Origin of the sequence: Streptomyces sp. NPDC056580, assembly GCF_042793175.1 — a bacterium.
In the GTDB taxonomy this organism is placed as follows: domain Bacteria; phylum Actinomycetota; class Actinomycetes; order Streptomycetales; family Streptomycetaceae; genus Streptomyces.
In genome coordinates, this window is sequence record NZ_JBHTVE010000019.1 from 56,602 (window position 1) to 111,948 (window position 55,347).

Annotated in this window: 50 protein-coding genes and 15 pseudogenes (2 of these 65 cut by a window edge); 21 read left to right on the plus strand and 44 right to left on the minus strand. The window is 68.0% G+C overall.

Going from position 1 to position 55,347, the window contains the following annotated elements:
- Nucleotides 1-18: pseudogene (locus tag ACFQ9Z_RS33700) on the plus strand (transcriptional regulator) (its annotated part extends 283 nt beyond the left edge of the window); the annotation flags it as partial.
- A gap of 532 nt (nt 19-550) precedes the next feature.
- On the opposite strand, the gene ACFQ9Z_RS33705 reads toward ACFQ9Z_RS33700, so the two are convergent.
- From ACFQ9Z_RS33705 to ACFQ9Z_RS33720, 4 genes and pseudogenes are all read right to left on the minus strand, one after another.
- A complete protein-coding gene (locus ACFQ9Z_RS33705) occupies nt 551-706 on the minus strand; it encodes a hypothetical protein (protein ID WP_383028761.1) in 156 nt (51 codons plus the stop codon).
- A 274-nt stretch (nt 707-980) separates the two neighbouring features.
- A pseudogene (locus ACFQ9Z_RS33710) lies at nt 981-1,154 on the minus strand (ketol-acid reductoisomerase); the annotation flags it as partial.
- On the minus strand, nt 1,151-1,633 hold the full coding sequence (locus tag ACFQ9Z_RS33715; protein WP_383028764.1) for a hypothetical protein: 483 nt from the start codon (nt 1,631-1,633) through the stop codon (nt 1,151-1,153). The pseudogene ACFQ9Z_RS33710 and the gene ACFQ9Z_RS33715, both read right to left, overlap by 4 nt.
- A 93-nt stretch (nt 1,634-1,726) precedes the next feature.
- Complete coding sequence (locus ACFQ9Z_RS33720) at nt 1,727-2,428, minus strand: type 1 glutamine amidotransferase domain-containing protein (RefSeq protein ID WP_383028769.1); 702 nt, start codon at nt 2,426-2,428, stop codon at nt 1,727-1,729.
- Nucleotides 2,429-2,643: 215 nt separating this feature from the next.
- On the opposite strand from ACFQ9Z_RS33720, the pseudogene ACFQ9Z_RS33725 reads away from it, so the two are divergent.
- Nucleotides 2,644-2,874: pseudogene (locus tag ACFQ9Z_RS33725) on the plus strand (YbhB/YbcL family Raf kinase inhibitor-like protein); the annotation flags it as partial.
- A gap of 24 nt (nt 2,875-2,898) precedes the next feature.
- Here the strand turns inward: ACFQ9Z_RS33725 and ACFQ9Z_RS33730 are convergent.
- The 10 genes and pseudogenes from ACFQ9Z_RS33730 to ACFQ9Z_RS33775 all read right to left on the minus strand — a co-directional run bounded on the left by ACFQ9Z_RS33730 (nt 2,899) and on the right by ACFQ9Z_RS33775 (nt 15,788).
- Nucleotides 2,899-4,269: an IS4 family transposase gene (locus ACFQ9Z_RS33730; protein ID WP_383029011.1), complete on the minus strand. Its 1,371-nt coding sequence runs from the start codon at nt 4,267-4,269 to the stop codon at nt 2,899-2,901.
- Nucleotides 4,270-4,497: 228 nt separating this feature from the next.
- Entirely contained in the window at nt 4,498-5,979 is a 1,482-nt protein-coding gene (gene fumC / locus ACFQ9Z_RS33735) for a class II fumarate hydratase (protein WP_383028773.1), read from the minus strand.
- Nucleotides 5,976-7,649 (minus strand): NAD-dependent malic enzyme, encoded by a 1,674-nt coding sequence (locus ACFQ9Z_RS33740; protein ID WP_383028777.1) that lies wholly within the window; start codon nt 7,647-7,649, stop codon nt 5,976-5,978. Before ACFQ9Z_RS33740 ends, fumC begins: the two co-directional genes overlap by 4 nt.
- A 630-nt stretch (nt 7,650-8,279) precedes the next feature.
- Nucleotides 8,280-9,211, minus strand: a protein-coding gene (locus ACFQ9Z_RS33745; protein ID WP_383028782.1) for an IS5 family transposase whose coding sequence is annotated in 2 segments (ribosomal slippage) — nt 8,280-8,819 and nt 8,822-9,211 — 930 coding nt in all. Because the reading frame shifts where the segments join, the coding sequence is not laid out codon by codon here.
- 69 nt (nt 9,212-9,280) lie between these two features.
- Nucleotides 9,281-10,324 (minus strand): alpha/beta fold hydrolase, encoded by a 1,044-nt coding sequence (locus ACFQ9Z_RS33750; RefSeq protein ID WP_383028786.1) that lies wholly within the window; start codon nt 10,322-10,324, stop codon nt 9,281-9,283.
- Nucleotides 10,325-10,529: 205 nt separating this feature from the next.
- Nucleotides 10,530-10,952: pseudogene (locus ACFQ9Z_RS33755) on the minus strand (DDE-type integrase/transposase/recombinase); the annotation flags it as partial.
- 626 nt (nt 10,953-11,578) lie between these two features.
- Nucleotides 11,579-12,406 carry an alpha/beta fold hydrolase gene (locus ACFQ9Z_RS33760; RefSeq protein WP_383028791.1) on the minus strand — a complete coding sequence of 276 codons (828 nt, stop codon included), beginning with the start codon at nt 12,404-12,406 and terminating at the stop codon, nt 11,579-11,581.
- A gap of 508 nt (nt 12,407-12,914) precedes the next feature.
- On the minus strand, nt 12,915-14,141 hold the full coding sequence (locus ACFQ9Z_RS33765) for a cytochrome P450 (RefSeq protein ID WP_383028794.1): 1,227 nt from the start codon (nt 14,139-14,141) through the stop codon (nt 12,915-12,917).
- A 35-nt stretch (nt 14,142-14,176) separates the two neighbouring features.
- Nucleotides 14,177-15,571 carry an NAD(P)/FAD-dependent oxidoreductase gene (locus tag ACFQ9Z_RS33770; protein ID WP_383028798.1) on the minus strand — a complete coding sequence of 465 codons (1,395 nt, stop codon included), beginning with the start codon at nt 15,569-15,571 and terminating at the stop codon, nt 14,177-14,179.
- Nucleotides 15,561-15,788: a ferredoxin gene (locus ACFQ9Z_RS33775; protein ID WP_383028801.1), complete on the minus strand. Its 228-nt coding sequence runs from the start codon at nt 15,786-15,788 to the stop codon at nt 15,561-15,563. Before ACFQ9Z_RS33775 ends, ACFQ9Z_RS33770 begins: the two co-directional genes overlap by 11 nt.
- A gap of 284 nt (nt 15,789-16,072) precedes the next feature.
- Here ACFQ9Z_RS33775 and ACFQ9Z_RS33780 point away from each other — a divergent pair, with 284 nt between their 5' ends.
- Nucleotides 16,073-16,606: a trehalase-like domain-containing protein gene (locus ACFQ9Z_RS33780; RefSeq protein WP_383028804.1), complete on the plus strand. Its 534-nt coding sequence runs from the start codon at nt 16,073-16,075 to the stop codon at nt 16,604-16,606.
- 551 nt (nt 16,607-17,157) lie between these two features.
- Here ACFQ9Z_RS33780 and ACFQ9Z_RS33785 read toward each other — a convergent pair.
- The 8 genes and pseudogenes from ACFQ9Z_RS33785 to tnpA all read right to left on the minus strand — a co-directional run bounded on the left by ACFQ9Z_RS33785 (nt 17,158) and on the right by tnpA (nt 22,491).
- On the minus strand, nt 17,158-18,234 hold the full coding sequence (locus tag ACFQ9Z_RS33785; protein ID WP_383028807.1) for an NAD(P)-dependent alcohol dehydrogenase: 1,077 nt from the start codon (nt 18,232-18,234) through the stop codon (nt 17,158-17,160).
- A gap of 855 nt (nt 18,235-19,089) precedes the next feature.
- Nucleotides 19,090-19,359, minus strand: coding sequence for a hypothetical protein (locus tag ACFQ9Z_RS33790; RefSeq protein WP_383028812.1), 270 nt, complete (start codon nt 19,357-19,359; stop codon nt 19,090-19,092).
- Between the two features lie 194 nt (nt 19,360-19,553).
- Nucleotides 19,554-20,161 (minus strand): annotated as a pseudogene (locus ACFQ9Z_RS33795) (transposase); the annotation flags it as partial.
- A 171-nt stretch (nt 20,162-20,332) separates the two neighbouring features.
- Nucleotides 20,333-20,812, minus strand: a complete 480-nt coding sequence (locus ACFQ9Z_RS33800; RefSeq protein ID WP_383028817.1) for a hypothetical protein — start codon at nt 20,810-20,812, stop codon at nt 20,333-20,335.
- 232 nt (nt 20,813-21,044) lie between these two features.
- Nucleotides 21,045-21,173, minus strand: coding sequence for a hypothetical protein (locus ACFQ9Z_RS33805; RefSeq protein WP_383028820.1), 129 nt, complete (start codon nt 21,171-21,173; stop codon nt 21,045-21,047).
- Nucleotides 21,174-21,421: 248 nt separating this feature from the next.
- The gene (locus ACFQ9Z_RS33810; protein ID WP_383028824.1) at nt 21,422-21,787 is read right to left on the minus strand and encodes a nitrile hydratase accessory protein; all 366 of its coding nucleotides are present in this window, start codon (nt 21,785-21,787) and stop codon (nt 21,422-21,424) included.
- A complete protein-coding gene (locus ACFQ9Z_RS33815) occupies nt 21,784-21,960 on the minus strand; it encodes a nitrile hydratase subunit alpha (protein ID WP_383028827.1) in 177 nt (58 codons plus the stop codon). Before ACFQ9Z_RS33815 ends, ACFQ9Z_RS33810 begins: the two co-directional genes overlap by 4 nt.
- 102 nt (nt 21,961-22,062) lie before the next feature.
- Nucleotides 22,063-22,491 carry an IS200/IS605 family transposase gene (tnpA, locus tag ACFQ9Z_RS33820; RefSeq protein WP_383028830.1) on the minus strand — a complete coding sequence of 143 codons (429 nt, stop codon included), beginning with the start codon at nt 22,489-22,491 and terminating at the stop codon, nt 22,063-22,065.
- A 51-nt stretch (nt 22,492-22,542) separates the two neighbouring features.
- On the opposite strand from tnpA, the gene ACFQ9Z_RS33825 reads away from it, so the two are divergent.
- Nucleotides 22,543-23,778, plus strand: a complete 1,236-nt coding sequence (locus tag ACFQ9Z_RS33825) for an RNA-guided endonuclease InsQ/TnpB family protein (RefSeq protein WP_383028835.1) — start codon at nt 22,543-22,545, stop codon at nt 23,776-23,778.
- A 73-nt stretch (nt 23,779-23,851) separates the two neighbouring features.
- Here ACFQ9Z_RS33825 and ACFQ9Z_RS33830 read toward each other — a convergent pair.
- The 3 genes and pseudogenes from ACFQ9Z_RS33830 to ACFQ9Z_RS33840 all read right to left on the minus strand — a co-directional run.
- Nucleotides 23,852-24,216: pseudogene (locus tag ACFQ9Z_RS33830) on the minus strand (nitrile hydratase subunit alpha); the annotation flags it as partial.
- Nucleotides 24,217-24,303: 87 nt separating this feature from the next.
- Nucleotides 24,304-24,471, minus strand: a complete 168-nt coding sequence (locus ACFQ9Z_RS33835) for an SH3-like domain-containing protein (protein WP_383029014.1) — start codon at nt 24,469-24,471, stop codon at nt 24,304-24,306.
- Nucleotides 24,472-24,516: 45 nt separating this feature from the next.
- Nucleotides 24,517-25,270: pseudogene (locus ACFQ9Z_RS33840) on the minus strand (IS5 family transposase); the annotation flags it as partial.
- Nucleotides 25,271-25,519: 249 nt separating this feature from the next.
- On the opposite strand from ACFQ9Z_RS33840, the gene ACFQ9Z_RS33845 reads away from it, so the two are divergent.
- From ACFQ9Z_RS33845 to ACFQ9Z_RS33860, 4 genes are all read left to right on the plus strand, one after another.
- The gene (locus ACFQ9Z_RS33845; protein WP_383028838.1) at nt 25,520-25,804 is read left to right on the plus strand and encodes a hypothetical protein; all 285 of its coding nucleotides are present in this window, start codon (nt 25,520-25,522) and stop codon (nt 25,802-25,804) included.
- Nucleotides 25,801-26,196: a hypothetical protein gene (locus ACFQ9Z_RS33850; protein ID WP_383028841.1), complete on the plus strand. Its 396-nt coding sequence runs from the start codon at nt 25,801-25,803 to the stop codon at nt 26,194-26,196. Before ACFQ9Z_RS33845 ends, ACFQ9Z_RS33850 begins: the two co-directional genes overlap by 4 nt.
- Before the next feature lie 215 nt (nt 26,197-26,411).
- Nucleotides 26,412-26,588, plus strand: coding sequence for a hypothetical protein (locus tag ACFQ9Z_RS33855; protein ID WP_383028844.1), 177 nt, complete (start codon nt 26,412-26,414; stop codon nt 26,586-26,588).
- A 223-nt stretch (nt 26,589-26,811) separates the two neighbouring features.
- Nucleotides 26,812-27,003, plus strand: coding sequence for a hypothetical protein (locus ACFQ9Z_RS33860; protein ID WP_383028849.1), 192 nt, complete (start codon nt 26,812-26,814; stop codon nt 27,001-27,003).
- Between the two features lie 286 nt (nt 27,004-27,289).
- Here ACFQ9Z_RS33860 and ACFQ9Z_RS33865 read toward each other — a convergent pair.
- A pseudogene (locus ACFQ9Z_RS33865) lies at nt 27,290-28,080 on the minus strand (RNA-guided endonuclease InsQ/TnpB family protein); the annotation flags it as partial.
- Nucleotides 28,081-28,354: 274 nt separating this feature from the next.
- Nucleotides 28,355-28,840: a helix-turn-helix domain-containing protein gene (locus tag ACFQ9Z_RS33870; RefSeq protein WP_383028853.1), complete on the minus strand. Its 486-nt coding sequence runs from the start codon at nt 28,838-28,840 to the stop codon at nt 28,355-28,357.
- Between the two features lie 94 nt (nt 28,841-28,934).
- Between ACFQ9Z_RS33870 and ACFQ9Z_RS33875 the strand changes: the two genes are divergently transcribed.
- Complete coding sequence (locus ACFQ9Z_RS33875) at nt 28,935-29,135, plus strand: hypothetical protein (RefSeq protein ID WP_383028858.1); 201 nt, start codon at nt 28,935-28,937, stop codon at nt 29,133-29,135.
- Between the two features lie 417 nt (nt 29,136-29,552).
- Here the strand turns inward: ACFQ9Z_RS33875 and ACFQ9Z_RS33880 are convergent, their stop codons facing one another.
- Entirely contained in the window at nt 29,553-29,747 is a 195-nt protein-coding gene (locus ACFQ9Z_RS33880) for a hypothetical protein (RefSeq protein WP_383028863.1), read from the minus strand.
- 288 nt (nt 29,748-30,035) lie between these two features.
- Here ACFQ9Z_RS33880 and ACFQ9Z_RS33885 point away from each other — a divergent pair, with 288 nt between their 5' ends.
- On the plus strand, nt 30,036-30,935 hold the full coding sequence (locus ACFQ9Z_RS33885; RefSeq protein ID WP_383028866.1) for a phosphotransferase family protein: 900 nt from the start codon (nt 30,036-30,038) through the stop codon (nt 30,933-30,935).
- On the opposite strand, the gene ACFQ9Z_RS33890 is transcribed toward ACFQ9Z_RS33885, so the two are convergent.
- A complete protein-coding gene (locus ACFQ9Z_RS33890) occupies nt 30,851-31,309 on the minus strand; it encodes a hypothetical protein (RefSeq protein ID WP_383028869.1) in 459 nt (152 codons plus the stop codon). The genes ACFQ9Z_RS33885 and ACFQ9Z_RS33890 overlap by 85 nt on opposite strands.
- 799 nt (nt 31,310-32,108) lie before the next feature.
- Here ACFQ9Z_RS33890 and ACFQ9Z_RS33895 point away from each other — a divergent pair.
- The 4 genes and pseudogenes from ACFQ9Z_RS33895 (at nt 32,109) to ACFQ9Z_RS33910 (ending at nt 35,508) form a co-directional block, all read left to right on the plus strand.
- Nucleotides 32,109-33,338, plus strand: coding sequence for an RNA-guided endonuclease InsQ/TnpB family protein (locus ACFQ9Z_RS33895; RefSeq protein ID WP_383028874.1), 1,230 nt, complete (start codon nt 32,109-32,111; stop codon nt 33,336-33,338).
- Nucleotides 33,339-33,377: 39 nt separating this feature from the next.
- A complete protein-coding gene (locus ACFQ9Z_RS33900) occupies nt 33,378-34,628 on the plus strand; it encodes an ATP-binding protein (protein ID WP_383028879.1) in 1,251 nt (416 codons plus the stop codon).
- Nucleotides 34,629-34,810: 182 nt separating this feature from the next.
- Nucleotides 34,811-35,020 (plus strand): annotated as a pseudogene (locus ACFQ9Z_RS33905) (transposase); the annotation flags it as partial.
- An 80-nt stretch (nt 35,021-35,100) separates the two neighbouring features.
- Nucleotides 35,101-35,508 (plus strand): DUF4265 domain-containing protein, encoded by a 408-nt coding sequence (locus ACFQ9Z_RS33910; protein ID WP_383028882.1) that lies wholly within the window; start codon nt 35,101-35,103, stop codon nt 35,506-35,508.
- Nucleotides 35,509-35,671: 163 nt separating this feature from the next.
- Here the strand turns inward: ACFQ9Z_RS33910 and ACFQ9Z_RS33915 are convergent, their stop codons facing one another.
- The 3 genes from ACFQ9Z_RS33915 to ACFQ9Z_RS33925 all read right to left on the minus strand — a co-directional run bounded on the left by ACFQ9Z_RS33915 (nt 35,672) and on the right by ACFQ9Z_RS33925 (nt 40,872).
- The gene (locus ACFQ9Z_RS33915) at nt 35,672-37,009 is read right to left on the minus strand and encodes an SWIM zinc finger family protein (RefSeq protein WP_383028887.1); all 1,338 of its coding nucleotides are present in this window, start codon (nt 37,007-37,009) and stop codon (nt 35,672-35,674) included.
- A complete protein-coding gene (locus tag ACFQ9Z_RS33920; protein WP_383029017.1) occupies nt 37,006-39,987 on the minus strand; it encodes a DEAD/DEAH box helicase in 2,982 nt (993 codons plus the stop codon). The genes ACFQ9Z_RS33915 and ACFQ9Z_RS33920 overlap by 4 nt, the downstream gene beginning before the upstream one ends.
- A 564-nt stretch (nt 39,988-40,551) precedes the next feature.
- Nucleotides 40,552-40,872 (minus strand): hypothetical protein, encoded by a 321-nt coding sequence (locus tag ACFQ9Z_RS33925; RefSeq protein WP_383028890.1) that lies wholly within the window; start codon nt 40,870-40,872, stop codon nt 40,552-40,554.
- A gap of 292 nt (nt 40,873-41,164) precedes the next feature.
- Between ACFQ9Z_RS33925 and ACFQ9Z_RS33930 the strand changes: the two are divergent.
- A pseudogene (locus tag ACFQ9Z_RS33930) lies at nt 41,165-41,557 on the plus strand (Hsp20/alpha crystallin family protein).
- Nucleotides 41,558-42,074: 517 nt separating this feature from the next.
- On the opposite strand, the gene ACFQ9Z_RS33935 reads toward ACFQ9Z_RS33930, so the two are convergent.
- Nucleotides 42,075-42,227 carry a hypothetical protein gene (locus ACFQ9Z_RS33935; protein ID WP_383028893.1) on the minus strand — a complete coding sequence of 51 codons (153 nt, stop codon included), beginning with the start codon at nt 42,225-42,227 and terminating at the stop codon, nt 42,075-42,077.
- Between the two features lie 270 nt (nt 42,228-42,497).
- Nucleotides 42,498-43,037: pseudogene (locus tag ACFQ9Z_RS33940) on the minus strand (PAS domain-containing protein); the annotation flags it as partial.
- A gap of 245 nt (nt 43,038-43,282) precedes the next feature.
- On the opposite strand from ACFQ9Z_RS33940, the gene ACFQ9Z_RS33945 reads away from it, so the two are divergent.
- Together ACFQ9Z_RS33945 and ACFQ9Z_RS33950 are read left to right on the plus strand one after the other, a co-directional pair.
- Nucleotides 43,283-43,672, plus strand: a complete 390-nt coding sequence (locus ACFQ9Z_RS33945; RefSeq protein WP_383028899.1) for a DUF2267 domain-containing protein — start codon at nt 43,283-43,285, stop codon at nt 43,670-43,672.
- A gap of 552 nt (nt 43,673-44,224) precedes the next feature.
- A pseudogene (locus tag ACFQ9Z_RS33950) lies at nt 44,225-44,386 on the plus strand (IS110 family transposase); the annotation flags it as partial.
- Here ACFQ9Z_RS33950 and ACFQ9Z_RS33955 read toward each other — a convergent pair.
- A complete protein-coding gene (locus ACFQ9Z_RS33955; protein WP_383028902.1) occupies nt 44,383-44,817 on the minus strand; it encodes an ankyrin repeat domain-containing protein in 435 nt (144 codons plus the stop codon). The pseudogene ACFQ9Z_RS33950 and the gene ACFQ9Z_RS33955 sit on opposite strands and share 4 nt — an antisense overlap.
- A 201-nt stretch (nt 44,818-45,018) precedes the next feature.
- Nucleotides 45,019-45,378, minus strand: coding sequence for a hypothetical protein (locus ACFQ9Z_RS33960; protein ID WP_383028906.1), 360 nt, complete (start codon nt 45,376-45,378; stop codon nt 45,019-45,021).
- 781 nt (nt 45,379-46,159) lie between these two features.
- Here ACFQ9Z_RS33960 and ACFQ9Z_RS33965 point away from each other — a divergent pair.
- Complete coding sequence (locus ACFQ9Z_RS33965) at nt 46,160-46,450, plus strand: transposase (protein ID WP_383029022.1); 291 nt, start codon at nt 46,160-46,162, stop codon at nt 46,448-46,450.
- Nucleotides 46,451-46,750: 300 nt separating this feature from the next.
- Here ACFQ9Z_RS33965 and ACFQ9Z_RS33970 read toward each other — a convergent pair.
- Nucleotides 46,751-47,092: pseudogene (locus ACFQ9Z_RS33970) on the minus strand (ParA family protein); the annotation flags it as partial.
- 476 nt (nt 47,093-47,568) lie between these two features.
- Here ACFQ9Z_RS33970 and ACFQ9Z_RS33975 point away from each other — a divergent pair.
- Both ACFQ9Z_RS33975 and ACFQ9Z_RS33980 read left to right on the plus strand, forming a co-directional pair.
- A pseudogene (locus tag ACFQ9Z_RS33975) lies at nt 47,569-47,723 on the plus strand (transposase); the annotation flags it as partial.
- Between the two features lie 5 nt (nt 47,724-47,728).
- On the plus strand, nt 47,729-47,971 hold the full coding sequence (locus ACFQ9Z_RS33980; RefSeq protein ID WP_383029025.1) for an isochorismatase family protein: 243 nt from the start codon (nt 47,729-47,731) through the stop codon (nt 47,969-47,971).
- A gap of 11 nt (nt 47,972-47,982) precedes the next feature.
- Here ACFQ9Z_RS33980 and ACFQ9Z_RS33985 read toward each other — a convergent pair.
- Both ACFQ9Z_RS33985 and ACFQ9Z_RS33990 read right to left on the minus strand, forming a co-directional pair.
- Nucleotides 47,983-48,652: pseudogene (locus tag ACFQ9Z_RS33985) on the minus strand (nucleotidyl transferase AbiEii/AbiGii toxin family protein).
- Nucleotides 48,649-49,014 carry a hypothetical protein gene (locus ACFQ9Z_RS33990; protein ID WP_383028909.1) on the minus strand — a complete coding sequence of 122 codons (366 nt, stop codon included), beginning with the start codon at nt 49,012-49,014 and terminating at the stop codon, nt 48,649-48,651. Before ACFQ9Z_RS33990 ends, ACFQ9Z_RS33985 begins: the two are co-directional and overlap by 4 nt.
- A gap of 224 nt (nt 49,015-49,238) precedes the next feature.
- Between ACFQ9Z_RS33990 and ACFQ9Z_RS33995 the strand changes: the two genes are divergently transcribed.
- Nucleotides 49,239-49,457, plus strand: coding sequence for a hypothetical protein (locus tag ACFQ9Z_RS33995; protein ID WP_383028914.1), 219 nt, complete (start codon nt 49,239-49,241; stop codon nt 49,455-49,457).
- Between the two features lie 326 nt (nt 49,458-49,783).
- Here the strand turns inward: ACFQ9Z_RS33995 and ACFQ9Z_RS34000 are convergent, their stop codons facing one another.
- The 5 genes from ACFQ9Z_RS34000 to ACFQ9Z_RS34020 all read right to left on the minus strand — a co-directional run.
- Nucleotides 49,784-51,010, minus strand: coding sequence for an IS701 family transposase (locus ACFQ9Z_RS34000; protein WP_383029028.1), 1,227 nt, complete (start codon nt 51,008-51,010; stop codon nt 49,784-49,786).
- Nucleotides 51,011-52,091: 1,081 nt separating this feature from the next.
- Nucleotides 52,092-53,243, minus strand: coding sequence for an acyl-CoA dehydrogenase family protein (locus ACFQ9Z_RS34005; RefSeq protein WP_383028917.1), 1,152 nt, complete (start codon nt 53,241-53,243; stop codon nt 52,092-52,094).
- 149 nt (nt 53,244-53,392) lie between these two features.
- A complete protein-coding gene (locus ACFQ9Z_RS34010; protein WP_383028922.1) occupies nt 53,393-54,070 on the minus strand; it encodes an SAM-dependent methyltransferase in 678 nt (225 codons plus the stop codon).
- Between the two features lie 20 nt (nt 54,071-54,090).
- Nucleotides 54,091-54,774 (minus strand): methyltransferase domain-containing protein, encoded by a 684-nt coding sequence (locus ACFQ9Z_RS34015; RefSeq protein WP_383028927.1) that lies wholly within the window; start codon nt 54,772-54,774, stop codon nt 54,091-54,093.
- A 52-nt stretch (nt 54,775-54,826) separates the two neighbouring features.
- A protein-coding gene (locus tag ACFQ9Z_RS34020; protein ID WP_383028930.1) for a hypothetical protein crosses the window boundary here: on the minus strand, nt 54,827-55,347 show its 3' end. Its footprint extends 805 nt past the window's final position; 521 of the gene's 1,326 nt are visible here — the last part of the coding sequence; its start codon lies beyond the right edge, outside the window; it ends in the stop codon at nt 54,827-54,829.

A 55,347-nucleotide genomic window follows, 5' to 3' on the forward strand; every position in this document is an offset into this window, starting at 1 on the left:
ACCACAAGGACAACGGGGAGTAGGGCCTCGGCGAGGCCGCCGGTGTCCGCGTCGACGATCGCCCCCACCGTGAGCACACCCGCGGACCGCGCTGCCGCGGCGAGCCTCGAAGTCCAGGCCGTCGACGGCCGTCTGCTCCCCGTACCTCTTGGTCAGCTGCTGCGCGTCGATCATGGGCGCTCTTTCTCTCGGGCTCAGCGTCCGTCGGATCCGACGCCTCACCCGCAACACCCGCAACGCTAAGTCCCCGATCACCTCGGTTCAGTGGTACTGGAGGCTGAAACGGCCCGCGCACGTGGTACCGCGGTACTACGCGACTCCGAGCGCGCCCCCAGTGAGTATGCCCTGCGGAAAAGTCCACGGATATCACCAACGCAACCATCGCGACCAGGGCATTCGCCGAGCTGCTCAGGTTGCGTTCAGATAGTCCGTGCGGTGTTGAAATTCATGCACGGACGGCCGGCGGGGCAAGCGAAGGGCGTGTTCCCCGCCGTCGGGCTGGACGGTGGGGAACACGCCCTTCCTGCCTACGGGGAGGGCTCCATGAGCGTCACGCCACGATGATGTCCGCGGACGGGCGCACCTGCGAGCAGACGTCGAGCACCTGGTGCGGCACGTGCCCCTCGAACGCCGCGAACGGCGTGGGATCCACCGCCTTGTCGTCTACCGCGGGGTAAGCCTCGAAGCGCGGGGCCCACGTGCGCACGCCGAGACGTGAGGTGGTCGAGCATTAGTCGACCATGTAGGCCACGCCGCGGGCGTGCATGTACGGGTTGAGCGAGTCGACCGCCTCGATGACCGACTCGTTGGCGATCTCGGAGTAGGGGTGGCCCTGCTCCAGCAGCAAGTCCCCTGGCCATCATGACGCCGCAGAAGACACCGGCGGTGAACGGGTTGAGCGGGACCTCACCGTCCGCGTCACGGCGGGCACGCGCGTCCTGGCCGACACGCCACATCTCCGCCTGGTCGATCTTGCCCATCGGGAAGCGGCCGAGGCGCTTGCCCGCCAGGATGACGCTGCGGATCTCGTTGCTGGAGCTCACCTCGTCGTAGATCTCCGCGGTCATTTCCAGGGCGACCCGGTATGACGCGGCATAGGCCTCCGCAAACACGCCCTTGGCCTCTTCGCCGAGGCGCTGGTAGACGCCGATCAGGCCGTCCTTGGAGAGGGTCTGCGAGAGCGGTAGAGACGCTCCGCGGTGCCGTGCACGCCCCCGAGCGGTATGGAGCGCTCGCCGGTGAGGTCCGACGGGTACTCCGACCGCAGGGTCCTCTGGAAGGTAAAGGGCGCGCCGAGCGCCACCGACCAGCCGAGAGCGCGGTCGACAACCCGCCCGGTGACGTCCTGCTCGACGGCGAAACTGGCGTTGATCCCGGCCCCGTTGACCGTGGCACCCTGCACGTACAGGTCCCGCACCGACGGGCCCATGCCCTTGGGGTAGACCGCGACCACATCGACGTCCGCCGGGAACGTCTCACCGACGTCCCGATGGTGGCCCAGCAGGAAGCCGTGCGAGAGTCCCGGCGTGGTGCCCGGGCGCAACGCGGCGAAGATCTCCCGGTAGTGCTCGGCGAGCGCGGCGTCGGAGATGAGCAGCAGCCCCCTGTCGGAGGCCGCGATGACCTCGAACATCTCGCCGAGCGTGCCGTCCTGTTCGGTGAAGCCCGCGGCTCTCCGCGTCCCCGACCACCGGTCGTCCCACTCCGGGGTCGGTTCCGCCGGACCTCACCTCGCCGATAGAGCCTTGACGACTTCCTGCGCGAGAGGGCCCGAGGACGCTGGATTCTGGCCCGTGATGAGGTTGCGGTCCGCGACCGTGTAGGGCTCCCAGGCAGGGCCCTTCGAATAGTCGGTGGGCAGCTTCCTCAGTTCGTCCTCCAGCAGCCACTTGGCCTTGTCGGCGAAACCGACACCGGCCTCCTCCTCGTTGCAGAAACCCGTCACCCGGAAGTTCGCGAAAGGCGTCTCGCCGTTAGCGTCACGGGTCGCGAGAAAGGCGGCCGGGGCATGGCACACGACGCCGAGGGGTTTGCCGGAGGCGAGTGCCTCCCGTAGGAGAGCCCCGGAGTCCGGGTCGACCGAAAGGTCTTCCATCGGGCCGTGTCCTCCGGGGTAGTAGACCGCATCGTAGTCCTCAAGACGCACGTCCTTGAGAGAGATGGGGTGCCGCAGCTCCTCGGCCTTCTCGATGACGGCCTCTTCCCGGAGGGAGTTCTCCTCGCCGCCCGTCATACTGGGACGCAGGCTCATCGTGTCCACAACCGGAATGACACCGCCCGGAGTTGCGACGGTGACCTCATGTCCGGCATCGGTGAACACGGTGTAAGGCGCCACGAACTCCTCCGCCCAGTAACCGGTGGGGTGCCGGTGCCCGTCCTTCAGGGTCCAATAGCTTGCGCCGGTCATCACACAAAGGATCTTGGCCATGGAATGCTCCTGCAGAGGACGACACCCGGGGAGGGCGCAGTACGACCAGTTTGAGACATGCATAACAAGGATGAGCGGAGATCCTGTAGCCGGCAACTTGCGACCGATGGATGCACGCATATCGTGTGTGAGTGCCGAGAAGCGGTAATAGGATTCTGGTGCCTAAAAAGCAGGGTTTACGCGGCCCCGACAGCAGAATGTTCGGGAGGATTGCCATGATCAGACCCTATGGCCCCTGCGATTTCCTGCCGCAGATCAGGACCTTCTCGTTGACCTCTGATTCCGTGGCCAGCGGCGAGCAACTGGCCCGCGAGCATGTGAGCGGCATCCTTGGGGCAGGGGGATCGGATATCTCACCGCAGCTGAGCTGGTCCGGATTTCCCGAGGAGACTCAAAGTTTCACGGTGGCGATGTTCGATCCCGATGTGCCTACCGCTTCGGGCTTCTGGCATTGGGCCAAGGCCATGAAGTTATGGGCTGTTGGGTGCTGTCAACAGGATGTCGATGCTGATGGTGGCTTTGTAGGTGCGTCGGTCGACGCGCAGGCTCTTGTAGGCGTAGCGGGACAGCGGCCGTTTGACGGCACGGGGGCTGACGCGCAGGTGGCGGGCGGGCATGAGGTGGTTCAGGACTGCCCGGCCGATGGTGCCGACGAGGTCGATGGTGGTGTCGGCGATCACGCCTGCGGCCTGGACGATCTGGTCGCGGGCGGTGTGGAGAGCGATGCTGAAGCTGGCTCGGTCCGGGTCGGCTCCGGGGACGGTGCTGGTGGCGTCGGCGATGGCGATCCTGATCACCTGGTAGACGGTCAGTAGCGCGTAGATCTCCTGCGCGATGCCCGGCAGGGTGCGGGAGCGCAGCACGCGGCGGCCGAGCATCGATTTCTTGATCGCGAGGTAGGCGGACTCCACTTCCCATCGCTCGTGATACAGCCTGACCAGCTCGAAGGCCGGATACCGGCGCGGGTCGAGCAGGGTGGTGGCCAGGCGGTAGACGCCGGTGTGCCTCCCGCTGGCGGTGGAGATGGTGATCTCGCATTCGATGATGCGGACCTCCACTGTGCCGATCTGGGACAGGAAGGAGCCGTCGTCGAAACGGCGCAGGACGGGCGGCTTACGCGTTGCGGAGAGTCGGGCCAGGAAGTCGGCGCCGGTGCCGGCCACGGCGTGGAGGAAGGCGTTGGTGGCAAATCCCCGGTCCAGCAGCACGATCATGCCCTGGTGCAGTGAGCGCAGCAGGCGGCGTCCCAGGACGGGCTCGCCGGGTTTGCGGGGGCCGAAGACGGCGTCGATGACCGCGCGGGTGCCGCAGGCCACCAGGGCGACCAGCAGGACCTGCGGATAGCCGGAGGCGGCGGTGTACTGGTTGGCCCCCTTGCCCAGCCGGGCCCGCACGTCCGCGTCGTCGGCGACGTCCAGGTAGGTGCCGTCGATCGCGACCACCAGCAGTCCGGCCCAGCGGGTGCCGGCCGTGCGGACCGCCGAGGCCGGGCCGCGCAGCAGGTCGAACAGGGCCCGCATCGGGCGCACGCCGAGCCGGGTGCGGGCGTGCCACAACGCGGTCGCGGTCACCGCCGGCAGAGGCAGTGCCTCAAGGGCGCCGGTCAGCTTGCGCCACACGGTCGGGTAACCGCATTCCTCGAACAGCGTGGCCGCGAGCAGCAGGTAGACCACCACCCGGGCCGGCAGCTTCCGCAGCCGCTGCTGCACAGCCCCGCACTCGGCGAGGACCTCATCGACCATCTCGAACGGCACAACCTGGGTTAACTCGCCCAGATGACCCGGCGCGAAGACGCCTTCGGCTACCGCGATCTCACGCGGGATGACAGACTGTCCGGACAGCGGAGCCTCCGGTCCTTGAACGGCTTGTCTTGGCGGACCAGCCAGTTCTACCGGGGCTCCGCTTCTCGCGTCCGGCGTCCTTCCAGATCAGCCCTCACTTGCGGCCACGACTAACTTCATGGCCTTGACCTTTAGGTGGGGGAGGAGTCACCAGTAGTCCTGTGGAGCAGGCCGCAGGCCAGCAGGCCGCAGGCCGCCTGGCGGCACCGTTCGGGAGCCGGGGCCGTCCTATGTCTGGCCGACCATGGCGGCGGGTTGGACGATGCGGTCGAAGTCCTCGGCGCTGATGTAGCCGGAGGCCAGCGCGGCCTCGCGCAGGGTGGTGTCCTCGTCGTTGGCCTTGTGGGCGATCGCGGAGGCCTTGTCGTAGCCGATCACGGGCGAGAGCGCGGTGACCAGCATGAGCGAGCGGTCGACGTAGCTGTCGATCTGGTCCCGGTTGAGCCGGATGCCCTCGATGCAGTATTCGCGCAGCTTGGCGCAGGCGTCGGCGAGGATGGTGGCCGCGTGCAGAAAGTTGTTGATGATGACCGGCCGCATGGCGTTGAGCTCGAAGTTGCCCTGCGTGCCGGCGAAGGCGATCGCCTCGTCCTCGGACAGCACCTGGAGGCAAACCATGACCATCGCCTCGCACTGGGTGGGGTTGACCTTGCCGGGCATGATCGAGGAGCCGGGCTCGTTCGCCGGGAGGACGATTTCGTCGAGGCCGCAGCGGGGTCCTGAGGCCAGCCAGCGGATGTCGTTGGCGATCTTCATCAGGGGCACGGCCAGGGCCCGAAGTCCGGCGGAGGCGCCGACCACGGCGTCCAGGCCGCCCTGGGCGGCGAACTTGTTCTGCGCGGTGGTGAACGGGTGGGCGGTCGCGGTGGCGATCTCGGTGGCGACCTGCTCGCCGAATCCGGGTGGGGCGTTGAGTCCGGTACCGACGGCGGTGCCGCCCATGGCGAGTTCGTACAGGCCCTCGGCGGATCTGGCGGCCCGGTCGATGCCTTGGTGCAACTGGTGGGCGTAGCCGGACCACTCCTGCCCCACGGTGAGCGGGACGGCGTCCTCCAGGTGGGTGCGGCCGATCTTCACCACGTCATGCCAGCGCCGTGCCTTGGTCTCGATGGCCTGCTGCAGGGCGCCCACGTCGGGCAGCAGGTGCTCGTGGATCTCTTTAACCGCGGCGATGTGCATGGCCGTGGGGAAGGTGTCGTTGGAGGACTGCCCCATGTTGACGTGGTCGTTGGGATGGATCGGAGACTTGCTGCCCAGTTCCCCGCCGACCAGTTGGATGGCACGGTTGCTGATCACTTCGTTGGTGTTCATGTTGGACTGCGTGCCCGACCCTGTCTGCCACACGTACAGCGGGAAGTGATCGTCCAGTTTCCCTGCGATGACCTCGTCGGCCACCCGCTGGATCAGGTCGGCCTTCCAGGCCGGCAGCCGACCGGCGCGCCCGTTGACGAGGGCGGCGGCCTTCTTGACGTAGCCGTAAGCGTGGTAGACCGCTTTGGGCATCCGGTCGTCCCCGATGGAGAAATGGATCAGGGACCGTTGTGTCTGGGCGCCCCAGTAGCGATCCGCGGGGACGTCGATGGCGCCCATGGAGTCGGTCTCCCGCCGGGTGCCGGTCGCGTGCAGACCGACGGGGATGTCGAGGATCTTCGGGGCTTCGTCCTGACTGGCCCGCCCGGCCCGGTCGGCCGCGGAGTGTTCCGTCTTCATGCTGCGGCTCCGTCGGTGTAGATCGGCTGCCACATGGCCTTCCGGACAGTTTCGGAGACGTCGGTCGGCTTGCTGGTGGCCACGCCGTCGTCGAGCGCCGCCTTGACCACCGCGGTCGCAGTGGCCGCCGAGGACTCCCGAAGGTTTTCCACGGGTGGCAGCAGGGAGGCTCCGGGCCCCGACGGGTCGACCTGGTCCGCGACGGCCTGCGCGGCCGCGAGCAGCATGCCCGAGCTCACCTGGGACGCCCCGGAGACGATCGTGCCCAGGCCCAGTCCCGGGTACAGCAGCGCGTTGTTGGCCTGCCCGATCTCGTAGGTCACGCCGTCGTATTCCACGGGTGGGACGGGGATGCCGGTCGCCACCAGCGCCTTTCCCCCGGACCAGGCGATGACGTCGGCGGGCATGGCCTCGATCCGGGAGGTGGGATTGGAGATCGGGAAGATGATCGGCCGCTCGGTACCCTCGGACATGGACTGGACGACCTCGCGTGTGAAGGCGCCGTGCGCGGTGGAAGTGCCCAGCAGGATTGTGGGTTCGACCCGGCGCACCGTTTCCAGCAGCGAGATCGCGCCGTCGTCCCTCGTCCAGTCCGCGACCTCGTCCGGATCGCGTGCGTAGGGCTGCTGGAAGTCACGCAGGCCGTCCATGTCGCGGGTGAGCAGGCCCTGTTTGTCGATCAGCCACACTTGTGCGGCGGCCTGCTGCGGATCCGCACCGTCGCGGACCATCGCGTCGCGCAGCTGGTCGGCGATGCCCACCCCGGCGGTGCCGGCGCCGAAGACGACCAATTTCTGGTCCCGCATCCGCACACCGCTGACCTTGACGGCGGACAGGGCGGCGGCCAGCGTGATGGCTCCAGTGCCCTGCATGTCGTCGTTGAAGATCCGATAGCGGCCGCCGTACTGCTCCAGGATCCGCCGTGCGTTGCTGGGACCGAAGTCCTCGAAGTGCAGCAGCGCGTCGGGGAACGTGGACGACGCCGTCTCCAGGTACCTCTCGATGAACGCGTCGTAGTCGGCGCCACGAACGCGGGAGTGCCGGTTGCCCAGGTACAGCGGATCGTCCAACAGCGACCTGCGGTCCGTGCCCACGTCCAGCGACACGGGAACGACGCGGCGCGGGTCGATGCCGGCGGCCGCCGTGTAGACCGCGAGCTTGCCGACCGAGATCTGGATCCCTCCCACACCCCAGTCACCGATGCCCAGGATCTCCTCCGCGTCCGTGCACACGATCAAGTCGACATCCTCGGGCCCGAGCTGAAGCGTGGCGAAGGCCTTCTCCATGTCGTCGGGCCGATCGATGGACAGGAAGATGCCGCGCGGGCGGCGGTACTCGTGGGAGTATTTCTCGATCGCTTCGCCCACAGTGGGGTCGTAGACGATCGGCAGGAGCTCCACGAGATGCTCGACGAGGACCCTGAAGTACAGGGTCTCGTTGCGGTCGTGGAGCTGTTCCAGATAGACGTTCTTGGCTAGGTCGCTGCCCTGAGCCTGCATCTGCTGGTAGGCACGCTGAGTCTGCTGCTCGAGTGCGAGCACCCCGGAAGGCAGGCGCCCGGTGAGGCCGAGGGCCTCCCGATCCTCCGGGGTGAAGGCCACGCCACGGTTACGCAGCGGATCGATCAGAACGCTGGGGATGGCCGGGGTCCGCGCGTGGCTCTCGGTCATGAGAATCTCCCTCTGTGCGAAAAATGCCCGCCATGCCCGTGTCGGCTCCGGCCGGGTGATCACGCGGGCACGTTCCATGCCACTGTCGCCGGCACGTCGAAGTGCGGTTCACGCCCGCCCAGCGGATATGCGGCTAGGAACTTCGCCGCGCAGGTCGGCAGGGTGCGACCTCGACCGGTCCTTGTGCGGGTCGGAGCCCCGCGGCCCGGCGGAGTATGGAGGTGTGAGACCGGCGTTCCGGCGTGGGCGGGCGTTCACAAGAACACCGCCCGGGGCGCCCGCCCCGCCCGCCGCGGTCGATCGCGGTCGACGCCTCATCGGTGCCACGGTATGAATCCAGGCTAACTACCGGACGACGGGCTGCGCGACCTCACTCGTCGACGCGTCGGATGACCAGCACGGGCCACGACGCCGGGAACCCGGGCGACTACTCCGTGGACCCCACCCGACTGCAACGAGGCCGGCCCGCACTGGCCCGGTGTGCGCCGGGGAGTGGCCGCCCACGCCGTGGACCCTCAGAACGTGGCCCGCCTGTGGCAGGCCTTCCTCGACATGCTCGTAGCCGCGGCAACGACCGCCTGATGGCGCCACGGCCGTCAGCGGCTTGAGACTTAGGCGCTGTTTCTCGGATCATGTGCGGAGCCAGATGATGAGTGCTGCGAGGGTGACAGTGCCGAGGTAGGTGTAGGCCCGTTTCTCGTAGCGTGTGGCGACGGCGCGGAAGCCTTTCAGGCGGTTGATGGCACGTTCGACCGTGTTGCGTTTCTTGTAGCGCTCGCGGTCGAAGCCGGCGGGCCGTCCGCCCCGGGATCCCCGGTTGCGGCGGTGTCTGCGCTGGTCGAGTCGTTCGGGGATGGTGTGGGATATGCCGCGTCGTCGCAGGTAGTGGCGGTTTTCACGGGACGTGTAGGCCTTGTCGGCCAGGACATGGTCAGGTCGGGTGCGAGGTCGGCCGACTCCGATGCGGGGCACTGACACTTGTTGCAGGACCGGCTCGAGTTGGGGGCCGTCTCCGTAGTGTCCTGGTGTCAGGAGGACGGCGAGCGGCCGGCATCGTCCGTCGGCTGCAAGGTGGATCTTGGTGGTGAAGCCGCCGCGGGAACGTCCCAGACACTCGCCGACCTGACCACCTCCTCCAGCCGGACGAGCAGTTTGCGAAGCACCGGATCGACCTGGTTCGTCCGCCGGTGGACCCCCTTTTGAGGAATCGCGGCAGGCGGCGTCTTCCTTGCGCCGGCGGCGTGCTGGTGAGCCCGCACTGCCGTGGAGTCCACCGACACGTCCCAGTCGATCCGGCCCGCGGCGTCCTCGGCGGCCTGCACCTTCGACAGAAGCATCTGCCAGGTGCCGTCCGCCGACCAGCGGCGATGGCGCTTGTAGACCGTCTCCCACGGCCCGAACCGATCCGGCAGATCGCGCCACTGGACTCCCGTACGGACCCGGTACAACACCCCGTTGATCACCCGGCGGTGATCACTCCACCGGCCCCCACGTGTGCCACCACGAGGTAAGAACGACTCCAGCCGATCCCACTCCGCGTTCGTCAGATCACCGCGTCCCATGCATCCAGCCTGCCCCCAACACCCCACTCGTGTAAGGAGATCCGAGAAACAGCGCCTAGTCGTGCGGTGTCACATGCGGTCGGCTTCCAGGACCGCGCGGGTGAACGCCTCGGGAGCCTCCTGCGGGACGTTGTGACCGATGCCCTTCAGCGTACGGTGGACGTACGGGCCGGTGAACTTGCCGCGGTAGGCCGCGCCGTTGTCAGGCGGGGTGAAGGGGTCCAGCGCACCGTCGAGCGTGACGGTGGGCACGTTGATGGGTGGACCTTCGGCAAGCCTCGCCTCGAGGCCCTCGTAGCGCGGGTCGCCCGGTGCGAGCCCGAGCCGCCAGCGGTAATTGTGGATGACGATGTGGACGTAGTCCGGGTTGTCGAACGCCTGGGCGGTGCGGTCGAAGATGGCGTCGCTGAAGTGCCAGGTCGGCGAGACATTGCGCCAGATGAGCTTGGCGAAGTCGCGCCGGTACTTGGCAAGGCCCAACTCACCCCGCTTGGTGGAGAAGTAGTACTGGTACCACCACGCCCACTCGGCCGCCGGGGGCAGTGGTAGGTGCTGCTGCTTGCGGTCGGTTATGAGATAGCCGCTCACGGAGACCAGGGCCTTGCAGCGCTCCGGCCACAGCACGGCGACGATGTCGGCGGTGCGGGATCCCCAGTCGAAGCCGCCGAGGACGGCCCGCTCGATCCGCAGGGCGTCCATCAGAGCGATGATGTCCAGCGCAAACACCGCCTGCTCGGCGTTGCGCAACGTCGTGCGCGACAGGAAGGTGGTTGTTCCGTAGCCGCGCAGGTAGGGGACGATGACGCGGTAGCCGTGCGTGGCCAGCAGCGGTGTCACCTCGACGTAGCTGTGGATGTCGTACGGCCAGCCGTGCAGCAGGATCAGCGCGGGGCCGTGGGCGGGTCCTGCTTCGGCGTAGCCGATGCTCAACTCCCCGGCGCGGATCTGCTTCAGTGCGGCGAAGGACGGGGCCCCTCGCGCCTTGGCGAGCCCGGCTGCTTCCGCGCCCGTTCTGGAGGCCGCCGAGGAGGGACGGAGCATCCCAGCCAGTGAGGCAACCGCTGTGCTCGTCGTGCCCGCGCCGAGGACCTTGCCGAAAGTCCGTCTCTTCATGGGGAACCGTCCTGTCGTGTCCGCTCGTCGGGGAGAGCCAGAGCTGGGCCGCCGCGCCTCCCGGTTCGACAGGCACCCAGGACGAATGTCACAAAGCCGCTGACAAGGCGCCCTCCAGCTGCGTCCGAACGGGGGACGGCAACATGGCCTGCAGAACGACGCGGCCGACATGGTCATCGACCGGCCTGTCGCCCATGCGCCTAGTCAGGGCTTTGGGGCGGGCCGACTCGCTGGCGTAGAAGCGTCCCAGGGCACAGCCGTCGGCGAGGGTGCGGTCGAAGCGTTCGGCCTTGCCGTTCGTCTGCGGGCGGTAGGGCCGGGTCTTCTTCGGTGTGATCCCGAGTTCGTCGCAGGCCCGGCTCCAGTGCCGGGAGCGGTAGGCGGAGCCGTTGTCGGTGAGGACCCGTTCCACGCTCACCCCGCGGGCGGCGAACTACCAGTTGACCGCGCGGTGCAGGACGTCGACTGCGGTGGCGGTCGCCTCGTCGTCGCGGATCACGGCGTAGGCGACGCGGGAATGGTCGTCGCCAACGGTGTGGACGAACGCGGTTCGCAGCAGCGGTCCTCGGTGCTTGTTGCGGGGCCTGCCGGGTGTTGCGGCACGATTTTTGCGGCCCTGGACGCGTCCTGCAGGCAGCCCCGGCGGACCGACGGGTTGCGACAGAGCGTGCTCGACCTGCCGGGTGCGCTCGTCGGCGAGGACTTCGACCCGGTCGTTCGCCAGTGCCTCCATGGTCTGCTTCGCGACGTCTTCCGTACACCCCGAATTCCGTCGGCGAGGGGCTGGCCCGCGCTCGTGAGGCTGACTGCACCGGTTGCGCATCCTGCGCGCCGACCCGCAGTTCTGGAGGGGGTCTCACCGCCGTTCGTCAGCCGTCTTGTGGCCAAGGACTCCGCACAGCGGCCGACCGGTGGCGGGGTATGGGACGCCCTCAGGGAGATCAACGACCGTCACTCCGAAGAGCCGCAGCCCAGCAGCGGCTTGGGCCTCTCCGGTGAGGTGGTCGTGAGCCATGCTGAAGCCGCCGACGGCGCGATCATCCTCCTGCGCTTCGCAGTCGGCCACGGTCAGGATGCCGGGGTTACGAGGCGATCGTGACCGGCACAGGATCCGGCACTGCGGTGTCGGGTCGCAGGGTCAGGCCGCTGTGCAGGAACTGCTCGATGTCGGCCGGCCCGAGTCCGAGGGCGCGGGCGTTCCTTCGTCGTCCTGGGCGAAGGCGAGCAAGAACTTGCGGCTGGCAGGGTCGGCTTCTACTTGTTGAGGAATTCCAGCAGGTCCCGGTTGAACCTCTCCTTGTCCCCCGGCACCATCGCGATGCCGTGGGAGCTGCCCTCGTACACCTTCAGCTCGGCGTTCGGGATGATCTGGGCGGACTTGCGGCCGGTGGCGTCGATGGGCACGACCTGGTCGTCGTCGCCGTGCACCACCAGGGTGGGGATGTCGAATTTCTTCAGGTCTTCGGTGAAGTCGGTGTAGCCGAAGGCGTCCACGCATCGCACGCCGCCTTCGATGGTCTGCGCCATCGCCATGTACCAGAAGGCGTCCTTGTTGCCCTGGGTGACTTTGTTGCCGGGACGGTTGGCGGAGAAGAAACCTTCCGCGGTGTCCTTCCAGAACTGGGAGTGCTCGGTGAGGATGCCGTTCTTGAGTGCGTCGAACACCTTTTCCGGCACGCCCTCGGGATTTTTGTCAGACTTGATCATCACCGGCGGGATGGCGGACAGCAGCACCGCCGAGCGCAGCCGCCCGGTGCCGTGTCGGCCGATGTAGCGCGCGAGCTCGCCGCCACCCATGGAGTGCGCGACCAGGGTGACGTCTCGCAGGTCGAGGTGGGTAAGCAGGTCGTTGAGGTCGTCGGCGAAGGTGTCGAAGTCGTAGCCGTCCCAGACGGGCGTGGAGTGTCCGTGTCCGCGACGGTCGTGCGCGATTCCGCGGTATCCGGCGTCGACGACGGCCTTGAGCTGGTCCTGCCAAGCGTCGCCATTGAGCGGCCAGCCGTGGATGAACACCACGGGACGCCCCTGGCCCCAGTCCTTGTAGAAGATCTCGACACCGTCGCGGGTGGTGCAGATGGGCATGTGGCCTCCGTTGGCGCAGCTCCGGCCGTACGTGGGCAGACCGGGCGGAAGAGAGGGATGTTCTGGCACCCGCTTGCCAGCGGAATGCATGCCCGCACCGGGCGCAAGCGTCGACCGCCAGATGGCCCACGTGACGGTGTGGTGCCGGCCCTTCGATCGAGCCGACGCTCGCCGAAGCACGACGACCGCTGCCTGGGGATGAGGCTCTGCGGCGTACGAAATCGCGGAGCAGAAAGTGGACGGTTTCCGGGCCAGCCCTTCGCGCGTCCCGGACTCGTGGTGATCCTGACATCGCCGCCGCCACGGCCGAAGACGGGTTCGCAGCGTATCGGCGGATGTGCGGGGCCCCATCCATGGGTCACCCATGTCGGCTATACCATCCATAGCGCACACTCGTCCGGCGACAACGGACGCATCACAGACGTTGTATTGGCCTGACCTCTGGTCGGCCCGAAGCGGTGAGCAAGTTCGCCGCAACGCAGGTCCCAGGTGCGCCGGGACGTCCGTGTCATGGGGCTGTGAGGCCGTCGATCGCCACGGGAAGGTGGCGGGGGCCGCGCAGGACGGGGTTGGCGCGGTAGGGTGGCGGGTCCGCCAGGAGCCGTGGGTTCTTCAGCCGGCGGAAGAGTTCGGGCAGGGCGAGCTGCGCCTCCATCCGGGCCAGCGGGGCGCCGAAGCAGTAGTGAATGCCGGTGTAGAACCCCAAGTGCTGGTTGTCCGCGCGGTCGGGATCGAACCGGTCGGGATCCTCGAAGCGTTTCGGGTCGCGGTTGGCCGAGGCCAGCATCAGCCGGACAGGCGCGCCCTTGGGAATGGTGGTACCGGCGATGTCGATGTCTGCCAGGGCGGTGGTGAACGGTATGAACTGGACCGGCGGCTCGTACCGCAGCACCTCCTCGACGAGCGGGACGACAAGCTCCGGGTCCTCCCGGAACCGCTCGAGGACCTCGGGGTGGCGCAGCAGCGTGAGCGTCGCGTTGCTGATCAGATTGACGGTGGTCTCGTGGCCCGCGATCAGGAGAAGAATCGCGGTGGACACCAGCTCCGTCGTCGACATGCTGCCGCCGGGGCCCGTTTCGCGGGCGAGGGGACCGAGGATCCCGCTGCCGTTGCGGCGGCGCTTGGTGTCGATCAGGCCGGAGAGGTAGACGCCCAGCTCGCGGCGTGCCTGCTGGGCTCTTTCCGCGCCTCTTTGCCCGCCACTGGGATCGAGCCCCGACGCGACGGTGTCGGCCCAGCCGTGGAAGCGTTGTTCGTCTTCGCGCGGCACGCCCAGGACCTTGCAGATGGCCGTGACGGGGAGCGGGTAGGCGAAGTCGTCGACCACGTCGATCTCGTCCTTGCCTTCGAGCCCGTCGAACAGCTCGGCCACGACCCTGGCGAGCTCTTCACGCAGGTCGTGGAGGAACCTGGGGCTGTGCGGCGGCCCGAACGGCCGCATCGCCGCATTGCGCAGCCGGTCGTGTCCGGGCGGGTCCTGAAACAGGAAGCTCGGCGGCAGGTTCGTGTCCTCCTCGGACATGGCGGGGCCGTCGGCGCCGGGGGTGCGGTTGCGCGGGTCGTTGCTCAGCCGCGGGTCGCTGGCCAGGCTCCGCACCTCGTAATAGGCGCTGACCAGGTATGTTCCATCGTCCTGACGGCTGACCGGCGAGGCGCGCAGTGCTGCGTAGAGCGGGTACGGGTCGGCGCGACTCGCGTAGTCGGTGATCTGCGCGAACAGGGTGCCGAGAGTCATGGTGTCTCCTGAGGGCCGACGGTCCGGAAAGAGGGTCAGGCGCGCGCCGGGACGAAATGGACACGCCGCTCGGTCGGTGAGTGGCCGGTCAGGGTGACGGTCGGTTCGTGGGTGGGCAGGTGGGGGTCCGGGAACGCCGGATCGACCGGCTGCACAGCGCCGGCACGGCTGTTCACCACCGGGTAGTCCGGCGGGAACGACGCTCCGGTCTCGATCTGCTGCCGGTAGTGCCCCAGCCACTTGCCCGCGTCGAAGGAAGCCGCGGCGATGACCCGGCCGCGATATCCGTACACCGCGACGAACCGCTCCTCGGCGAGTGCCCCCTGCGCCACGACCAGTTGATCGCCCAGCGTCGGCACACCCACCGACTTGATGTTGACGCCGAACTGAACCGACCAGAACATCGGCACCCACAGGTGCGGGCGGCGCTCGGGACCCGGGCTGATCATGTTGTGAGCGGCGATCCGGGCCTGTTCGACCGCGTTGCCCCAGTGCTCCAGCGACAGGAACTGGTAGCCGAACAGCGGGTGCGGGCTGCGGGCGACATCGCCCGCGGCATAGATGTCGTCGGTCACGATGCCATTGACGTCGAACACCCGGCATCCCGCGTCGCAGGCGATTCCCCTGGGGCCGGCGGCCACTCCGGAGCCGGCGAGCCATTCGGTGTTCCGGATGGCGCCGAGACAGACCACCGCCACGTCGAGGTCGATCACCGATCCGTCGGACAGGTGGGCACGCCGGAGCCGTCCGGCCTGGTCGCCCTCCAGCGCGGTGATACTGACTCCGCAGCGCAGGTCCACTCCGCTATCCCGCTGCAGCCGGGCCGCCACCGCCGCGAGCACCCCGCCGAGGGCGCCGACCAGCGGTGCCGGGCCGCGTTCGGCGACCGTCACCTCCAGGCCGCGCTCCCGGCAGACGGAGGCGATCTCGGAGCCCGTGAAACCGGCGCCGATCACCAGCGTCCGACGGGGGCCGGAGGCGAGTTTCCGGTACAGCCGAGCGGAGTCGTCGCGGGTACGCAGCACGAAAACCCCGTCCAGCGCCGCCTGGTCCGGGTGGAACCAGGGCCGGGCCTTAGTACCGGTGGTGATCAGCAGGCGGTCGTAGGGCACGGTGTCGCCGTCGGCCAGGATTACCTGCTTGGCGGTTCGGTCCAAGCCCGCGGCGGCCAGACCCAGACGCCATTCGGCGTCGACGTCACGCCTGCGCGGCAGCGCGGTGGCCTCGGCGTCCTCCAGCCCCAGCAGCACCTGCTTGGACAGCGGGGGCCGGTCGTACGGCTCGTACGGCTCGTCGCCGATCAAGGTGAGCGACCCGGTGAACCCCCGGTCGCGGAGGACCTCCGCCGCGCGCAGTCCGGCCAGCGAGGCGCCGACGACGACGATGCGCCCCTCCCGCCGGAGGGCCTCGGCACCGGTGTCAGCCGACACGGCCCTCCACCCCCTTTGTCGGCTCGTCGGAGAAGTCGGCGAGGATGGCCTGGACCGGGCAGGCAGCCACGGCTTGTTCCACCTGGTCACGCAGTGCCTCGTCGAAGCGTGAGGTGTAGAGCAGCGCCTCATCGCCGTGCAGCGTGAAGACGTCCGGGGCGAGGAAGGCGCACTGCGCGAATCCCTCACACCGGTTGAGATCGACGACAAGCCTCATCTGGAACCCGCTCCCTACTCGAGCCGCGAAATCCGCAGTCACGCAGCCCTGTGCGTTCGGTTCACTCGAATGGTCGGCATGCCTCCTGTACAGCATCAGCTCGGCGGGAGGGCCACGCAACGCGGCTTCACCGCGAACGGGCGCGCAGTCGCACCGCTTCCAGGAGGAATGCGAAGTCTGCGCACCCCGGGCAGTCTGGAGGGGGGCGCGTGGCATGTCCTCAAGTCGCGCGGTCGGCAGTGGCGACGTCACCGCTGACGCCCGGCACCTCGGGAAGAGGCGCCATGAACGAACTACCGCTGATCGAAGACCACGGACTCAACGGTGACCTGCACACGACCGCGCTGGTGTCCACCGGGGGAACGATCGCCTGGTTCTGCAGCCCGCGATTCGACTCGCCGAGCTTCTTCGCAGCATTGCTCGACGGTGACGGCGGCGGTCACTGGACGATCACTCCCCAGGCGCTGACGTATGCGACCAAGCAGTTCTACTACCCGGACACCGGTGTGCTGCTCACCGGATTCATGACCGAGCAAGGCGTCGGCTCGGTCGTGGATTTCATGCCTCCCGCCTTGCCACACAGTCCAAGGAACCAGCACCGGCTGGTCCGCATGCTGCGCTGCACGCGTGGCGAGATCTCGTTCGACATCGAGATCGCCCCGCGGTTGGACTACGCACGGCAACCGCATGAGGTCACGTCGTCCATGGGCGGCTGGCATTTCGCCGGCCGAGGCAGCCAGCGGCACGTCGACGAGAAGACGTTCGACTCCGTTGTCGATCCGCTCTCCATGGTCGGCCCCGGTGTTTCCGGCACCTGACGCAGAGGCTCTGACACGGGGTCCCGCCTGACTTGCCGACAGAACTCGTGCGCTGCCGGCGGCGGGACGCCGGGTGATCACGTACGACCGGGGGGTTCGGGCGCTCAAATCACATCCTGCCGATCGAGGCCACAGGTGCCCGCCCCCGCGAAATGATCAAAGGAGCCCAGTACGTCACCTGTTGAAGGCGCGGGACACGGCCTGTGCTGGACGCACGCCGAGGAAGTCAACGAGCATCTGCTCAAGTTCCTGGCCTGAGAACTCTCATGTCGCTGCCTGTGCCTCGGTGGGGGGGCAGCCGAGCGGCTCGTACTGACGGGTAGACGCCCGCGACGAGCGCGCCCCGCGAGGCCGCCGAGACCTGACAGGACGGGGTGGTGTCGGTCGCGACCGTCGCGGTCGCCGCGGGTCTCGTCCCCTCTGCCGGAGCGTGAACTCGGGAAGTCGGGCGACTGGCCCGGAAGGCTTGTGAAGCGCCGAGACCGGGCCGCCGCGCGTACCTCGTCCTACGCCCCCGGAAAACGCGACGGCCGGGTCTGCCCGACAGAATTTCATCCGAAGACGATGACCTGGCGTCCGACGACGTCTCCGCGCCCCAGAGCGTCAAGGTTCTCGTTAATGTCCTCCAGCGCGACCTTGGTCACGTTGTGCCTGACGAGGCCAGCCTCGGCGAGCGAGAGGACCTCGACGAGGTCCAGGTGGTTGCCCCAGAACGAGCCGAGGTAGGACAGCTCGGTGCCCACGAACGGGAACTGCCGGTGCTCGACACGCTGGCTCATCAGGCCGACGGCCGCCAGCACCCCCTCGGGGCCCAGCAGGTCGAAGCCCATGGAGACCGAGGACTCGCTGCCGACGCAGTCCAGGATGGCGTCGATCGTCCGGCGGCCGGTGAGCCTCTCCAGCTCGTCCTGAACGGCCTCCGTGGACTTGTTGCGCACGTTGATCCCGTGGTCCGCGCCGTTGTCCTGCGCCACGTCCAGCTTGCTGTCGGTGCGCGCGAGCGCCACCACGGTCGCACCGCCGCCGAGCAGTTTCGCGTACTGGATCGCGTAGCTGCCGAGACCGCCGATGCCCGTGACCGCGACGGTCCGGCCGGGGCCGAGCTTGCCCGTGTCCCGGAGCTTGCGCATCCCCCGGTACGGGGTCATCCCCGCGTCGGTCATCGGGGCCAGGAGCTCCGGCGCCCGCGCCGCCTCCCCCGAGACCGGGATCGCGTGGCGGCACTCCACGGCCATGTACTCGGCGAAACCGCCCGGCGGGCCGAACCCTACCCACCGGCCGTCACCGCTGCACAGCTGTTCGTTGCCCTCCCGGCACTGCCGGCACGTGCCGTCCCCCCAGCTGGGGTTTACCACGACCATGTCGCCCTCCGAGTAGCCCACCGTCGGTGGCACCTCGGCGCCGAGTCCCGCCACCCGGCCCGTGACCTCGTGGCCTGGGATGTAGGGCAGGTCCACCGGGAACGGCCCCTCGAAGTAGCCGTTCAGGAGCTGGTAGTCGCTACGGCACATGCCGGTCGCGGCGACTTTCAGGAGTATCTCTTCCGGCCCGGGCTCGGGCACCGGAACCTCTTCGATCCGAAGGGCTTCCTTGTATCCGTGCATCCGGGCCGCCCGCATCTGCGTCATGGGCGTCTCACTCTCGCCGACCAGCGGAAAAGCGGCTCGGCGCGTGCGACACGGACAGGAAACGGGTCCCGGCGCCGGGTCACCGCGGCCGCCGCTTCGGACTTCACCATGGTTGCGCAGCTGCGGTTGCGATGCATCCCATGTGGTGCCGGGTGATCAGCAGCCGGTGGGTTGGTAGCCGGCCTTCGCGGTGAGTACCGGCTGTGCACGGCGCTCATGTAGGCCATGGCCGCCGCCGAGGCCGAGCCGCTCAGGCGTCTTTGACTGGAGAGGGTAGTCCCGCAGGCATCGTTTGCGCAGATCAGCGCCGGGCAGACGCACGAGAGCGCGAGGCCGGCGGATACTCGGCCTCGCGTTCTGGGTCGGTGATGGGCCACTCAGCTTGAAGTCAGCGCCACACGGGCTCGATCAAGCACCCGTCGTTGCTTCGCTCCTCCGGGCGGGCGCGGGCGGCCGCCCGCAGCGGCCAAGAGGCAGGCACACGGAGCATGAGGTCAGAACACGTGGTGGCTGGGGCGGTTGCTCCGCGACTTGAGCCAGCCGCTTTGGCGCGAGCCTCGAAGATCATGGCACCAACGTCGTGCTTTACCGGACAGGTCCACAGACTGCCCGACCCGCCGGAAGTCTACGGGACCATGATCACTCGCGCCGAAGCAGCTCCCGGCCAATGTCACTACGCCAACCGTGTGCCTCACGGACCGCCGCATGATGAACCGCAGCGCGGCCGAACGATGCCGAACCCCTGGGCACCCACCCGACGCGATAGCCGGCTTACTCACCTGCCTGCGTACGCCCCGACAAGCCGAAACGGCCCGGCGGCCCCGAACCGCCGGGCCGCCGGACCGCCATGAGGGATCAAGATCCGAAGGTGACGATGTACACGGGGCTGTTGGAGCTGCCCTCGTTGTGCACTACCGGACAGGACGTCTTCTGCTCGGTGTCGTTGGTCTTGACCTGAACCCCGCAGAAGGGGGAATCGTCCCAGTTCAGCGTGTTGATGTTGCTGAGTACGGGGATGTTGTCCCCGCCGTTGTCCTGGGGGGCAGCGCTGGCCACCCCGACACCGGCGAAGAGAATCCCGCAGGTGGCCGCGGCCACCGCTGCAATCTTCTGGACGGTCCTCATGTGTTCTCCTCCGCTGCTGTGCCCCGGATCGGGCAGATACCTGGAGAACGATGCGCAAAAAGGATCAGAGCGTAACGTCATTCACCTTCTGATCACTCCTACGGCCGTACAAATCGCGAAGTTGCTGGACGAACTAAGCGGATAATAGGCCTCGTTGTCCGTCGCGCCTAGCGTGACGCTGTTCGAGCGCGAGGTTTGCCGTCCACACGCACGCCCATCAGCACGAGCACGCACGACTTCGCCTCGCGCAGGCGCATGCGCAGATGGATACCGTCGGCCCAGACGTATACGTAGTCGCTGCCGGACAGATCGCGCTTGCTGAACGCGGCGTGGTCAGCCTGCCACTGCGTGGTAAGCCGGGTGATGGTGGCCGGGGACAGGCCGGCCGCTGAGCCCAGGAACTGCTCGAGTGCGGACACGAAGTCCCCGGAGGACAGCCCATGCAGATAGAACGGGGGCAGCACCTCGCTGATCTTCGGGGACTTGCGGCACCACGGCGGCAGGATCGCCGAGGAGAACCGCTTGCGCTCGCCGGTCGCCTCGTCGATGCGCTCGTCGTTCACCCGCGGGGCCTCCACCTCGACCACTCCGGCCGCGGTCATGACCTCCCTCGCCTGGTGACAGCCGTTGCGGACCACCAGGCGGCGCCCGCGCTCGTCGCGCTCATCGGCCAACTCGGCCATGTAGGAATTGACTTCAGCTCCCAGGGCGGCGGCCAGCATCCGCCTCGCACCTCGCGGACGATGTCGTCGATCAGGGAGCCGGTCTCGGTCCCTCCATCGGCATTCACTACGCTCAGCACGGGCGTGCCTTCCCGACCGACGGTGCAACGTCGGCCTACTCGATGACCAGAAGTCGATCATTCGGGAAGGTACGCCCATCGCGTCCGCCCCACGTCGATCCACAGGTCATGAGCATTGCTCGATTTCGGAGCGCGACGGGCTGTTGAAGGACTGATCCGTCCTTTCCGTCTTCACTCCTCCCGGGCACTGGGGTCCGGGTGGAAACTGGCTTCGAGGGCGAGCAGGTGCTGGAGGGCGGGAGCGAGCCACGCGGTGTCCCACCGGTGGGCTGCCGGGGCGTCCCGGTAGGCGTCGTGGGGGATGTCGAGCGCTTCGAGGAGTTGGCGGCCAGCGGTCCAGTCGGCTTCCAGGGTGCCGATGCCCCCGAGCGCGATGCGGCGGGCCCCTTGGAGGGCTTGGGCATGGCGGCGGAGGTTCTGCCGTACCTCGTACTCATCGAGCCGTGCGGTGCTGCCGGCGACCTCCACGAGTTGCGGGTGCGGCGGCCGGTCGCTGAGCAGTGCGGCATCCCAGACGCTGGCGACGGCGAAGAGGTCGGGGTGACGGGTCAGCAGGTTGAGGGCGGCGAAGCCTCGTTTGCTGAATCCCAGCAGGTGCACTGGAGGCCAGGCCTGCGTGCCGAGCATGGCCAGGACGACCGGTGGGACCACGCGGACGAGGCTGCCTGGTTGAGGAGAGCCACCAGCGAGCTGGTTTCCTCACCCAGAGCCCTGGTGTGTTGGCGGCCAGTTGCAGAAGGCCGTTGACAGCCCGGGAAGTCGGACGGGTAGATCAAGATCTTCGGTTCCTACCGCCGGTGCGCGGCCCGTATGCGCAGGAGATTATGGTCGGCAGCCGCCCGCCTGGCTGGTTCATACCCTAATGACCAGCCGACTTGATCGGTCACGTCTGATTCTTCTGCGCCTCAACCTGCTCATCCTGCTCGTGGTGGCGTTCCTGCCGTTCCCTACCCGGCTCGTCACCGACGCCCTGCACACGGGTAAAGGCGAGGGCGTGGCTGTCACGGTCCACGGGCTGGCACTCCTGGCCATCCGCCTCCTGGGAGCCGCTTTGGACGCGTACGGACGGCGTGAGCACCTCTATTCGCCGCAGGCAGAGAGGGGGGAAGCACCGAGCACGCAACGGTGGTTTTTGTGCCCCGGCGGTACTGAGCCCCGGGCAGCGGGGTGGCGGCCCGGGGCTGGGGAGTACCTGTCTTCGCTGGCCCGGGAAACTCGTAAGGAGGGCGCCGACACGGTCCGCCGGGAGGATGTTGCCAATCAGTTTGGGCAGGCGTGGTCGTCTGGATGGTCACGGTGGTCGTGGCCTTTGGGGCGCTGTGCCAGGGTTTGGGCGCGTGTGGTGACCTCGTCTGTGGACACGGCGGACAGGCCGGCGAGTACGTCTTCCAGAGCGGCCAGCCAGAGCCGGTAGTAGTTGTAGGGCTCGTCCTGGGCCGCTTCGGCTTCCCAGGCGGCGATCCGGGCGATCAGTGCGGCCTGGAATTCCGGCCAGGTGAACGTGCCTGCCTCGTACAGGCTGACGGCCACGCCGAAGGCGCGGCTCTCCCACGGCTCGGCGAACACCAACTCGCCGTTGAAGCGGGGTGGTGCGGCCGGGCCCTCGATGTCCAGCGGCGCGGTCATGGTGCCGCCACCTTGGCCACGCCGACCATCGTGTCCCGGGTCACCAGCGGCACGAGCTCTTCCTCGGGCAGGTGCTCCGTGCCGGGCGGACGCTCGGGCAGCACCAGCCAGCGGACCTCGCTGGTGGAGTCGTAAACGGTGATCTGTACGTCGTCGTTGAGGTCGAGTCCCATCCCTGATCTTGCGTGGGTATCCCCGGCTTCAGCCGGGGAGGGAAACGCATCCTCGATCGGAGGCGCGTAGCGCTGGAGTTCGCTGCCCGTCTTCGGTGACGGTCAGGTGGGCCGCTTCTGGCCCTCGATGTACTGACGGACGACGCTGAGTGGTGCGCCGCCGCACGATCCGGCGAAGTAGGAGCGGGACCAGAACACGGAGCCCAACCCGATGCGGTTGATGCGGCCGGTGTACTCGGCGCGCAGATAGCGGGAGCTGACTCCTTTCAAGCTGTTGATCAGCTTCGACAGGGCGATCTTCGGCGGGTAGTGCACGAGCAGGTGGACGTGATCGGCCTCCCCGTTGAACTCCCGTAGTTCGGTCTCGAAGCTGCCGCACACCTCCCGCATGATCTCCTCGCATCGCTTCAGCATGTCGTCATCGAAGACGTCTTTGCGGTACTTGGTGACAAACACCAAGTGTGCGTGGAGGTTGAAGGTGACGTGGCGGCCGGTGCGAATATCGGGTTTTGGTTCCCAGCGCGGTGACATACACCAAGGCTAGTATGGTTACGCGAACCGACTCGGAAGGGGGTGGGCCGAGTGATCCGTGCGTACAAGTTCCTCATGCGGCCCACCGTGGGCCAGGCGGCAGCGCTCGGCGAAATGCTGCGCGATCACTGCTCGCTCTACAACGGGGCGTTGCAGGAACGCCGCGACGCCCACCGGCATACCTCGAAGATTTCGATCAAGTACGGGCAGCAGTCCGCGCAGCTCAAGGAGATCCGCGCCTTCGACCCCGAGCGGCAAGGCCGCTGGTCCTTCTCCAGCCAGCAGGCGACCTTGCGTCGGCTGGACAAGGCGTTCGCCGCGTTCTTCCGGCGCATGAAGGCCGGCAAGAAGCCGGGCTATCCCAGGTTCCGGGGTGTCAACTGGTTCGACACGGTGGACTTCCCCAAGGACGGTGACGGCTGCCGCTGGGACTCCACGCCGCACGACCCCGTCACCCGCGTGCGCCTCCAAGGCGTCGGGCACGTCAAGGTCAACCAGCACCGGCCCGTGGTCGGCAAGGTCAAGACCGTCAGCGTCAAGCGTGAAGGCCGACGCTGGTACGTCATCCTGACCGCCGAGCAGGCCGAGCCCGAGCCGCTTCCCGTGACCGGCAGCGTGGTCGGCATCGACATGGGCATAGCCAACTTCCTCGCCGACTCAGGCGGCGAGTTCGTTCCCAACCCGCGTCACGGCCGCAACGCCGCCGCCAAGCTCGAAGCCGCACAGCAGGCCCTCTCCCGCTTCCCCCGCGTGCGCCGCGACAAGCGCACCAAGAACCACCAGCGGGCCGTCCAGAAAGTTGCCGACCTTCACCGCAAGGTGCGCCGCCAGCGTCTCGACCACGCTCACAAGACCGCTCTTGACCTCGTGCGTCAGCATGACTTCATCGCGCACGAAGACCTCAAGATCCGCAACATGGTCAAGGCCCCCACCCCCACGCCCGCCCCCGAGACGCCGGGCACCTTCCTACCCAACGGCGCGGCGGCCAAGGCCGGACTCAACCACTCGATCTCAGATGCCGGATGGGGGGTGTTCCTGACGATCCTGCACGCCAAGGCTGAAAGCGCCGGACGAGAAGTGATCGCCGTGGACCCCCGCAACACCTCCCGAACCTGCCCCGAATGCGGGCACGTCTCAGCGGAGAACCGGCCCACCCAGGAGAAGTTCCACTGCGTCTCGTGCGGCCACAGTACGCACGCGGACACCGTGGGCGCTCTGAACGTTCTACGGGCCGGGCTGGTCCGTCGCGACGCCAACCCCGGCATAGCGAGAAGCCCCCACCTTTAGGTGGGGGAGGAGTCACTTCGGACAGCACCGTGCGGGGCTCCTTGACTATCCGCGAGCGGTAGGCGGGGTCTTTGTACCAGCTCGGCGGCAGGCCGAGCACCGGCCACGGGTAGCAGGAGCACAGCGTGCACACCACTACGTGGTGGGTGGTCGCGGTGTTCTCTACGACCACGATGTGCTCGCCTTGCGTCCCCGAGAAGCCCAACTCCTTGATGGCGGCGGTGCCGTCGTCGAGTAGGCGCTGCCGGTAGTCGGGTCGGTCCATGCCTTGGCGACGACCTTGGCGCCGTTGAGCGGGCCCGCGTTGGTCTCGTAGTCGGTGATGATCCGGTCCATCACCTTCGGGTCGATCAGACCCCGCTCGGTGAGTAGTTGCTCGAGGGCCTCGGTGCGCAGGGCCACGGGAGGGGTCTCGTCCGGCCCGCCGGTGGTGGTCACGAGATTGTCTTCGGGTAGCTCTCGTACAGCTCGGCGGTGAGTGCGAAGGGTTCGGCGTCAGCGGCCCCACAGTTCGCGGGAGTCGAATCACACCGAGTAGACGTGCTGCGGGTTCTCGCCCTGGAAGTGGGCGTTGGTGTCCGGCAGCACGGCGGCGGGCTGGATGCGCTCGACAACTCCGGCATGTCCCTGCACGTAGCCCGGCAGCCGGGTGTGCCCGGGCACCGCGAAGCGGGAGCCCGCCCGGAGCCGCACCGGACAACGGTGCGGCAGACGGGAATGGCCCTCCTTTAGGTGGGCGAGGATGTCAAAGCCGAGTTGGAGTAGTCCGAGGTGGAGGTCGGCTCGTACCTCGGAGCGGGTCCGCAGGCGTTTGAACTGGTGGAGCCAGGCGAAGGTCCGCTCGACGACCCACTCGGTCCTGCCCAGGCCGGATCCGTGGACGGTGCCCTTGCGGGCGATCTTCGGCGTGATGCCGCGAGCGCGGAGCAGGCGACGGTACCTGTCGTAGTCGTAGCTGCGGTCGGCGAACAGCCGCCGTGGTCGGTGACGTGGTCGACCCACCAGGCCGCGGATGCGGGGTATCGCGTCCAGCAGGGGCATGAGCTGGGTGACGTCGTGACGGTTTCCGCTGGTCACGGACACCGTGGGGGGTGTTCCGTGCCGGTCGGTGATCAGATGGTGCTTGCTGCCCCGGCGGCCGCGGTCGACCGCGAAGGTCCGGTGTGAGCCCCCCTTTCAAGGCCCGGACGTGTGAGCCGTCGACCGCGGCGTCCTCCATGTCCAACAGTCCGGCCTTGCGGAGTTCCGCGAGGAGGATCTCGTGCAGGCGGGGCCAGACGCCGGCCTCGGTCCAGTTGCGTAGGCGCCGCCAGCACGTCACGCCACTGCAGCCGATCGTCTCGGCCGGCACGACGTCCGCCCAGGTCACACCCGTGCGTAGGACGTAGACAATCCCGCGCAGAGCCGCACGGTCATCCGCCAGCAGCCGACCGGGATACCGCCGGCGCCGCGGCGGGCGAGGAGGGAGCAGTGGGGCGACACGGTCCCACATGTCATCAGGCACAAGATCATCCGAGACGCGCAGAACTCTGCCGCCCACCAGCCCAACTGCCAAGCCCCTGAACCAAAGTCATTCTGAAATGATCAGTTAGCTGCGTGGTCGCGCGCATCATCGCCTTGTTCGCCGTCTGCCTGTTCCACCCGCCCACACATCCAAGGTGTCTAGCGGGGGACTCAAATCCGCAAGCAGCCGCAGACTGGTCTATGCTCCGGTCGTTTATAGAGCTGCTATAGTCTCACTATGGCAAATACGACGATCCAGGTGACGAAGCAGACCCGTGACCACCTCGCCGAACTCGCCGAAGAGCGCGGATTGAGCATCGGCCAGCTCGTCGACGCACTTGCCGCCGCAGAGCCCACCGCAGCGCAGCGGGCCGAGCAGGTGGCGGCCGCTCGCGCACATGCGCGCGAGGTGATCGGCGTCGATATCACCGACGATGAGTTCGCCACTCTCGACGTACTGGGCAACCTGCGGCGGATCGCGGCCGAGAAGCTCCTCGTAATGCCCGGCAGGGACGCCGCGTGATCATTCTCGACACCGGCGCCGTGACCGCACTGGCGACGGGGCACAAGGCGCTCAATGGGCTCGCCGTCAACGTCACCGCCAGCGGTGACCGGCTCCTCGTTCCCGCTCTGTGCCTGGCTCAGGCCGAAGCCGGCCACGTCGGAGCCGCCCGCGCCGTCCTGGGGTACCCGTGCACCGACGTCGAGGTACTGGGGCAGATAGACGCGCCGGCCGTAGGCACCATGTTCCGCGACGGCTACGGCGGCATGGACACCTGCCACGCCCTTTACACCGCACTTCGCCGCACCGGCACTGACGGAATGCCTATCCTCCTGACCGACGACGAAGACCGCTACCCGCCCGGCATCCTCGCCATCGGCATCGACACCCCCGGCATGCTCGGCTTCCACTGAGCCGGCATCTTCCTCCCGGCCGACGTGGTGCAAGGGGGGCAGGGGCCGGTAACCGGCCTCCATCACCGCGGTGACCAGCTGCGGCCAGCGCTCCCTCGGCGGAGATGGCCGGGACGCTGCGGGCCTCGCCGGTGCGGTAGGCGTCCATACACGGGCCGCTACCGGTCTGCGACTGCATCAACTCCACGAACGCCGCGCCTTCGTCGGGTGCGGCCATGGTCCTCAATCTGCCCCGGATCGGCCACGACGGCAAGACGATCCTCGATATCGAAGTCTTGAGCGGGGGCCAGATGTACGCCTACCGCAACCGGACGCGCTTGGAGTATCCGGAGTTCTACATCCGCGTCGGCCCGAACACGATGGTGCCCGCACACCACGCCGGATTCCGGTAGACCCCGACCGTCACAACGTTCTGAGAGGCCAAGCGCCCGGCCGCCCGCGCCGCGCCGCTCCGCCGGCGACGGCGGGCGCCGACCCCTACGGGTCAGCCGCGCCCGTCCCGCAAGAGTCGCGGTCGGTCACCGGCCTACTCTGGTTAGAGGGGGCGGGCCGAGGTGGCGGTGGCCGAGGGTGGTGGACGGGATGTGGTGGTTCAGCGGTGGCTGGGGAGTCTGGATGCTCATCTTCGTGATCATTGGGCTTTTCGTGTTCCTGTACGTCGCGCTGATACTCGGCGCGATCTTCGGTCTCGTCGCTCTGTTGTCGCGTCTGCGCCGCCGCCGGCGTCACCGGCCTGATCTGCCTGCGCCAAGCGGCCCTGGCTGGAGCAGCGGGCGAGCGTGGCGCCGGAACACCTGGCAGCGCTGACCGGCCGGGCGAGGTTCCGCCATCCCGACGGCATGAGACCGCACGCACGGGCGGTGTGGCCCGCTGCCCGCCGGTTTACCGGCCGCGGCGGATGCGTGGCCCTCACGCGTATGCGAGATCGTCCAAGCCTGCCCGGCCTTCCTGCGCGGGCAGCGGTGAGGGCCCGGCGCCGCACAGGGTCAATAGGGCCGGGCGCTCACGGTCGCGCGACGACGCGACGCCGTATTAACGATCACCCGCAGCCCGACGTCACGCTCCCGAACCTGCGAGCGCCCTGATTCTCACAGTTCTCGCGGATCAGCTTCGTGGAGAGCGGGTGGTGGAACTCCCGGCGCGCGTCCGCCACCCGGGCGTGTGCCCGAGCGACGCGGATCCTGGCCTTGTCCCTGTTCTGGCTGCCTTTCTCCTTGCGTGAGAGGGCGCGCTGCGTCTTCAAGCGCTTCTCGGCCGGGCGCAGGAAACGCGGGCTGCGACCTTCGTTCCGTCCGAGAGGACCGCGAAGTGCCCCAGCCCGAGATCGATGCCCAGTTCGGACGTCACCTGCGGCAGCACCTCACACGGGCCGGTCTCCACCACGAAGGATGCGAAGTACCGGCCGGCCGAGTCCTTGACCACGCTCACCGTGGACGGCGTCGAGGGCAGCGTCCGCGACCACTTCACCTTGAGGTCGCCGATCTTCGGCAGGGGCAGCTTCTGCCCGGGGGTGATGGACCAGCGGGCGTTCGCGGTGAAGCGGACGGCCTGCCGGGTGTCCTTGCGAGACTTGTACCGGGGCGCGCCCACGCGCGGGCGCTTGCCCTTCAGGGCGTCGAAGAAGTTCCGGTACGCCGCATCCAGGTCGCGCAGGGCCTGCTGCAGGACGACCGCCGACACCTCGCCGAGCCACGCCCGCTCGGGCGTCTGCTTGGCGTCGGTGATGAGCTGCTTCGAAAGGTCCGCGGTCTTCGGGAACGCCGGCCCCTGGCTGCGGGCGGTCTCCCGGGCCCTGAGAGCGTCGTTGTAGACGACCCGCGCACACCCGAACGCCATACGCTGACCGGTGTTCGGGTACAAGCGGAAGCTGTACCGAAGCTGCACGCGGCCCATGATAGTCCCGCCGAAGGCCGCCGTGACCAGGCTGTGAACTCCTGCAAGGGCGTGCCCTCCCGCAGGCTCCGCCAGGCGTTCCCCGATCTCGGCCGTCACTATTGGTAGGCGCAACGCCCCTTAATCCGGCCCGTACTTCGCCGGGTCGGTCGGCGGCACGCCGCTCAGCATCTTGAAGCAGTACATCGACCAGCAGAACCAGCCGCTCTGAGCTGGGCTGAGGTGAACAGCGCACATCCGTGCCCATAGCTGAGGTCAGAGCAGGCTAAAGATTCGCTTCACCACCGGGCTGAAGCCCGGTGCACTGCGAATAGACCCGGTAGTCGGGCAGCGCCTGCTGCGCCCGGGCGCCCAAGTTGACTCCGACGGCGGTGGTTCCTGCAGGATGAACTTCCAGATCGTGGGGATCCCACTGCTCGATCGGATTGCCGAGCCCTTTATCCCGCACAAGCACGGGATCCGTCTCGTCTGCCGCGGCCCGGCGCAGCTGAAGCAGTTCCCGCGTCTGTTCGCTCGACAGACCCAGCTTGCCGGCCAGCGCCGCCACCGTCGCGGCGGACGGAATACGGCCGCCGTCCTTGAAGGCCTCCTGGAGGGTCGAGCGCGACCGTCCCGTCCGGGCGGCGAGCTGAACTTTGGTCAGCCCCGCGTCGGCCAGCGCGTCGTCCAGCCGCTTGCGCAGCTCGGTGAGCGCCGCCTCACGCTCATCGAATTCCCCGCCCACATGACCACCGACCCTGCGTGTGTTCAACGGTGTTCATCATTTTCCGATCGGAGCACGGCGCACACGGTTTCCGCGACCTTCGGTCACGTCAACGTCCCAACCCCACTACGGGGAGATTGCCGTGAACCGCATTGCCGTCGTCCTGCTCACCGCCGCCCTTGTCGTCGTGTTCGCGCTTCTCGTCGCAGCAGCGGCGGGCACCCTTGCCCGCCTCGACGGTGCCACGTACCCCACAGTCCTCATGCGTGCGGCCACGACTTTCGCCGCCGTCCTCACCCTCGCCGCCGCCGTCACGGGAGCCCTTGCCCAGTTCCTGGGGTGAGTCAGCTCGCCGCACTATGCGTGGCACTCCAGGCTGGCAGACGGCGCCCGGCGTACTGGCTTTGCGCGCCGGGCGCACGGGCCGCGGGCCGGAGCGGCTGCTTCTTCGGCCTCTGCCGATTCGGCAGTGCGGCAGGCCTGCCGGCCCCGATACTCACCACGCGGTGCTGAACAGTGCGTACTCAAGCAGGTCGGGCGAGGTGTCGGACGGCCAGCCGTCGGTGGACGCCGTCTGATGGGCGGCGGCGTGCATGAACGAGAGGGAGACCTGGGTGGGGTGACCAGTCCTGGTCCCTCCAGACTCAGGCGGTGATCGAGCCGTCAAGGTCGTGGCCCACTTCCCGGCTGACCGCTGCGGCCAGGGACCACAAGCGCAGGGCCAGGACGCGGTCGAGGATGAGCGGCTCAGGGCCGTCCGCTAGCCGCACTGTTTTGCCGGCGAAATAGAGAAGCTTGCTGAATCCCCGCACAGCGCGGCGAAGCGGGAACCCGCCCGGAGCCGCACCCGACAACGGTGCGGCAGACGGGAATCGCCCTCCTTCAGATGGGCGAGGATGTCAATCCAGCCGTCACCGTGCCGCCCGCGCGGGAACGCGATGACGACCAGGACCACGAAGGCCAGGACAAGCACCGGCGGGGAAGGGCAAAGGCAGCACTCCGATGACTGAGCCGCTGCCAAGCCGACGGTGAGTGAGGTTCTCTGCGCTCCAAGGCCCCCGAACGCGGCCACCAGGCGCACGAGCACTTCCCTGAGCAGGGAAAATACAGATCATCGAGACTCGAGAAGACCCAGGGCAGGAAAGATACCCACTGCCGAGAAGGCCGTTAAGCTGACACACCCCGCCTCCGCAGTCAACCCTCGAAGGACTTACGGAGCTGACCACTACAGTAAGGTCGTGGCATGGGGGGCAAGGGCCGTGATCGTGCCGGAGATGTCTGTGGCGTCGTGGCCACGCATCTGCCCGCCTACCGGATCGACTCCGTGGTCCACTTGGGGGAGGGTGAGGACAACACCGCCTATGAGGTCAATGGCGAGCTGATCCTACGATTCATCATGGAGCCCGATGCGCAAGTCCGGGCAGCGAAGGTGAACGACGAGGCCGGGTTGCTTGCCGCTGTCGCCAGCATCTCTCCGCTGCCCATCCCCGAGCCGGTCTTCACGGTTGCCGAGCAGGGCTGCCTGGCCTACTTCAAACTTCCCGGTCTGCCGCTGATCGACCTGCCTTTGCCACAACGATCGATTTACGGCACCTCGATCGCCGCCGTGCTCGGCGAACTGCTCACGGCCCTGCACGGCGTTCCGCTCGATCAGATGGCGGAGCTGGTGGACACTGATGACCAGCCGAAGGAACTGTGGCTACGTGAGGCCGCGGAGACCTACGCCGCCCTGGCCTCAAGGGTGCCCAAAGTGCACCGCCCGGCCGTGGAGGCGTTCCTCGACACGCCACCGCCGGCTGACGGACACACACTGGTGTTCTCCCACAACGACCTGGGAATCGAGCACGTTCTCATCGACCCGGTCAGCTGCACAGTAACCGGCGTCATCGACTGGAGCGATGCCGCGATCGTCGATCCGGCCTATGACTTCGGCCTCCTCTACCGCGACCTGGGTCCCGACGCTGCCCGCCTGGCCCTGCACAACTACCCAGCCGGCCAGCGTGAGATCGATGCCCGAGCCGCCTTCTACGCCAGGTGTAGCGTCTTGGAGGACATGGCCTACGGAATTGAAACAGGGCACCATAAATACCTCGACAAGGGCCTTGCCGCCCTGAAATGGCTGTTCCCGACGCAGTCAGAGTGAGCACCCACCAATTGATACTGCACCTTGTGGGCCTGCCTGTCGGTGCGGCGGCTGACGACGGCGCCGACCGCCTCGTTCGCGATGAAGCTGAACTGCGTCAGCACCCCCCTCACGGCGGCCAGTGCAATGACGGTGACGGTCTCGACCGTACCCGGCGGCAGCGCGCTCAGCGCGGCAGCGGCGCCCGCCACCAACAGGGCGCGGGCGAGCGAGGCGAGGAAGGACACGATCGCCGCGCCACTGCGGTCCACCAGGGCGCCCGCGAAGCCGAACGCGGCCACCCGAGGTATCCACTCCAGTGCGAAGGCCAGGCCCGTCAGGGACGCGGAGCCGGTGATGGCCAGCACGACGAGAGGCATGGCGTAAGTCGACATGGAGTAAGCGAGGCCATCGCAGACGCGTGGTGCGTAGATCTGCGGATCGTGTGGCCGTCGTCGGCGATGGCCGACCGGAACCGTTCGAAGTCGTTCACGCCCGTCCTCTCCCCGTCGAACGGCCGATGCGGGACCGCACCTTCTCGTGGGCCAGCCCGACCACCCGGCCGATTCTGCGCAGTCCTCAGCCCCGCCGGGCCGCCGCCGTGGACGCATCGACCGCACTCTCCGCCACATGGCCCAGCTCGTCCCGCAGCCTGGCTCGCCTCGGGCGACAGCCGCACAAGGAGTTCGGCACAGCCCCGCCTGGCTGCCGCGCCCTGTGCCGCTCTGGTCGCCCTGAAGGGTGGAATGCCAGGGGCGGTAAGGCATGCACTGGTGGGAAGCTCCCGGTCGTCGTGCAGGTCATCAGGTCGTGTAGATCGGGCGCAAGCGAGGGCCGGGGGGGCAGACTGGTGGTATGGCTACCGGGTCTATTCGCAGTGCACCGGGCTTCAGCCCGGTGGTGAAGCGAATCTTTAGCCTGCTCTGACCTCAGCTATGGGCACGGATCCGCACTGGTCACCTCGACCAGCGTCACAGCGGCCGATTCTTGCTGCTCGATGTACTGCTTCAGGATGCTGAGTGGCGCGCCGCCGGCCGACCCGGCGAAGTACGGGCCGGATTAAAGGGCGTTGCGTCCGCCAGTTGTGACGGACGAGGTCGGGAAACGCCTGGCGGAGCCTGCGGGAGGGCACGCCCTTGAGGGGAGTTCACCAGCCTGGTCACGGCGTCCTTCGGCGGGAATATCATGGGCCGCGTGCAGCTTCGGTACAGCTTCCGCTTGTACCCGAGTGCCGGTCAGCGTATGGCGTTGGCGAGGGCGTTCGGGTGTGCGCGGGTGGTCTACAACGATGCCCTCAGGGCTCGGGAGACCGCCCGCAGCCAGGGGCTGGCGTTGCCGAAGACCGGGGATCTGTCGAAGACGCTCATCACCGACGCCAAGAAGCGGCCCGAGCGGGCGTGGCTGGGCGAGGTGTCGGCGGTCGTTCTGCAGCAGTCCCTGAGGGACCTGGATGCGGCGTACCGGAACTTCTTCGATGCCCTGAAGGGCAAGCGCCCGCGTATGGGCGCTCCCCGGTACAAGTCCCGCAAGGACAGCCGGCAGGCCGTCCGGTTCACCGCGAACGCCCGCTGGTCCATCACTCCCGGGCAGAAGTTGCGCCTGCCGAAGATCGGCGATCTCAAGGTGAAGTGGTCGCGGACGCTGCCCTCGACGCCGTCCACGGTGAGCGTGGTCAAGGACTCGGCCGGCCGGTACTTCGCGAGCTTCGTCGTCGAGACCGGCTCGGAGGAAATCCTGCCGGAGACGACGCCCGAAGTGGGCATCGACCTCGGGCTCGGGCACTTCGCGGTCCTCTCCGACGGCCGGAAGATCGACAGCCCGCGCTTCCTGCGCCGGGCCGAGAAGCGCCTGAAGAAGGCGCAGCGGGAGCTGTCCCGCAAGGTCAAGGGCTCCAGCAACCGCAACAAGGCCAGGGTCAAGGTCGCCCGCGCGCACGCGCGGGTCGCGGACGCGCGCCGCGAGTTCCACCACCAGCTCTCCACGAAGCTGATCCGCGAAAACCAAGCGGTCGCGGTGGAGGACCTGGCGGTGAAAGGGCTCGCCCGCACACGTCTGGCCAAGTCCGTGCACGACGCCGGATGGTCGGCGTTCGTGGGCATGCTGGAGTACAAGGCCGCCCGGTACGGGCGCACCTTCGTGAAGATCGGCCGGTTCGAGCCGACCTCTCAGGTGTGCTCGCGGTGCGGCGTCAAGGACGGCCCCAAGCCCCTACACGTGCGCGTGTGGGCCTGCGGTGCATGCGGGGCCGTCCTGGACAGGGACATCAACGCGGCGGTCAACGTCGCCAAGGCGGCCGGATTGGTCGTGTCAGCCCGTGGAGCGCAGGTAAGACGGGGACCCGTCCCCGCACAGCGCGGCGAAGCGGGAACCCGCCCGGAGCCGCACCCGACAACGGTGCGGCAGACGGGAATCGCCCTCCTTTAGGTGGGCGAGGATGTCAAGCCTGGTCCAGCAGGTGCGCCGGTGCGCCGGTTGCCACCGCGGCCGCAGAGTGCCGCAGTGGCCCGACGGTTCCTGGGCAACGTACTGGACGGCGTGGCCTCGGACGTGGTGGACACTGCGCAGCTGCTGGTCAGCGAATTGGTGACCAACGCGGTGATGCACGCGCACACCGAGGTGGAAGTGCGGGCCTGGACTTCGGGCGGAAGGGTGCACGTCCACGTCAGTGATCAGAAACCGAACCGCGTCCTGGTGCGCCCCACCGGCGGCACCGCGTATGCCGCCACGGGCAGAGGCCTGGCCATGGTTGAGCAGCTGGCCTCCAGCCACGGTGTCCTTCTCGGCGAGGACCGCAAGACGGTCTGGTTCGAATTGTGGCGCGACATCCCCGAGCCGCCGTCCTCGGGCTGGAGCCTCCCTGCTGCGCCTCTTGGCGCGACGGTGACCGTGGAGCTCGTCGATCTGCCCGGAGCGCTGCACGCGGCGGCCCAGCAGCACCGCGAAGCACTGCTGCGTGAATCCCTGCTGGCCGCGTCCGCGGGCGACCTGCCTTCTCTCCCGCTGGAAGACCTGCTGACCGCGCACGACACCAACCACCTCGTCAGTGCACGTCTGGCCCCCGTGTCCGAGCCTCATATCCGCGGGGACCTGCGCACAGTACACGTGCAGATGCCTGCCGACGCCCAGGAAGCCATACTCACCCTGGACCGGATGCTCGACGCAGCCAACGAAGCGGCCAGCCAGGGACGGCTGCTGACCCGGCCGGCCCTGCCGCAGATCCGCGCCGCCACCCGCTGGCTCCTCGGCCAGATAACTGGCCAGCTCGGCGGACAAGACCCGACCGCCTGGACCGCGGCCCCCCGCGAGCCAAGCACCACGCCCCCCGAGCTGGCTTCCTGGGACCCCGGTCGTCTGCAGGCCAGCAGCACCCCGACCATCGCCGCCGACGACGGCAACAGGATCATCGCCGCGAACGCGGCAGCAGCAGACCTCCTGGGCTGGCAACCGGGCGACCTCATCGGACAACGGATCACCGCGATCATCCCGGAACACCTGCGCGAACGCCACATCGCCGCCTTCACGTCCCTACTGCTCACCGGAGAGCCGCACATCCTCGGCTGCCCGGTGACCATGCCGGCCCTTCACCACGACGGCGGACTGGTCGAGATCAGCCTGTGCATCCAGACACAAGAGGCAACCGACGGCCGCAGCGTGTTCGTCGCCCGCCTCACCGGACGGGAACGCCACGGAAGAGGAGTTCCTCGCGCGACGTAGTGGGCCGCCGCTCATCGACCTGGGTCAGGACGAGGCTTCTCCGGCTCCAACCGCTGCCCATTAGTTCAGGGGGGAGAGGACGTCAAAGTAGACGGTTGCCACGACTCTCTGGGAAGTGCGTTGCGCATGGCCGGTCGACGCGGCCGGCCGGCGCTGGGAGGCTGCCGCCCGGCCGTCGGTGCGCCGAAAATGGCTCCGGGCTCGGCACCCAACGCTGGGTTGTGGAGCGCGCGTTTGCCCACCTGCACTGGTTCCGCCGCCTGCGGATCCGCTAGGAGATCCGCGATGACATCCACGAGGCATTCCTCATCCTCGGATGCGCTCTCATCTGTTGGCGACGCCTGAACTCGCCCCGCCTGGTTCCGGTTGAGGCGGCTGGTGCAGGATCTTGAGGTCGGGATCTGGCTCCAGGAGGCACCACATCACCATCATCACGCACGAGGACCCGATCGGCCGGGGTCCCAGCAACTACATGATCCACGCTGGTCTGTCGGATCGGGAGGACGGCTGGCGCGAGCAGCTTTGGACCCGGCAGCTCGCGCCTGACCGGTTCGAGGTGGCCTGTCTGCCTTTCTTCACCTACGGCATCTGCTATCGCGATGTAGTGACCGTAGACAGCGACCACCTGGTAACCGGCGTGCTGGAGAAATCCGGCCACCGGACACTCCGGGTCGCTCTCGTCATTGATCACCCAGATCGGGACCAGCTGCACGAGCTCCTGCACGGCAGCACCGTTGAGGCCGGCTTGCCCCACGAATGGCTACAGGGGACCTACCTCGCGGTGGACCTCCCGCCGGGCACGGATCCGACAGCAGCACTCGTGAAGATCCTGGAGGTATCCGCTCAAATGGGCGCTCTCCACTGGGAGATCGACTCCTGAGCATTCCGATAGGAGTTCTAAGCCGTTTGTGCCGTTCTGCCACACCAGGACTCCTACCTGGTAGAGCCATCCTTCACCTGTCGGCGGGCATGCAGCCGTCCGCGGACTTCATGGGCGTCGGGGAGCATGACGAAGATCGGAGCCCCGTGGGGTGGCGTTATGGTCACGAGCGGCGATCTTGGAGTATGAGTAGCGCTGCGAGGGCCGTGGCGGGGTCAGGGTCGGGTTGGCCGATAGGCCACCAGGCGCCGTCCTCTTTCCCGTACGGGTACCAGCGGCCGTCGCGGCCGTAGCGCAGTTGGCGGTCGCGGCCGACGACGGTGAAGCGGTTGCGCCACCTGCGCAGTTGGGGAGGCGGTCCGTCCGCCCAGTCCTCGGCGAGTGAGGCTCGGGTGCGGGTGAGTACGGATGGGTCCGGGGTCCAGGGGTCCTCCAGGACCGCAAGTGCGGCCGTGCCGTCGTAGCTCCAGGCCCGTACCGCCTGGGCGAGGTCGATCAGCGGGCGGCCGGTGCTCTCGGCGATCCGGGCGAAGACCTCTGTCTGTGGGTGCTCGGCGGCGATGCGCACAGCGTCCTGCCACTCCGTGAGGTCAGATGGATTCGGTGGTGTGTCGTTCGCCAGCGCGGCGGCGAGTTGGCGACGGGCGCGCTCGGCTGCGTCAGCGGCCAGGGTTTGAAGCGCATCCGGGTCGATGCCTGGTTCGGCGGGCCGGGACGCCTCGAAGACGGGCGGGTACCCGGCGCGTTCGGGCAGGGGCGGCGGTCCGGGCAGCGGTGGCAGGTCGGCGCGCGCCGCGAAGGCCTCCCGGGCCGGTGTACCTGAGGGCGGGGAGAAAGCGCGCGGGGACGGAACCGACACTGACGCCGAGGCTGCCGCCTGCGATGCCGCACGGGCGGCGTTGCGGCGGGCGAGCTCGTCCAGCAGCTGCTGTTCGCCGCGGCCGCGCATCAACAGCAGTACGAAAGGATCTTCGTCCAGCAGGCGTGCGACCTGGTAGCACAGCGCGGCGCCGTGCTTGCACGGGTAGCCCCAGTCGGGGCAGGAGCAGGACGGCTGAAGGTCGTTGGCGGACGGTAGCAGCCGTACGCCGGCCTTCAGCGTGTCCTTGACCAGCTCGGTTGGCATGTCGCGGTCCAGCAGTGCGGCGATGTGCCCGGCGCGCGCCGCCACCGCGTCCAGGAGCCGGTCCCATGCCGCGTCGCTGAGGACGGGGATCGCCAATGACACCCGGTAGGGCCGCGGCCTGCTCCCCTGCACCGGGGCGCTGATCCGGCCCGGGACCACGGTCATCTCACCCACGGATCCGCGCCGCGCGTAGGTGCGACCGCGGGTGAGGCGGCCGGAATCGAGCGAGCACTCCTCCAGCGCCGACACCCACGCCTGGCCCCACCAGGCCGAGACGAAACCGCCTCGGCGGCCGGGAGCCGGAGGGAAGGGCGGGAAAGTGCGGGCGAGCTGCCCTTGGGCCCGCTGCTTGGGCTGCGTCGGGCGCGGGCTCACTTGCGGCTTCCCCTCGCAGTGCGCAGACGGTCTGTGCTCCAAGGCGTGGTGTCGTGGCGCATCGTTACCAGTTCGGCCAGTTCGGCGTCGGAGAGTTCGGTGAGTGCCACCTCGCCATGGCTCAGCACAGCGTCCGCGAGCCCCTTCTTCTGCTTGAGCATCTGCGCGATCCGATCCTCGACCGTCCCCTCCGCGATCAGGCGGTGCACCTGCACCGGCTGGGTCTGGCCCATGCGGTGCGCGCGGTCGGTGGCCTGGTCTTCGACCGCCGGGTTCCACCAGCGGTCGAAGTGGATGACGTGGCCGGCGCGGGTCAGGTTGAGGCCGGTGCCGGCGGCCTTGAGGGAGAGCAGGAAGACTGGCCGATCGCCGCGCTGGAACCGTTCGACCATCTCCTCGCGCTGCTTCACCGGCGTTTGGCCGTGCAGGAACTGCGCCGCGATGCCGCGGTCTGCGAGATGCCGCTTCAGCAGCCGGCCCATCTCGACGTACTGGGTGAAGACGAGCACCGAGCCGCCCTCGGCCACGATCGCATCCACCAATTCGTCGAGCAGCTCCAGTTTGCCGGAGCGGTCGGCGAGCTTCGTGTTCTTCTCCTTCAGGTACTGCGCCGGGTGGTTGCAGACCTGCTTGAGGCCGGTGAGCAGCTTCATCACCAGGCCGCGCCGAGCCATTCCGTCCGCCTCGCCGATCGCCGCCAGCGACTCGCGCACCAGCGCCTCGTACAGGGACGCCTGCTCCTTCGTCAGCGAGACAGGCCGGTCGGTCTCGGTCTTGGGCGGTAGCTCGGGGGCAATGCCCGGGTCGGACTTGCGGCGGCGCATCAGAAAGGGGCGGACCAGGCGGGCGAGACGGTTCGCAGTCTCCTGGTCGCCGTCGGCCTCGACGGCACGGGCGTAGCGGTCACGGAAGGCGGTGAACGTGCCGAGCAGGCCGGGTGTCGTCCAGTCGAGCAGAGCCCATAGCTCGGAGAGGTTGTTTTCAACCGGAGTGCCGGTCAGCGCGATGCGCCCGCCGGCGGGGACGGCGCGCAGCGCCCGCGCGGTGTCGGAGTACGGGTTCTTGATGTGCTGCGCCTCGTCCGCGACGAGCAGGCCCCACCGCACAGCGGTGTCGGCCAGGAGCGCCGCGTCGCGGCGAAGCGTGCCGTACGTGCTGAGGACAAAGGCGTTCGGTGTGAGGTCCTCCAGGGTGCGGCCCGGACCGTGGAAGCGGCGTACGGGGATACCGGGTGCGAAGCGCTGCACTTCACGCTCCCAGTTGCCGAGCAGCGACGTCGGACAGACCACCAGGGTGGGGCCTTGGGCCGATCGCTCGTGACGGCGCAGGTGAAGGGAGATCAGGGTGATCGTTTTGCCGAGGCCCATGTCATCGGCCAGACAGCAGCCCAGGCCCAGGGAGGTCATCCGATCCAGCCAGGTAAGGCCCCCCAGCTGATAGTCGCGCAGGGTGGCTGCAAGCATGGCGGGCTGGCCGGTGGAGGCCGATGCAGCGTCTTGGCCCGCCTCCGGCTCGGCGATCCGCGCGCGCAACTGCTCCAGGGCGCCGCCCGCGGTGACCGGCACGCACGTCCCGTCGATCTCTACCGCACCGGTCAGCACCGCGCCCAGGGCGTCGATCGGGGTGAGCTCGCGGCCGCGCTGCTCGCGGACCTTGCGGACCAGCGCCTGGTCGACCACCACCCACTGGTCGCGCAACCGCACCACCGGGCGGTGCGCCTCGATGAGGCGGTCCATCTCCTCCTGGGTAAGCGACTGGCCCCCCAACGCCAACTGCCAGCGGAATTCAAGGAGCTGACCGGAGGAGAGGAAGGTCTCCAGATCCGACTGCGTCTTCTTGCGCCGGGGCGGCTCCAGCAGGCCGGTCGCGGTCAGCTCCTTCGTCAGGGCCCTTGGCAGGTGGACCTGGATTCCGGCGGCAGCCAGCCGCTCCGCAGCCTCACCGAGCAGTTCCAGCAGCTCGTCGTCGGCGAGCTGCAGCACGTCGGGCGCGGCCGCCAAGAGCAGGCGCGACAGCGGCGGCCATGCCTTCGCGCCACGGCGCAGCGCCAGCAGCGCGTCGATACGGGTACGGGCGCCGAACTGCTCCTGAGCGGCTGCAGCCCCGGCCCACAGCTCGGCCGTATCTACCACCAGGGTGGAGTCGGCGAGGCTGTGTAACTGCACCACGGCCCGAAACTTTGGCCCGGCGCCGTCGCTCTCGCAGAAGTCTGCGCCGTCCCACGCGTCGCTGTCTCCCTCCAGACGCAGGGAGACGCGCACGCCCGCATCCATCCCAGCAGCTACCTCGGCCGCCCACTCACGCTGTTCGGGGATAGACACCGGCATCCGAGCGGCCAAGGCAGGACCGGCCATCAGGTGGCGCGCTGCCGGGGAGCGCGGCAGGCCGTCCGCGACCGCGTCCACAAAGGCCCGCAGCAGTGGCTCGGCGGCGGGCAGTGCTACGGGCGACGAGCCCGGCAACGGCACCGCGCGCGCCTCCGGTGGCATCGCCGCCGCGAGGTCGTGTATCCGGCTCACGTCGTCGCCGTCCAGCGGTCCGAGTCGCCAGGCGTCGAACCCCGTGGGGCTCAGCCCCGGCAACAGCCGCCCTCGCGCAACGAGTTGAAGCGCGATCAGGGCCCCTGCTCCCCACCACGCGGCGGAAATCGTGGCTTTGCCGCTCTGCACCAAGGCGCGAGCGTGGGTGAGGACGGGCACCGCCTGCGCGACCGGCAGCAGCACCGCGCTCACCCTCCGCCGCCGAATCCCGTTCCCGTGCGGCCGCACGACGGTGAGCTCCCTCAGCTCCACATCGCAATCAGGCAGCCCGCCGCCGTCCGCCCGCCAGAACGCCACACGGCCTTCCCTGGCCGGATCTCCGGGCAGGAAGACGGCTTCGCATGCGCTGAGCGCGGCTGAGACAGCCAGCGCAACCGCTCCCGGCTTCCGCTGCCCGGCAGGCTCACCCACTTCGACGACCTGGAGGATACGCACCATGATCGTATGCCCTTCGAGCCGGAGCGCGGACATGCGCTGAAGTGACGCACCTTCACGCGTTGTCATCGCGCATCCACAACCTGTACGGCGGAATGCTATCGGCCCGTGGTGGGCGCTCGTGTCAACGACCGATTCATTCGGCTCTGATCTACACTTCCGGATCGCCGAGCGTGACCGGCTCGAAGTCACTGACGGCGCTCTACGAGGATCAGCGCAACGGCACGCGGGCGCTGGGGCCCGCAATCCACGACGTCGACCCGGTTGCGCTCCTGGAGGAGGCTCGCGAGATCTTGGGCAGCGGGCGCAAACCGCAGGCCAACAATCGGTCAGCGCATGGGCGCCATGGCGTTGGCGCACGACCGCGTCCCGGAGGCGTGCGGCGTGCGCTCGTAGAGGCCCGGTCGGCGGACACGAGTGGACCGCGCAGACCTCGCCATCACGGCCGTCGAGGGGAGGGCCGTAGCGATGGGCGTTGGCTATTTCAGGTCTCCGGAACACCCTTGCATCGGCGTTGCGTTGCCCTGGAGCACGGGACCGGCTCGGCTGGTGTGGGCTCGGGCCGGATCAGCCGTCCGATGGGGCGCACGCCTGGTAGTCGCCGGAGACCGACGTGAGGTACCTGGAGCGCTCCGACGGACTGAGTTGACGGCTGACCCGACCACACAGCTCCTTGATCCACGAGTCGGTCGTCATGTCCCAGGAGAGCAGCTCCCCGCCTTCGGTGGCTGACCACAATTGCTTGCCGTCGTCGGAGTAGGCGATGCTGCTCTGCCACCCAGTTCCCAAGGAGGTGGCGTGGGAGCCGGCGGCGAACGGGATGTCCACGCTGGCCAGACGTCCGCCCGTCGCCGAGTCCCAGAACCACACGGTCCCGTCTCCCGCCACGTCTCCCGCTATGAATTCCAGGATTTCACCGCGGTCCGACCGGTTGCACCTCTGCCGGCCAGTCAGGGGACATGCTGAGCACAGAAGGGGTCACGCCGCACAACGTTGACAATGACGCTGTTCCCCTCGTCACACCCCGTGGCCGGGGCTTTGTCGCCCTGCGGGCCCAGTGTCCGGTGCTCGTGGTGACGACCTTCGGTCGCGACGCCTCCTGCGCTCGCCTGGCTGTTGCCACCCCCGATGTGGAGGCCGACGCGGCTCGGTTGCGGCAGCCACCGAAAGAGGCAAAAAGTTGAGTCGACAGTTGTCAACTTCCGGCGTCGAGAGGGTCTGGGACACTGCCGCACACCCGACGGGCATGCCGTTGGACGCCTGGCGTGAGGGTGAGACGCTCTTCGTGGAGCTGGACCTGCCGGGCGTGGACCCGGAGTCCATCGACCTCGATGTCGAGCGCAACGTCCTGACGGTGAAGGCCGTACGCAAGCAGGCGTCCGGCGAGAACACCGAAACTGTGGTCACCGAGCGGCCCGCGGGGACGTTCAGCCGGCGGCTGTTCCTCGGCGAGACCCTCGACACCGACAAGATCGAGGCCTCCTGAGAGGCCGGTGTGCTGAAGCTGCGCATCCCGGTCGCGGAGCAGGCCAAGCCCCGCAAGGTCGCCATCAGCGGCGGCGGCGACCGCTAGGAATTGGACGGCTGACGCCACAGCGCCGCACACCCCTGCTTCAGGACCTCGGTACACTCCGGGGCCCTGGCGCCGTCCCTGGCCTCTCGTGGGCCTAACCAGCCGTCGGACATGACGGCGCGGGAAGGTAAGGCCCCCCTGACCGCGCCGAAGCCCAGCCATGCAGGGCCACAGCCCGGCTGGTGTTCGCTGAGGGGGGTGAGGAGCCCGAAGGGTATCGGTGCAGTTGGAAGCCGTGCAGTCGCTGCACAGGCAGAGATGTCGCACCCGGAGCATTTCGGACGGAGCTCGCAACTGCGTGCGGCAAATGACGTGGTCGCTGGCAAGCACCAGCAGCCGCGGGTCCGCATGTATACGGGGACCCTCCAAGATTCAAGTACGGCTCAACACCATCGTCTCAGCGGCACCGGGAAACAGGCGGCCCCGACGGCTGAAGACCGCCCCCTGTTCAGCCCATCACCGGCGCGCACGGCTGACAGTCATTGTGGGGGGATTGCCTGTGCCGCGTGCCGGTGAGTCACGAGCGGGACGGACGCTCCGGCTCCCCGCCGTCGGCGTCGAACACCCTGGTGAAGGTAGCCCCGCACCGGCAGCGGGAGTGCTCGATCAGTTCCCCGATCTCGGACACGCTCAGCCCTAGGCTGAGCCGCACATGCACATGATCACCCATGTGGAGCTGCTTCCCTTGACGTTCCTGGTCCGGCCATGGTGGGTCCGGATGCCGGGGGTGACAATGCCGCAGCTCACACCGACGCCGACCACGACCCCTCCCTGTGCAGGCCATGAAGCGCCTGAGCGCGTGCCGGTCAATGATCGGTTAGGACTGAGAGCTGAGCGGACGGGTGCCCGCCCGCCCCCGGAGGCGGGCAAGCACCCGTCCGGATCAGATCACGGGGACGAGTGGGTCGACCGCTGGGAATCTGTCGTGCCGGACTGCGTCCCGGGCGCTGCGGAGGGGGACGATGGCCGCGGAGCGTATGCCGGTGGCCTCGAACAGGCGGCGCTGTTCGACCGCGATGCCGGAATCGGGTGCTGGTAGGCCTTGGGACCGGCAAATGTGGAAGCAACACCGCGCAGCGCTCTGGCAGCGGCATCGGGGATTCTTCCGGCACCGGGGGCATCGGACCTTCTCTTCGTGATGCACCGGCGTGTCGACGTCGGCATGGACCACGGCGGCGCGCCACACCTCGTCCCGCTCCGTGATCACGTCGAACCTCGGCCTAGGCGGTGCGTCCGGCGTGGAAGGCCTGCCGCATGCTGCATCGGCTGGTCGGCATCGGCTGGCCGTGGGCATCGCGATGCAGCAGATCGTGCGCGTCACGGCCGACGAGGTCCTCAGCGGGCCGGGTCAGCAGTTGCTTGGCTCGGGCGTTGACCGCGATGATGCACCCCCTCTCGTCCACCAAGTACGCCCCCGCGCCGAGGCGGCCAGCGCCCCGCCCACAGTGGTGTCAGCCGCCCCACGGGATCGCTGATCCAAGCTCTCGGTCCGCTCAGGCTCCGCCACGCGTGTGCCTCCTTCATGATCGTCGGCCGTGCCGCCCGCTGCGCACCCGGACCCTGCGTACTGTCCTGCCCTGGGTTCTTTTCCCGGCTACCCCTTGTGCAGGCATACCGGCCCTTGCCCCCCGGCGCGCGCCAGGGAGGCATGCGCCGCTCTCTTGGGTACTGGGCCAGTGACATCAGAAGGTCTGGTGCCGCGGGACACGCACCTCGGAGGTGACCATGAGGTACGACGAGTTCCTTGCCCGCGTACGCGAGCGAGGCGAGTACACCGACCAGGACGAAGCCGCCACGATCACCGAAGCCGTCCTGGGCGTGCTGGCACAGCGGATCACCCCGGGAGAGGTCGACGACCTCGCCTCCCAGCTGCCCGGCCCGCTCGGACAGATACTCGCCGACACCAAGCAGCAGCCTGAAAGGTTCGGGATCGAGGAGTTCCACCGCCGGGTCGCGGAACGTATCGGGGCACGGCCACGCACCGCCGAATGGGACGCCAGCGCCGTCCTGACCACCGTCGCGGACACCGTCAGCGGCGGCGAGCTGAACCAGATCATCAGCCAGCTCCCCTCCAGCTACGCCCTCTTGTTCGGCAAGCCCGACCTCGCCGACTGAGAACACCGCCTCCCGAGGAACTGGCCCAGCGGCCGGGCTCTCCAAGCGGCTGTGTCCTCGGCGCCCTGGCCATGCCGGGCTGCGCAAGACCCGGTGGTGGCTGTGAAAGACGCGTGCAATGCCGGTTGAGTTTTGATGCCACCGCTCGACCAGACCCCAGCAGGGACCTAACGTCGAGTGCAGGCAAAGCCAGATGCCCGGGCGCTGTCCTTGCCAGGCTCTCCTGGTTCGGATCACAGCCGAGGGAGCCGCCGGACCGCCTGCTTGTCGTGACCGGGGTGCCAGGGGCACATCTGGGTACGCGCACCTTAAGGCCGGGTCGCCCGTCCCGAACGGATCTTCCGGATCTGGGGTGCCCTTGGCTTGTGGAAGTCCCCGACGCGCCTTGCGTGCTTTCACCCTAAGCAGCAGGGGGCCACCCATGAGACGGGATCGGCCGGGCGCGGGGCGGGCAGGCGACGGGGGGAATGCGCCCGCCCGCCTCGCGGGCAATGGCCCGTACGGGGGGGAACGGGCCTTGGCGGGCCAGCATGACCAGCCCGTGAAGCACAGCCGGCGTCCCAGGCCTACTACGACAAGAAGATCGCCCAGGGAAAGCACCACACCCAGGCCCTGCTCTGCCTCGCCAGACGACGAGCCGACGTCCCCTTCGCCATGCTCCGCGACGGCATGCTCTACGAGCCCCGGCCGGCCACGGCAGTCGGCGGAGCCTAGGAAGAAGCTCCGCCCGGAAGGTGGGCAACCACCTCATAGTTGGCGATCCGTCCCGCCAGTGCCCGCGGACTCACACCATGAGCGTTAACCCGGTCGGGGTCAGCACCGGCTTCCAGCAGCAGCCGGACGGCCGCCCCCTCGCCCTGCGAACAGAACACCGCCCGCCACAACGGCGTATTGCCGTGACCATCCACGGCATCGACCGACGCGCCCGCGGCCAACAGAACCTCGATGACCGATGGCGCCTGGGCCTGAGCCGCAAGATGCAGCGGCGTCCAACCTGCGGCATCGCCTACCTCAGGGTCGGCGCCCCCGGCCAACAGCACCCTCAGGCCTTCCACATCCCCGTCGACAGCCGCACAGTGCACCGCCGTCCGCCCCAACCGATCCCGATCCGTCATGCCGCCATCCTGACCCACGATCTTGACCAAAGAGATAGGGGCACCCCCGTCGCCGCCAGGGGGTCTGGCCTTGCGCGGCTTGGTGCTGGCCGGGGCAGTGTCGGTGCTGCCGGAAGAACGCTCCCGCACCCCTCCACATGCGGCGGTCGAGCACCCCGGCACGTCGGTATGCCTCGCGGCACCCGCGCGCGCCGCACCCCGGCCCCGGCATTCGCGGCGTCTCGTGATGAGTCAGGGCGTCGACGGGTTGTGGACCTCGTTGCGCTGCGGGTCAAAACAGGTCAGGCCGTGCTTTCGCGCAAGGGCGAAGACCGCGCGAGAGAAATTTTCGGCCCGCGACCAGCCGACGGCAAGGATCAGCCGGTGCTCGTTTGCATCCGGGCTGACGCTCCAGACGATGTCGTCGATCTCATCATCATCCGGGTCATCAGGGTCGGGGAACCCCACCAGCAGATTATCCATGAGGGCGAGATTCCGCGGGTCAGGCTGAACGACGCTGTCATCGCCGTCTGCCAGGCTCTGGCAGACAAGCAGTGCCCGCTCGACGGTGATCGGCGTCGCCTCATGCCAGACATAGAGATCGAAGCTCATTGCATAACCACCTGCATGATCGCCCTTTCTTGAGTCGATCACCTTCGCGGGCCGGGGCTGGTCTTGCAATCCCTGAACCTCTGACGTCTCCTCCACGACACCCGGGCGTGCTGGCCTACCGCTGTGCGCAGGGGGCCAGCACGCCCCGCTCTAGGCAGCATCCAGCCGCAGTCGTCAGCGGGGGCCAGGTTGTGTCGCTTGCCCCGTCGTGCACGACAGTCAGGTCGGCCGGTGAGCGCCCCGCGAGTCACGGCGGCCCTCACCTGGCCTGCCGCTGGCCCGGCGAGGTGCCGCTCATCGCCTCCGATCCCGGCCTGCGGACCGAGCCGGACCGCCCGAAACGCCTCATCCACCCCGACGCCGACGGCCGCTACCGGATCGGCGGCCTGTGGCCCTGGCAGGACTAGACCGCCACAGACACCGACAGTGACGACTGACCCGCGCCGTCGCTGGAGGAGATAGCCGCGATCGTCTTGTGACGCCAGGGGCGCGTGACCGAGTAGCGGAAGCCCCCCGCACGTCATCGACGCGGGCCCGCTTAGCGACCGGCGAAGCCTTGACCGACGCCCTGCTCGCCGTCAGCGGCGAGGCCGTCGCCCTGCCGACCCGCGGCATGGCGCACCACTGACCAGCCCGCAGCGCTCCCCGGACGCGTCCGGTCCTGGCCGCCGAGCAGACGGTCGCCGAGTCGACCGCCTCTAACGAGGTCGCCGCCCAGCTGACGGTGGAGGCCCCCGAGCTCGCCATCGCCACTTTCGAGGCGGGCGCATACCGACCCTCTGTGCATATCGGGGACATCAGTCGCTTCCCCACCGAACACCACTTCGCCAGCTACACCGGCAGCGCACTCTTGGACGCCTCCAGCGGCAACAACGTCCGCCACCGGCTCAACATCGGTGGAAACGCGCGCTCAACTCGGTCCTGCACACCATCGCCGTCTGCCAGATCCGCGACGGCGGGCGCGGGCAGGACTATTACCTCCGCAAGATCGCTGAGGGGAAGACGCCTTCGGAGGCTCGTCGGGCCCTCAACCGACGGCTGTCCAACGTGGTCTACGTCTACCGGATCATGAAACGAGACCAACGGACCCGCCTCACCCATGCCGCTTGACACACAGAGGCACCTCGGTAGCACGGACGCCCTGCGCAGACTGGCGGTGATGCGGGAGCAGGTTCGGGACCGAGAGGGTGCGGAGACTCTGTTCCGCCTGGCCGCCGACCACGGCGACACGGACGCCCCACGCAGCCTGGCGGTATTACGGGAGGAGGCCGGGGACCGGGAGGGCGCGGAGGCCCTGGCCCGCCAGGCTGTCGACCTCGGCAGCACGGACGCCCTGCTCAACCTGGTGGTGGTGCGGGAGCGGGTTCGGGACCGTGAGGGCGGGCCGTACAACGCCGGGGGAGGGGTTGCTGCCCAGCCACAGCTGCACGGCCTGGGCCAGGCCCTGGATGAGGGAGACACCGCGGTCGTTGGCGACGCTGCGGAACTCGTCCCACTGCCCTGGAGGTAGGAAGGTGGAGAAGGAGTCAGCGCCCGCAGTGTCGATGGTTCCGGGGGTGGAGGCGAGACGGCACCAGTCGGCGATGCCCTGTTCGACGGCCTGCTGAATCTCGAGGCCGTGCTGTGCGGCCCTGACTTTGAGGTTCTGCCGGAGCCATCCCGGCAGCTTGGAGACGACCTTCTCGCGGTCGCTCGAGGTGGCTGGAGAACTCACGGGAGATACCTTACTAACGCGCAAGATCGAATCAAGCACCGGCACGCTAGATAGGGAAAGTTGGGCCGCTGGAGCACAGCTATTACCCGGTAATGGCCTGGAGACGAGCCGGCTCACCCATGCACTGGCCGGCCAGGCCGCCTCACCCGTGACCCGGTGATGCCTACGAAGAGATCAGCTCGCCCTGGTGGTCGAGGCAGGGGCTGTGACCCATTACCGGGTAATAGTCGCTGCCCGGCTCCCCCCCAACCTCAACGTCGTCGCGCCAGACCGCCGCTCCTCCTCGCGCCTCAAAGACGCGAACAGCGCAAGACGGAGGACCATGACCCGTGACCAGCGTTCGATAGCGCGCAACTGGCTGTGGCCGCAGACCTCCGGAGCCCCTGGCCGCAGCGAACCATCGTCAAGAGGCCACTACATGACTAAGGCCTCCTGAGAACTCCTAACGAGATGATCTCCGAGGTGATCCGGGAGGTGTGGGTGGCTCCGCCAAAGCCGTGGAAGCCGACGATGAGTTGTGGGCGGTGATCGAGCCACTGTTGCCGAAGGTGGAGCGAGGGACTCGGCACCCGGGGCGCAAGCGGCATCCTGCCAGCTGGCGTTCCAGGGCATCCTGTACGTGCTGCACACACCGTCATCGTCACGGGAACGCTCACCAACTACTGCTGTGGCACTACGGCCCGGCAGGCATATGAACGCGGCTACAAGGTCGTCTTCGGATCCGACGTCACGGCCACCGATGACGAGTCCCGGCACGAACCCGAACTCGCCGTCCTGCGCAAGGGCTTCGCGCTCGTGCTGACCGCCGAAGAGATCACCGACCGACTGACCGCAGCCACCCCGGCATCACAGGCCGAGGAGCGGGCGAACGTCGCCTGATGCGGTCCTAGTCATAGATCGTCGGGGTCCTCCTCACTTCGTAGCCGTGCGGCGATGTCGGTGGCCCAGCCAAGAGCCCACGTCCGCAGGGCGTCGATCTCGTCGGGTTGAAGCCCGTAGTCGGCGTAGTCCTGGTCATCCCACCACTCCGCGCTGGCAAGACGGTCGTGCAGGTCTTCCAGGCTGAACTCGTATCGGGCGTGTCGGCGACCAAGGTTCTCGAGCTCGGCTTTGGACCGGTGCCGCGAGGCGGCGTGGACGTCGATCAGATCGCGGACCGCGCCTCGGTCGGCAAGGGCTCACCTTCGTGCCGATCACGTCGTCGAGCGACAGCACGGGGCCGAGCTCACTGGATTGGGGAGGGTGCCAGAGCATCTCTTTGAGGACGTCGACCTCGCACTGTTCCCCCGTACCAGGGTCGGTGGTGAGGAATCGGCCGGAGAGAGCGCCGATCTCGATCTCCTCGACTTGCCCGCCACGTTCGGTAAGTCCCTCGCTCACGGCATGAACGATTTCACTGATCGGCGCGGGGTTCTCGGTGGCTACGTCGACGTCTTGGGAGAGGCGGTCGACCAGACCGTGAGCTTGAACTGCGTACCCACCGGTGATCACCAGCGGATACGGAGTCCCGATGTCGAGGATGTCGGTGAGGAGGCGGCGGTGCAGGTCGGAGAGACTCACGCGGCAGTGATTGCCTTATCTGTGGGCAGCTGGGGGAAGCGGCTTTCCCAGGCGTCGCGCAGGGGACGGCTGATCAGCGTCCGCAGAATCGGCCACTGGGCGATGAGCAGGCCGCGGTCGAGATAATCGATCAGGTCCTGGCTCTGCCCCTCCGCCAGTACGGTGCGGTAGAGGCTCATCCGTGATCGAGGCTGGCTGAGCCCGTACGAGCGACGACCGGACCAGACGACGTGCACCGGTAGATCCACCGTGCCGGCCGTCGGCCCGGCGAGCTCCTCCAAGGACGTGGGAAGCCGCGAGGCGTACTGCTCGCGCAGCATCTCGTATGCGCTCGGTGGCGAGAAGTTGGACGGCACGGACATGCCCCCCAGTATCGCTCTTCGAGGCGCCCCATGACCACGCAACCGGGCGCTCGACGGTGCCCAGCGCTGCCGCCGCCTGCTGTGCGGCGACGAGGCGGGCTAACACAGCGCCTCGAGTCGCGAGAGCGGTCACCTCACCACTCGCTGCACCGCCCGCCGCCCGCGCTGTGTCGGCCGACGCATGTCGTTTGCCCACCAATTCGAACAAGCGATCTAATTAGATTATGCATCGCGTTGACCACCTCACCGACATCCAGGAACGGATCCTGCGCTGTATCCGTGAGCACATCGCCACCCATGGCGAGGCTCCGACGATTACGCAGATCGGGGCGGTTGTCGGCCTGCGGAGCCGGGCCTCGGTGCACTACCAGCTGGGCGAGCTGGAGACGAAGCACGCGATCGTCCGGGAGCCCGGACAACGCAGAGGGATCCGTCTGGTATGACCAGCCCCGACCGCTACCACCTGCTGCTCGTCTGTGACGGCCGCCCTTGCGTTGTAGTCGTCACCAGTGAGCCTCGCGCGCTCTTGCTCGGCGGATCATTCCAGCTCGATCAGTTCATCGGGGACCTCGGCCACAGCAACGGAGCCTAGTACTCCAGCCGGACTTCTGTATTTCTGCTGGTCAACGGCTTGCCGGTGGGGAGTGTAGCGGGGGTTGGGCATGCGCGGGACGGTCTTGGACAGGTCGTCCCACCAACGTGTGTCCGCGCCGCTTGTAATGACAGCGACGGGCTCGTGCCTGGTGACGGCGGCGCCATCGTGACCAGTTCACCGCGTGATCGCGGCGTGCAGGACGGCGGCGGGACTGAGTTGCCAGCAGACGACGGATTTCGGCTGGTGTGAGGTCCACGAGGTCGGGTGTGTCGGCCTCGGCACCCCCTTTTCACGTTCCTGCACGGCCATCACCGCGAGGAACGCGTGGGCGAGCATGGCAAGCGTGATGTGCCGGTGCCAGCCCACGTAGCGGCGGACCTCGTACTGGTCCAGGCCGCACTCGTTCTTCGCGCTCTGAAAACACTCCTCGATCTTCCAGCGGCAGCCGGCGACGCGGACCAGGTCGGCGACGGTTGCGTCCAGTGGAGCGCAGGCGAGGTAGTAGGCGATCTCGTCGGGCCTGCTGACGCTGCGGCGGGCCAGCACCCACCTCTGCCGTGTCGGCTCGTCGATGCCGGACTCGGTCACGGCGGGCAGGCGGGCGGCGGCCCAGTCATAGAACCGTTCGCCTTTGACTCCCGGCCCTGCCGACAGACGCTGCCATGCCTCGGGCGGGGCCTGAGCGATGAGATGGTCGATGCGCGGGCCGTTGACCTGCTGCGACTTGGGGACGGCGACCACGTAGGACAGCTCGGCATCCTCCAGGAAGCGCCGGAAGTGCGAGTCCTGCCCGTAGGCAGAATCCGCAGTCACCCAGGCGATGGGAAGCGGGGAGACCAGAGCGCGCAGGATCATGTCGCGGGCCAGCTCACCCTTGGTGGCGAAGACACGCTCGTCCGGGATGCGAGCCGCTTGGCAGCGTTTACGGTCCTCGGTCCAGGACTTGGGCAGGTAGAGCTCACGGTCGACCAAAGCATGGCCGCGGGTGGTGGCGTAGGCGGCAAAGACCCCGATCTGGCAATTCTCTGTCCGTCCGGCCGTGCCGGAGTACTGGCGCTGCACCCCCGCGGAAGTGGTGCCCTTCTTCACGAAGCCGGTGTCGTCGAGGATCAACACGCCGTTCGGCGTGCCGAGTTGTTCTGCGATGTAGGCCTGGAGGTCGTCGCGCAGGCCGTCAGCATCCCACCGGCTGTGGGAGAGCAGGTGCTGCAGACCGTGCGGGGTGGCATGGCCGGCGTACTCGGCGAGTTGCCAGCTGTTCTTTCGGCCGACCGGGCCGAGCGGCCCGCGGACGTAGTCCCGCATCCGCCGCCGGGACTCCACCCGGGAGAAGCGGGCTCCGGTGCGCAGGAAGAGTTCTTCGAGTTCCAGGTCCCAAGCATTCGTTGGTACGTCGTGGATCACGAGAACGGACTGCTCGTCGCGCTGTCACTGCATGCGGCGCGGACACACGTTGGGGGGACGACCTGTCCAAGACCGTCCCGCGCATGCCCAACCCCCGCTACACTCCCCACCGCCAAGCCGTTGACCAGCAGAAATACAGAAGTCCGGCTGGAGTACTAAGACAGCCCCTATCACGTACGAATGGCATCCACCCCAGGAGAGCTGAGTACGGCTTGGCTCCGCGAGACCGACATCACGAGTTCAGTTTCAGTAGCTATGCCGAGGTTTGGCAGTACGCTCGGCCTCGGCTCAGGCTCTCGAGGCGGCAGGTTTGCCGGGCGCGGAGCGACGGGCCGGGGCTGGCGGGGCGGCCTTCTACTGGCCGAAGGGTGATCCTACGCTCGCTCATGGGCCCTGAGTGAACGGCGCCACCGGGTGCCCCGAAACGGTGCGAGCAGACACCGACTGGCTCTGATCCGGTCGGGGGCACCCAGCAGAGGTGCGGCTACCGACAAGGGAGCGTCCCGGTGGTACGGGGGAGCCCACCGGGACGACAACTCCAGCCTACGCAGCACCTCTCGCCCGCGTACGGGGATTCGCGGGAAGTGGCCGGTTACGGCCGCCTGCGCTGGCGTCCGCTCAGCAGAAGGCGCGGCAGTTGGAAGCGTGTCCGCCGCTGGTGAGACTGGACGCCGGACTGTTGAACACCCCGTGATTCGCCAAGCGCTCCAAGCCCTCACTGACCGGAGCCCGTGATCGGGCCACTGAAAGGGAACTGGAGCCGGGCTCGTAGGCAGCCGGTCGTGATGCACCCCGCCAGGCCGCCCGCCGGGCATATAGGCCACCTTGCCCAGCACGGCCCCTCGAGCAAGCCGGCTTCGTCTCTCGCGTCCCGCTATGCTGGACGTCTTCTGTGATGTCCCCCGCCTGTTCCCGCGTTGCTGGACGGGGCCGCTGGCCCGGCCGGCAGGCAGCCGGGGCGGGCATACCGCCGTCAGCCGCCGTCCCCCAAAACTGCGCAGTAGAAGGTCCCGGAACAAAAGGCGTCTCGGCTTTCATGTTCAGTCCCTGAAGCGGCTATCGACTGGTAAATCTGAGGTCAGTCGAACCCCAATTCGCGTGCGATCAGCATGCGCTGAACCTCGCTTGTCCCCTCGCCGATCTCCAGGATTTTCGAGTCCCGCCACATCCTGGCGACCGGATACTCGTTCATGTAGCCGTAGCCACCGTGGATCTGGGTCGCGTCGCGCGCGTTGTCGACGGCGACCGTCGAGGAGTAGAGCTTCGCGATCGCCGCCTCTTTCTTGAAGGACTCGCCCCTGACAAGGCGGGAAGCGGCGTCCCGCCAGCCGACCCGGGCCATGTGCACCCGCGTCTCCATGTCAGCGATCTTGAACTGGATCACTTGGTTCGCGCCAATCGGCCTGCCGAAGGCGTGCCGGGCCTTGGCGTACTTCACCGACTCGTCGACGCAGCCCTGCGCGAGGCCGGTGGCCAGGGCCGCGATCGCCACCCTGCCCGCGTCGAGGACCTGCAGGAACTGGGCGTAACCCCGCCCCTCCTCTCCCAGGAGGTTCCCGAGCGGGACCCGGACGTCGGAGAAGGACAGCTCGTGCGTGTCCGATGCGTTCCAGCCGACCTTGGAGTACGGCTCCGCAACCGTGAGACCTGGAGTACCGGCGGGCACGATGATCGAGGAGATGAGGGGACGGCCGTCCGCCTTGCGGCCGGTGACGGCCGTGACCGTGACCAGGCCGGTGATGTCTGTGCCGGAGTTGGTGATGAAGCACTTGGAGCCGTTGATCACCCACTCCTCGCCGTCTCGCACCGCGGTCGTCCGGGTGCCGCCCGCGTCCGAACCGCAGTCCGGCTCTGTCAGGCCGAACGCGCCCAGGAGCTCGCCGGAGCAGAGCCGGGGCAGCCATTCGCGCTTCTGCTCGGGCGTACCGAAGAGGTGCACGGGCATCGCGCCGAGCGAGACGCCCGCCTCCAGGGTGATTGCCACGGAGGAGTCGACCCGGGCCAATTCCTCGAGCGCGACACCGAGGGCGAAATAGTCGCCTCCCATCCCGCCGTACTCCTCGGGGAACGGCAGGCCGAACAGACCCATCCGCCCCATCTCCCGGACGATCTCGTACGGGAACGCCCGGCGCTCGTAGAAGTCACCAATCTTCGGGGCAACCACATCGCGTGCGAACTCCGCGACGGTTCGCCGGAGTTCCTCGAACTCCCGGGAGAGGCGGTGGTCCATCGCTTGTCTGCTCCTGATCCTCGGTGCTGGCAAGGACATCACTGGTGCGGGACCGTGTTGCGGGACGGTCCCGGCTCCGCAGCCCGGTAGCGCACTGCGGCTCGCCGGGGATCCGCGCGCGGCGAGCGGCCTGCGCTACCGGGCAGGCCTCAGTGCGCGTCCCGGAACTCGATCAGCCAATGCGCGTGCCCCTCGCCGCGCTCCGCGATGATCTCGGAGGTGAAGCCGGCCTCCGCGGCCGTCCGCTTCAAGAGGTCGATGCTCCCGTTGGAACAGAACAGGAGCATGAGCCGCCCAGTTTCGGTCAGGTGCCGGCGCGCCTGGGAGAAGTACCGCCTGTGCGCTTCGTATCCGGGGTCGAAGAAATTCCGCTCGAAGACCGAGAGCTCGGTTGACTCGACGTCCAGGTCGGGCATGGAGTTCCAGAAGATCAGATCGAACTTGTCCTCCTCGCCCAGAGCATCGAAGACGTCGCTGACCAGCAGTTTCACAGAGTCGGCGACACCGTGCCGATCCGCGTTGAGCTGCGCGGACTCGACCGAATTGGGGTTGATGTCCGCGCCGGTCGCCCGTCGGCACAGGCCGGCCTTGACAGCCAGGACGACGTTGTTGCCGGGGCCACAGCCGATTTCCAGGAAGCTGTCCACCGGCTCGAGCTCCTGCAGGACCTGCCAAGCGAAGACCGAGGAGTGGCTGCGCTCGATCGGGTAGACCTCCGGGAGCAGCACCCAGTCGAGGTCCTGGAACGTGACCGTCGTGGTCTCCCGGATCCGCCACGAATCCATTTCGGACATCAGTTCCGAAACTTTTTCACTGCTCGGAGCCATGATCTACCTCCTGCTGCCGGTCACTTGGTGGTGTCGCGGAAATCGACCAACCAGTGCGGGTGGCCCTCGCCGCGTTCCGCGACGATCTCGGGGACGAAGTTCGACTCCGCGGCGATCTGCTTCATACGGTCGAACTCGCCGTTGGAGCAGAAACCGATCATCAGCCGCCCTCCGTCGGTGAGGTGCCGGCGAGCCTGCGAGAAGAACCGGATGTTGCAGTCGTACGCGGGGTCGAAGAAGGAGCGCTCGTGCACCGAGAGCGAGTCCGGGTCGACGCCCTCAAGGGCGGGCGGGGAGTTCCAGAAGATCAGATCGAACTTGTCCTTCTCTTCAAGGGAGTTGAACATGTCACTGACGAGGAAGTTCGTGGATCCACCGAAGCCGTGCCGCTCTGCGTTGATCTTCGCAGACTCCACGGAGTTCGCGTTGATGTCGGTGCCGGTCGCTGTGCGGCACACGCCGCTCTGGAGCGCGACGACGACGTTGTTCCCCGGGCCGCAGCCGATGTCGAGGAAGCTGTCGACCGGCTCCAGCTCCTGCAGCACCTCCCAGGCGAACGCAGACGAGTGACTGCGCTGTATCGGGAAGACGTCGGGAAGCAGGACCCAGTCGAGGCCCTGGAACGAAACGGTCGTGGGCTCCAGGACTCGCCAGGATTCCACCTGGGAGAGGATCGAGGAAACCTCGTCATTGGTCGCAGTCATGCCCTGCCTCCTGGCTGGGTTCTTGGGTGGTGTCGGAAACAAGGGGGACGGTTCAGCTCCCCCGAACGCTCTCGCGCAGCCGGGCTTCCAGGTCCCGCACGCGCACCTCGGACGGTGCCAGGATCAGGAACTCCGCCCCGGGGCCGAGGTCGGAGTTGCAGCCCAGGACGACGATCCCCTCCCGCCGCTCCGGGTCGTACCGGAGCCCGCCGCGCTCGAGGCCCTCGAGCAAGGTGCCCAGCGGCGCCGGCGTGATGTCCAGCACGGACGAGACCGCGTGTGTGTCGGCGTAGCTCGGGCCGAGCAGGCGCTCGGCGATGGCGTGGTAGACCAGGCCGCCTCCCCAGCGCGCGTTGATCTCGTGGAAGATCAGTCGGCCGTCCGGCAGGACGATGCCGTCGATGTTGATGTACCCCCGGTAGCCGATCCGGCGGACGACATCGAGGAACGCCTCGATGTGGGCGACCACCTCGACGTCCCGCTCGGGAGCGAGCCTCAGGGGCAGGTCCAGCCCGGCCCACTTCGGGCTGCCGCTGGTCTCTCCTGGCGGCAGGCTGTAGCGGAGGATCCCGT

Coding starts and splice junctions, on each gene's coding strand:
- ACFQ9Z_RS33715 (WP_383028764.1), bottom strand. CDS start 1,633: ATGTTCGAGGTCATCGCGGCCTCCGACAGGGGGCTGCTGCTCATCTCC.
- ACFQ9Z_RS33720 (WP_383028769.1), bottom strand. CDS start 2,428: ATGGCCAAGATCCTTTGTGTGATGACCGGCGCAAGCTATTGGACCCTG.
- fumC (WP_383028773.1), bottom strand. CDS start 5,979: ATGAAGACGGAACACTCCGCGGCCGACCGGGCCGGGCGGGCCAGTCAG.
- ACFQ9Z_RS33740 (WP_383028777.1), bottom strand. CDS start 7,649: ATGACCGAGAGCCACGCGCGGACCCCGGCCATCCCCAGCGTTCTGATC.
- ACFQ9Z_RS33750 (WP_383028786.1), bottom strand. CDS start 10,324: ATGAAGAGACGGACTTTCGGCAAGGTCCTCGGCGCGGGCACGACGAGC.
- ACFQ9Z_RS33760 (WP_383028791.1), bottom strand. CDS start 12,406: ATGCCCATCTGCACCACCCGCGACGGTGTCGAGATCTTCTACAAGGAC.
- ACFQ9Z_RS33765 (WP_383028794.1), bottom strand. CDS start 14,141: ATGACTCTCGGCACCCTGTTCGCGCAGATCACCGACTACGCGAGTCGC.
- ACFQ9Z_RS33775 (WP_383028801.1), bottom strand. CDS start 15,788: ATGAGGCTTGTCGTCGATCTCAACCGGTGTGAGGGATTCGCGCAGTGC.
- ACFQ9Z_RS33780 (WP_383028804.1), top strand. CDS start 16,073: ATGAACGAACTACCGCTGATCGAAGACCACGGACTCAACGGTGACCTG.
- ACFQ9Z_RS33785 (WP_383028807.1), bottom strand. CDS start 18,234: ATGACGCAGATGCGGGCGGCCCGGATGCACGGATACAAGGAAGCCCTT.
- ACFQ9Z_RS33790 (WP_383028812.1), bottom strand. CDS start 19,359: ATGAGGACCGTCCAGAAGATTGCAGCGGTGGCCGCGGCCACCTGCGGG.
- ACFQ9Z_RS33810 (WP_383028824.1), bottom strand. CDS start 21,787: ATGACCGCGCCGCTGGACATCGAGGGCCCGGCCGCACCACCCCGCTTC.
- ACFQ9Z_RS33815 (WP_383028827.1), bottom strand. CDS start 21,960: ATGGGACTCGACCTCAACGACGACGTACAGATCACCGTTTACGACTCC.
- tnpA (WP_383028830.1), bottom strand. CDS start 22,491: ATGTCACCGCGCTGGGAACCAAAACCCGATATTCGCACCGGCCGCCAC.
- ACFQ9Z_RS33845 (WP_383028838.1), top strand. CDS start 25,520: ATGGCAAATACGACGATCCAGGTGACGAAGCAGACCCGTGACCACCTC.
- ACFQ9Z_RS33855 (WP_383028844.1), top strand. CDS start 26,412: ATGGTCCTCAATCTGCCCCGGATCGGCCACGACGGCAAGACGATCCTC.
- ACFQ9Z_RS33860 (WP_383028849.1), top strand. CDS start 26,812: ATGCTCATCTTCGTGATCATTGGGCTTTTCGTGTTCCTGTACGTCGCG.
- ACFQ9Z_RS33885 (WP_383028866.1), top strand. CDS start 30,036: ATGGGGGGCAAGGGCCGTGATCGTGCCGGAGATGTCTGTGGCGTCGTG.
- ACFQ9Z_RS33890 (WP_383028869.1), bottom strand. CDS start 31,309: ATGTCGACTTACGCCATGCCTCTCGTCGTGCTGGCCATCACCGGCTCC.
- ACFQ9Z_RS33910 (WP_383028882.1), top strand. CDS start 35,101: ATGATCCACGCTGGTCTGTCGGATCGGGAGGACGGCTGGCGCGAGCAG.
- ACFQ9Z_RS33920 (WP_383029017.1), bottom strand. CDS start 39,987: ATGGTGCGTATCCTCCAGGTCGTCGAAGTGGGTGAGCCTGCCGGGCAG.
- ACFQ9Z_RS33935 (WP_383028893.1), bottom strand. CDS start 42,227: ATGGGTGATCATGTGCATGTGCGGCTCAGCCTAGGGCTGAGCGTGTCC.
- ACFQ9Z_RS33945 (WP_383028899.1), top strand. CDS start 43,283: ATGAGGTACGACGAGTTCCTTGCCCGCGTACGCGAGCGAGGCGAGTAC.
- ACFQ9Z_RS33960 (WP_383028906.1), bottom strand. CDS start 45,378: ATGAGCTTCGATCTCTATGTCTGGCATGAGGCGACGCCGATCACCGTC.
- ACFQ9Z_RS33990 (WP_383028909.1), bottom strand. CDS start 49,014: ATGTCCGTGCCGTCCAACTTCTCGCCACCGAGCGCATACGAGATGCTG.
- ACFQ9Z_RS33995 (WP_383028914.1), top strand. CDS start 49,239: ATGCATCGCGTTGACCACCTCACCGACATCCAGGAACGGATCCTGCGC.
- ACFQ9Z_RS34005 (WP_383028917.1), bottom strand. CDS start 53,243: ATGGACCACCGCCTCTCCCGGGAGTTCGAGGAACTCCGGCGAACCGTC.
- ACFQ9Z_RS34010 (WP_383028922.1), bottom strand. CDS start 54,070: ATGGCTCCGAGCAGTGAAAAAGTTTCGGAACTGATGTCCGAAATGGAT.
- ACFQ9Z_RS34015 (WP_383028927.1), bottom strand. CDS start 54,774: ATGACTGCGACCAATGACGAGGTTTCCTCGATCCTCTCCCAGGTGGAA.